At 71.3% G+C, this 41,151-nt stretch carries 35 protein-coding genes and 1 pseudogene (1 of these 36 running past the window's edge); 20 read left to right on the top strand and 16 right to left on the bottom strand.

The annotated features are described in order from the left end of the window. The first annotated feature begins 82 nt into the window (after positions 1-82). The 3 genes from ACYF6T_RS22655 to ACYF6T_RS22645 are packed head-to-tail and all read left to right on the top strand — an operon-like array spanning position 83 to position 2,935. Positions 83-958 (top strand): amidohydrolase family protein, encoded by an 876-nt coding sequence (locus ACYF6T_RS22655; protein WP_461698636.1) that lies wholly within the window; start codon positions 83-85, stop codon positions 956-958. Between the two features lie 10 nt (positions 959-968). Beyond that, positions 969-2,471: an o-succinylbenzoate--CoA ligase gene (gene menE / locus ACYF6T_RS22650; protein ID WP_461698625.1), complete on the top strand. Its 1,503-nt coding sequence runs from the start codon at positions 969-971 to the stop codon at positions 2,469-2,471. A gap of 8 nt (positions 2,472-2,479) precedes the next feature. Further along, a complete protein-coding gene (locus ACYF6T_RS22645) occupies positions 2,480-2,935 on the top strand; it encodes a MaoC family dehydratase (RefSeq protein WP_461698624.1) in 456 nt (151 codons plus the stop codon). Here the strand turns inward: ACYF6T_RS22645 and ACYF6T_RS22640 are convergent. From ACYF6T_RS22640 to ACYF6T_RS22600, 9 genes and pseudogenes are all read right to left on the bottom strand, one after another. Beyond that, positions 2,926-3,756 (bottom strand): PaaX family transcriptional regulator, encoded by an 831-nt coding sequence (locus ACYF6T_RS22640; RefSeq protein ID WP_461698623.1) that lies wholly within the window; start codon positions 3,754-3,756, stop codon positions 2,926-2,928. The two genes, ACYF6T_RS22645 and ACYF6T_RS22640, sit on opposite strands and share 10 nt — an antisense overlap. Before the next feature lie 25 nt (positions 3,757-3,781). Then, positions 3,782-4,462: pseudogene (locus ACYF6T_RS22635) on the bottom strand (hypothetical protein). 32 nt (positions 4,463-4,494) lie between these two features. Further along, positions 4,495-6,165 carry a CehA/McbA family metallohydrolase domain-containing protein gene (locus ACYF6T_RS22630; protein ID WP_461698622.1) on the bottom strand — a complete coding sequence of 557 codons (1,671 nt, stop codon included), beginning with the start codon at positions 6,163-6,165 and terminating at the stop codon, positions 4,495-4,497. Between the two features lie 28 nt (positions 6,166-6,193). Next, positions 6,194-8,026, bottom strand: a complete 1,833-nt coding sequence (locus ACYF6T_RS22625; protein WP_461698621.1) for a LamG-like jellyroll fold domain-containing protein — start codon at positions 8,024-8,026, stop codon at positions 6,194-6,196. A 44-nt stretch (positions 8,027-8,070) separates the two neighbouring features. Then, positions 8,071-10,989 carry a glycoside hydrolase family 2 TIM barrel-domain containing protein gene (locus tag ACYF6T_RS22620; RefSeq protein WP_461698620.1) on the bottom strand — a complete coding sequence of 973 codons (2,919 nt, stop codon included), beginning with the start codon at positions 10,987-10,989 and terminating at the stop codon, positions 8,071-8,073. Further along, positions 10,986-11,822: a carbohydrate ABC transporter permease gene (locus ACYF6T_RS22615; protein WP_461698619.1), complete on the bottom strand. Its 837-nt coding sequence runs from the start codon at positions 11,820-11,822 to the stop codon at positions 10,986-10,988. The genes ACYF6T_RS22620 and ACYF6T_RS22615 overlap by 4 nt, the downstream gene beginning before the upstream one ends. A 15-nt stretch (positions 11,823-11,837) precedes the next feature. Further along, the gene (locus ACYF6T_RS22610) at positions 11,838-12,794 is read right to left on the bottom strand and encodes a carbohydrate ABC transporter permease (protein ID WP_461698618.1); all 957 of its coding nucleotides are present in this window, start codon (positions 12,792-12,794) and stop codon (positions 11,838-11,840) included. Further along, a complete protein-coding gene (locus ACYF6T_RS22605; RefSeq protein WP_461698617.1) occupies positions 12,794-14,080 on the bottom strand; it encodes an ABC transporter substrate-binding protein in 1,287 nt (428 codons plus the stop codon). Before ACYF6T_RS22605 ends, ACYF6T_RS22610 begins: the two co-directional genes overlap by 1 nt. A 57-nt stretch (positions 14,081-14,137) precedes the next feature. Further along, the gene (locus ACYF6T_RS22600; protein WP_461698616.1) at positions 14,138-15,157 is read right to left on the bottom strand and encodes a carbohydrate kinase family protein; all 1,020 of its coding nucleotides are present in this window, start codon (positions 15,155-15,157) and stop codon (positions 14,138-14,140) included. A gap of 128 nt (positions 15,158-15,285) precedes the next feature. Here ACYF6T_RS22600 and ACYF6T_RS22595 point away from each other — a divergent pair, with 128 nt between their 5' ends. The 5 genes from ACYF6T_RS22595 to ACYF6T_RS22575 all read left to right on the top strand — a co-directional run bounded on the left by ACYF6T_RS22595 (position 15,286) and on the right by ACYF6T_RS22575 (position 22,890). After that, a complete protein-coding gene (locus ACYF6T_RS22595) occupies positions 15,286-16,050 on the top strand; it encodes a DeoR/GlpR family DNA-binding transcription regulator (RefSeq protein WP_461698635.1) in 765 nt (254 codons plus the stop codon). Beyond that, positions 16,047-17,384 carry a 6-phospho-beta-glucosidase gene (locus tag ACYF6T_RS22590; protein ID WP_461698615.1) on the top strand — a complete coding sequence of 446 codons (1,338 nt, stop codon included), beginning with the start codon at positions 16,047-16,049 and terminating at the stop codon, positions 17,382-17,384. The genes ACYF6T_RS22595 and ACYF6T_RS22590 overlap by 4 nt, the downstream gene beginning before the upstream one ends. A 107-nt stretch (positions 17,385-17,491) precedes the next feature. Further along, positions 17,492-20,533, top strand: coding sequence for an alpha-mannosidase (locus tag ACYF6T_RS22585; protein WP_461698614.1), 3,042 nt, complete (start codon positions 17,492-17,494; stop codon positions 20,531-20,533). Positions 20,534-20,537: 4 nt separating this feature from the next. Next, the gene (locus ACYF6T_RS22580; RefSeq protein WP_461698613.1) at positions 20,538-21,788 is read left to right on the top strand and encodes an alpha-L-fucosidase; all 1,251 of its coding nucleotides are present in this window, start codon (positions 20,538-20,540) and stop codon (positions 21,786-21,788) included. 253 nt (positions 21,789-22,041) lie between these two features. Next, positions 22,042-22,890, top strand: coding sequence for a sulfotransferase family protein (locus ACYF6T_RS22575; RefSeq protein ID WP_461698612.1), 849 nt, complete (start codon positions 22,042-22,044; stop codon positions 22,888-22,890). A 3-nt stretch (positions 22,891-22,893) separates the two neighbouring features. On the opposite strand, the gene ACYF6T_RS22570 is transcribed toward ACYF6T_RS22575, so the two are convergent. After that, positions 22,894-24,582 (bottom strand): carbohydrate binding domain-containing protein, encoded by a 1,689-nt coding sequence (locus ACYF6T_RS22570; protein ID WP_461698611.1) that lies wholly within the window; start codon positions 24,580-24,582, stop codon positions 22,894-22,896. A gap of 142 nt (positions 24,583-24,724) precedes the next feature. Further along, complete coding sequence (locus ACYF6T_RS22565) at positions 24,725-25,870, bottom strand: ATP-grasp domain-containing protein (protein WP_461698610.1); 1,146 nt, start codon at positions 25,868-25,870, stop codon at positions 24,725-24,727. Between the two features lie 279 nt (positions 25,871-26,149). Here ACYF6T_RS22565 and ACYF6T_RS22560 point away from each other — a divergent pair, with 279 nt between their 5' ends. Further along, entirely contained in the window at positions 26,150-27,010 is an 861-nt protein-coding gene (locus tag ACYF6T_RS22560; RefSeq protein ID WP_461698609.1) for a metallophosphoesterase family protein, read from the top strand. Then, positions 27,007-27,690, top strand: coding sequence for a 4'-phosphopantetheinyl transferase family protein (locus ACYF6T_RS22555; RefSeq protein ID WP_461698608.1), 684 nt, complete (start codon positions 27,007-27,009; stop codon positions 27,688-27,690). The genes ACYF6T_RS22560 and ACYF6T_RS22555 overlap by 4 nt, the downstream gene beginning before the upstream one ends. A gap of 13 nt (positions 27,691-27,703) precedes the next feature. On the opposite strand, the gene ACYF6T_RS22550 is transcribed toward ACYF6T_RS22555, so the two are convergent. Continuing rightward, a complete protein-coding gene (locus ACYF6T_RS22550) occupies positions 27,704-27,931 on the bottom strand; it encodes a hypothetical protein (protein WP_461698607.1) in 228 nt (75 codons plus the stop codon). Positions 27,932-28,149: 218 nt separating this feature from the next. Here ACYF6T_RS22550 and ACYF6T_RS22545 point away from each other — a divergent pair, with 218 nt between their 5' ends. Next, positions 28,150-29,172 carry an alpha/beta fold hydrolase gene (locus ACYF6T_RS22545; protein WP_461698606.1) on the top strand — a complete coding sequence of 341 codons (1,023 nt, stop codon included), beginning with the start codon at positions 28,150-28,152 and terminating at the stop codon, positions 29,170-29,172. Positions 29,173-29,703: 531 nt separating this feature from the next. On the opposite strand, the gene ACYF6T_RS22540 is transcribed toward ACYF6T_RS22545, so the two are convergent. Together ACYF6T_RS22540 and ACYF6T_RS22535 are read right to left on the bottom strand one after the other, a co-directional pair. Next, positions 29,704-30,267, bottom strand: a complete 564-nt coding sequence (locus ACYF6T_RS22540; protein ID WP_461698634.1) for a toxin-antitoxin system, toxin component — start codon at positions 30,265-30,267, stop codon at positions 29,704-29,706. 32 nt (positions 30,268-30,299) lie between these two features. After that, positions 30,300-30,947, bottom strand: coding sequence for a helix-turn-helix domain-containing protein (locus tag ACYF6T_RS22535; protein ID WP_461698605.1), 648 nt, complete (start codon positions 30,945-30,947; stop codon positions 30,300-30,302). A gap of 224 nt (positions 30,948-31,171) precedes the next feature. On the opposite strand from ACYF6T_RS22535, the gene ACYF6T_RS22530 reads away from it, so the two are divergent. Next, on the top strand, positions 31,172-31,834 hold the full coding sequence (locus ACYF6T_RS22530; protein ID WP_461698604.1) for an MmyB family transcriptional regulator: 663 nt from the start codon (positions 31,172-31,174) through the stop codon (positions 31,832-31,834). Positions 31,835-31,937: 103 nt separating this feature from the next. Here ACYF6T_RS22530 and ACYF6T_RS22525 read toward each other — a convergent pair whose 3' ends face one another. Together ACYF6T_RS22525 and ACYF6T_RS22520 are read right to left on the bottom strand one after the other, a co-directional pair. Next, positions 31,938-32,720: a cache domain-containing protein gene (locus ACYF6T_RS22525; protein ID WP_461698603.1), complete on the bottom strand. Its 783-nt coding sequence runs from the start codon at positions 32,718-32,720 to the stop codon at positions 31,938-31,940. Positions 32,721-32,756: 36 nt separating this feature from the next. Then, the gene (locus ACYF6T_RS22520; RefSeq protein WP_461698602.1) at positions 32,757-33,503 is read right to left on the bottom strand and encodes a FadR/GntR family transcriptional regulator; all 747 of its coding nucleotides are present in this window, start codon (positions 33,501-33,503) and stop codon (positions 32,757-32,759) included. Between the two features lie 104 nt (positions 33,504-33,607). Between ACYF6T_RS22520 and ACYF6T_RS22515 the strand changes: the two genes are divergently transcribed. From ACYF6T_RS22515 to ACYF6T_RS22480, 8 genes are all read left to right on the top strand, one after another. After that, positions 33,608-34,639: an ABC transporter ATP-binding protein gene (locus ACYF6T_RS22515; RefSeq protein WP_461698601.1), complete on the top strand. Its 1,032-nt coding sequence runs from the start codon at positions 33,608-33,610 to the stop codon at positions 34,637-34,639. Positions 34,640-34,664: 25 nt separating this feature from the next. After that, entirely contained in the window at positions 34,665-35,882 is a 1,218-nt protein-coding gene (locus ACYF6T_RS22510; protein WP_461698600.1) for an ABC transporter substrate-binding protein, read from the top strand. 2 nt (positions 35,883-35,884) lie between these two features. Next, positions 35,885-36,748 (top strand): ABC transporter permease, encoded by an 864-nt coding sequence (locus ACYF6T_RS22505; RefSeq protein ID WP_461698599.1) that lies wholly within the window; start codon positions 35,885-35,887, stop codon positions 36,746-36,748. 9 nt (positions 36,749-36,757) lie between these two features. Next, positions 36,758-37,573 carry an ABC transporter permease gene (locus ACYF6T_RS22500; protein ID WP_461698598.1) on the top strand — a complete coding sequence of 272 codons (816 nt, stop codon included), beginning with the start codon at positions 36,758-36,760 and terminating at the stop codon, positions 37,571-37,573. Positions 37,574-37,636: 63 nt separating this feature from the next. Next, entirely contained in the window at positions 37,637-38,632 is a 996-nt protein-coding gene (locus ACYF6T_RS22495) for a LacI family DNA-binding transcriptional regulator (RefSeq protein WP_461698597.1), read from the top strand. 110 nt (positions 38,633-38,742) lie between these two features. Then, complete coding sequence (locus ACYF6T_RS22490) at positions 38,743-40,092, top strand: ABC transporter substrate-binding protein (RefSeq protein WP_461698596.1); 1,350 nt, start codon at positions 38,743-38,745, stop codon at positions 40,090-40,092. Between the two features lie 5 nt (positions 40,093-40,097). Next, positions 40,098-41,054, top strand: a complete 957-nt coding sequence (locus tag ACYF6T_RS22485; protein WP_461698595.1) for a carbohydrate ABC transporter permease — start codon at positions 40,098-40,100, stop codon at positions 41,052-41,054. Then, positions 41,051-41,151: the beginning of a carbohydrate ABC transporter permease gene (locus tag ACYF6T_RS22480; RefSeq protein ID WP_461698594.1), read on the top strand. It continues 760 nt past the right edge of the window; 101 of the gene's 861 nt are visible here — the first part of the coding sequence; it begins with the start codon at positions 41,051-41,053; its stop codon lies beyond the right edge, outside the window. Before ACYF6T_RS22485 ends, ACYF6T_RS22480 begins: the two co-directional genes overlap by 4 nt.

Raw genomic sequence — 41,151 nt, 5'->3', positions numbered from 1 at the left:
CGTTCCCGACGTCGGTCGGCGCCGAGCTCCAGACGGTCGGCATCCCGGCGCCGAAGTTCCCGGAGGCGTGATGTCCCCCTCGATGAACGTGGACGACCTGGTCGCCATCGACGTACACACCCACGCGGAGGTCTCCTCCAAGGGCCACTCCTCGCTCGACGACGACCTGCACGACGCCTCCTCCGCCTACTTCAAGGTGGAGGGCAAGCGGAAGCCGACCCTTGAGGAGACGGCCGCGTACTACCGGGAGCGGAGGATGGCCGCCGTGATCTTCACGGTGGACGCCGAGTCCGCGACCGGCACCGCGCCCGTCCCGAACGAGGAGGTCGCCGAGGCGGCCGCCGCCAACGCGGACGTCCTCATCCCCTTCGCCTCCATCGACCCCTTCCGCGGCAGGGCGGGCGTCAGGCAGGCCCGCCGCCTGGTCGAGGAGTACGGGGTGAGGGGCTTCAAGTTCCACCCCAGCATCCAGGGCTTCTTCCCCAACGACCGCTCGGTGGCGTACGAGCTGTACGAGGTGATCGAGGAGACGGGCACCATCGCCCTCTTCCACACCGGCCAGACGGGCATCGGCGCCGGCGTCCCCGGCGGGGGCGGCATCCGCCTGAAGTACTCCAACCCCCTGCACGTCGACGACGTCGCCGCGGACTTCCCGCACCTGAAGATCATCCTGGCGCACCCGTCCTTCCCCTGGCAGGACGAGGCCCTCGCCGTCGCCACCCACAAGCCGGGCGTGCACATCGACCTGTCCGGCTGGTCGCCGAAGTACTTCCCGCCGCAGCTCGTGCAGTACGCCAACACGCTGCTGAAGGACAAGGTCCTCTTCGGCTCCGACTTCCCCGTCCTCACCCCCGACCGCTGGCTGGCCGACTTCGAGAAGCTGTCGATCAAGGACGAGGTGAGGCCGAGGATCCTCAAGGAGAACGCCGCCCGTCTGCTCGGGCTCACCAAACCGTAGGGGGCCGTGGATGCGCAACGAGGGACTGGGGTCGTGGCCCGCTCGCCGGGCCCGCAAGACCCCGCACCGCACCGCCCTGGTCCACGGCGGCACCTCACGCACGTACGCCCAGCTGTACGACCGCACCACCCGCCTCGCCCACGCCCTGCGCGCGAGCGGAATCCGGCGCGGCGACCGCATCGCCTACCTCGGCCCCAACCACCCCTCCTACCTGGAGACGCTGTTCGCGGCCGGCACGCTCGGCGCGGTGTTCGTCCCGCTCAACACCCGCCTCGCGGGCCCGGAGATCGCCTACCAGCTCGCCGACTCGGGCGCCAAGGCGCTCGTCTACGGCCCCTCCCACGCGGGACTGGTCGCCGGGCTGCCGGGCGACACGGACGTGCGCACGTACGTCGAGGTCGGTCCGGAGTACGAGGCGGCGGTGGCCGGCGCTCCGGACGAGCCGATCGACCAGCCGGTCGCCCCCGACGACACCTGCGTCATCATGTACACCTCGGGCACGACGGGCCGCCCCAAGGGCGCCATGCTCACCCATGGCAACCTGACCTGGAACGCGGTCAACGTCCTGGTCGACACCGACCTGATCGCCGACGAACGCGCCCTGGTCTCCGCGCCGCTGTTCCACACGGCGGGCCTGAACATGCTGACGCTGCCGGTGCTGCTCAAGGGCGGCCTGTGCGTGCTGGTCGAGGCCTTCGAGCCGAACGCCACCTTCGACCTGATCGAGGAGCACCGGATCACCTTCATGTTCGGGGTGCCGACGATGTTCGAGCAGGTCGCCCGGCACCCGCGCTGGCCGGACGCGGACCTGTCCTCCCTGCGCATCCTGACCTGCGGCGGCTCACCGGTGCCGACCCCGCTGATCGCCGCCTACCAGGAACGGGGCCTGACCTTCCTGCAGGGCTACGGCATGACCGAGGCGTCCCCCGGCACCCTGTTCCTGGACGCCGAGCACGCGGTGAGCAAGGCCGGTTCCGCGGGCGTGCCGCACTTCTTCAGCGACGTGCGGGTGGTCCGGCCCGACCTGACCCCGGTAGACGTCGGCGAGACCGGCGAGGTGATGGTCCGCGGGCCGCACGTCATGCCGGGGTACTGGGGGCTGCCGGAGGAGACGGCGGCGGCCTTCGCGGACGGCTGGTTCCGCACGGGGGACGCGGCCCGGGTCGACGAGGACGGGTACGTCTCCATCGTCGACCGCATCAAGGACATGATCATCTCCGGGGGCGAGAACATCTACCCCGCCGAGATCGAGGACCTGCTGCTGTCCCACCCCGACATCGTCGAGTGCGCGGTCATCGGCGTGCCGGACGAGAAGTGGGGCGAGGTGCCGCGGGCGGTCGTGGTGCCCCGGGAGGGCGCCTCGCTCGACCCCGGGGAGGTGCTGGCCTCCCTGTCCGGCCGTCTCGCCAAGTACAAGATCCCCAAGTCGGTGGTGCTCGCGGACGCGCTGCCGCGCACCGCCTCCGGAAAACTCCTCAAGTCCCGTGTCCGCAACCGGTACGGCAACAGCTAAGGAACCCCATGAGCATCACCGTCAACGGCCTCGACGAACTGAAGAAGCTGGCCGGCAGCGACCTGGGCACCAGCGAGTGGATCGAGGTCACGCAGGAGCGCATCGACACGTTCGCCGACGCCACGGGCGACCACCAGTGGATCCACGTGGACCCGGAGAAGGCCGCGGCCGGCCCCTTCGGCGCCCCCATCGCCCACGGCTACCTCACCCTCTCCCTCTTCATCCCCCTGTTCACCGGACTCCTCGACGTCCAGGGCGTCACCACGAAGGTCAACTACGGCCTGAACAAGGTCCGTTTCCCCTCCCCGGTGAAGGTCGGCTCCCGCATCCGGCTGACCGGCAGGCTCGCGGAGGTCGAGGACGTCCCGGGCGGCGTCCAGATCACGGTCGACGGCACGATCGAGGTGGAGAACGGCACGAAGCCGGCCGCGGTCCTGCAGAGCCTGTCGCGGTTCTACGCCTGATCGACGCGGACCGGCACCAGGTCGAGAAGGCGTTCCGCGGCCTCCCGGGCAGCCGGGGTGAGGTGGTCGTGGACCCGGTGGAACGTCTTCTCCGCCTGTTCCGCCGGCCAGTCGTCGGGGAGGTGTTTGAGGGGGAGGCGGGGGTCCCTGCGGATGAGGCCGAGCCACTGGGTCTGGAGGACGAGGCGGTGGGCGAGGGCGTCCTCCGGGGTGGCGGTCGCCGTCTCCCAGGGCTGCCAGCGGTCGGCGAACTCCTCGTACAGGGCGGCGAGTTCGGACAGCTCCCAGGTCTCCTCGATCATCGCGCCGATGTCCGTCCCGGCGTCGGCGTGCGCGCGGAAGACCTTCACGTGGGCGGAGAGGCCCAGTTCGGCGACCAGGGACGACACGTCGACCTCGCCCGGCGCGATCCACAGCCCGCTGAACAGGGGCCCGAAGCCGCTCCAGGTCAGCTGGGAGCGCAGGTCGTGGCGCTGGCGCTGCCAGGACTCGGGGAGGGAGAAGCCGAGCAGCGTCCAGGTGCCGTCCCAGTCGCGGTTGACGGCGCCGGTCCGCCAGATGCGGTGCTCGCCGTCCCGCAGCACGGCCGTCGAGCGCTCGGTCAGCCCGAAGTACATCCGGCGGCCCTCCCGTTGGCGGCGCAATAGCCCGCGGCCCACCATCCGGGTCAGCGTGGACCGGGTCGCCTGCTCGCCGACGCCGGCGCGCGCGAAGACGTCGATGACACTGCCCGAGTACACGCACACGTCCCGCCCGAGCACCTGCTCGCCCAGGAACGTCAGCATCAGCGACTGGGGCCGCAATGACTCCTCACCTGTCATGCGGCCCACGGTACGACCCGGGGGATCAGTTCGTGACCTGGCGGTCCGCGCACACGCCCGGCGCGACGACCTCCGCCCGCAGGGTGCCGTCGGTGCACGGGCTGCGCTGCGGCAGGGCGGACAGGGCGGCGACCGTGCCGGTGACCGGCCCGCCGTCCGGCTGGTGCGGGAGGTCGACCTGGAGGAGGGGCCGGCTCTCGGGGAACAGCGTCCCGGAGGCGCCGTCCGAGGCGCACACCAGGCGGGTGTCCGTCACGAAGTCGCAGCCCTGGATGTCGCGCACCGGCCTGTCCAGGTGATCCGCCCGGCCTCCGGCACCGTCCACTCGCCCGACCCCGGCCACTGCCCGTCCGGTGAGACGGCGGCGAAGGAGCTGGTGACCTTCTCGCCCGGGTCGAGCGGGTGCACGTACGTGTACCGCTTCCCGGCCGGCGTGGTGACCGCGAACATCTTCGACGTGGCCGTGTCGGCGCCCTGGCGGACGTCGAAGGTGCAGCCGTGCGCGATGTCCGGATCGCCGACGTGGTTCCAGCCCTGGAGCCGGGAGGCGAGCGGGATGTCCGCCAGGCCCCGGTACAGCAGCGAGCCGTCCGCCCGGGAGGCGAGCCCCTGCCCGCCCCGTGCCGGTGTACGCCGTGCCCGCCTCGGCCCACTGCGGTGCGCCGGTGGCCGAGGCCGGGCCCGCGCCCACCGCGGCGGTACTCAATCAGGCAGCCAGGGCGACGAGATGACGCTTCATCAGGCACCTGCCACGTCGACGAAGACGGGGTTGGAATAGAACCACGTGTCCGCCCACGGGTCACCGTTGCCGGGCTCGTGCGGAACCGGCCCGTTCGGGTCGACGGCGGCGCCCAGGTATCCCGCACCATGGCGGTTGCCGTCGCTGCCGCGCAGCCGGACGTAGAAGGACTCGTCCCCGGCGGTCAGCGGGATGCGCAGGGTGTACGTCCCCTTGCGGCCCGAGACGTCCTTCGTCTGCACGACCCTGGTGTCCGGCGCCCGCCAGTCGTCCCGGTCGGCCACCGGCCCGCGCACCGCGCCCCGGATGACGTCCACGTGGGCCAACCGGGGCAGGATGCCCTGCGGGTTGGGCCGGGAGGCGGTCGTGACGGTGACGTACAGGGTGATCTTCTCGCCCTTGCGGACCCGCAGCCGGCCGCCCAGCGTCACACCGGCCCCGGGGTCGCAGTCCCGCTTCAACCGCACGTCGAGGCCGTCCAGCAGGTGCCCGTGGTCCAGCCAGACCCGGCCGGCGCGCAGGCCCGCCATCACGGCGCGGTAGCCGTAGCGGGTCACGCCGACGTGGGTGCGGCTGAACTCGCCGGGCCAGAAGTCGCTGCCGGGCTGCGGGGTGTCGGTGTTCACCGGATCGGGCAGCCTGCCGGTGTTGTCGAAGTTCTGCCCGGCCGGCCAGTCACCGTTCTTCCAGGTGTCGAAGACCGTGCGGTGGTTGTCGGAGTTGGTGGTGATGGTGAACAGCCGGCCCTCCGACAGCATCGCGTCCCACAGCCCGCCGACCGTGGCCGTCGCCCAGTCGAAACCGCCGTAGGTGAGGTAGGCGTCCGCCGGGTAGCCCGCGTACGACTGCGCCGACGGCTTGTTCTCGTACTCGCCGCGGATGGAGGTGGCTCCGCTCCAGCCGGGGATCGCCGCCCCTTGGGCGCCCGGCGCGCCCTCCATGCCGATCATGATCTCGGGCGCCGCGTCCCGCCAGTCGCGCATCTCGTGCGGGGAGTCGATCCCCAGGCGCAGGGGGTGGTTGGCGAGTACGAGCACGTCGTCGACGTAGCCCGAACGGCGCTGCTCGGCCAGCCACTTGATCGCCTGCACCGCGTGCGCCTCGTTGCGGGCGGTGTCGGCCGCGCCCGCGGAGCCCTCGGTGTAGCCGAGCAGCTTGCCGTCGTAGGCGAGCTCGAACCGCGTGAGCAGGTCGGTCTCGTGCGGGCCGGGGGCCGCGAACACCGTGCCGTGCTCGGCGGCCGGGATGTACCACTCCAGGCCCTGGAAGATCAGCTGACGCGGGTTCTCCGCGCGGGCCCTGAGGATCTCGGCGTGCTCCAGCTTCGCGCCGTGGTAGGCGTGCCCGAAGTTGGAGTGCTCGTTGAACACCATCCAGTCCAGGCCGTACTGCGCGGCGGCCCGGGCCTGCTGGGAGAACGTGTACTTGGCGTCGTGGCTGTAGACGGAGTGCACGTGGTGGTCGCCGACCAGGTAGGCCAGGCGCGGGTCGTTGCCGCCGAAGCCCCGGTCGGTGGCGGCCAGTGCGGGGGCCGCCGCCGATCCGAGGGCGAAGGCGGCCCCGAAGAGGCCCGCACGGCGCAGGAGATGGCGTCTCGACACGCCCTGTGCGTCGAGATGGGCGGGGGAGACGGAGGGGTCGGCCCAGACGGGCAGCTGCTGCTCGGTCATGATCTATTCAAGGTCCTCTGGGAGGGCGTCAGTGGGTCATGAAGGAGGTGACGGGCAGCGCCCGGGAGACGATACGGACGTCACCGAGGCGGCCGTACAGGATCTGGTCGATCTTGTCGGCGTAGGTGTAGCCGCCGAGCAGCCACGGCAGTCCGACGGAGGTGATGCCGACCGTGGCGGCCTTCGGGTTGCGGACGACCGGGCAGCCCTCGACGTACAGGGTCGTGTGCGTGCCGTCGTTGACGACGGCCAGGTGGCGCCAGGTCTCCAGCGGGGTCTCCTGGCCCCAGTTGGTGGCGATGCCCTCCTGGTTGAGCGGGCGCATCGCCCACTGCGGCTCGCGGTCGTCGGACAGCGACAGCGTGGCCACCGGCTCGTCGGGGTCGTCGGCGGTCTTCCCGGCGGCGCCGCCCGTGCCCCGGCGGCTGACGAGGCCCGCCCAGGCGTTGTGGTCGGGGTCCCAGTCGGCGGGCAGCCGGAAGAACGCCTCGATGGTGTAACCGTCCTCGAAGGTGGCCGAGTTGAGCGGGGCCTCGTCGACCGTCTGCAGGTACGCGCCCTTCAGCGGGGACTTGTGGCCCGTGAACTCCAGGCTGCCGTGGCCCGGTTGGTCCGGGTGGTGGTCCGCCGACCAGCCGAGCGCGCCGCCGCCCACCGGGACCACCGTGAGGTCGTTGCCCTGCCCGGACAGGTCGCGCACCGTGCCGGAGACGGGCGACTCGAAGCGCCAGTAGGCGGCCGTGCCGCGCACCAGCATCCGCGAGGCAGGCCGGGCCGGGCGGGCCGGCACCGGGGCGAAGCCGGAGAAGCGGTCCGCGAAGTCGATCTCGACGGAGAAGCGGTCGGTGTCGCCGCTGAGCTCCATCTCCTGCCGCTCCAGCTCGTTCAGGCCCTTGGCGGCCCGGCCGAGGATCCACGGCGAGACCGTTTCCACGTCGATGACGTCGCGGTCCAGGTCGAAGTGGTAGAGGCGGATCATGGCCGCGCCGCCGAAGTAGCGGTTCTGGTAGTTCGTCAGATGCAGGTGGACGTCGTGGCCTGCCGCGTTCTTGCGGACGGCCCGGCCCGCCGGCCAGTAGTGGCCGTTGAGGGTGAGGAAGATCTGGTCGTGGTCGGCGATCAGCCGGTCCCACAGCTGCTGCCCGTAGGCGGACAACTGGTCGTCCGCGACCACGAGTTCGTGCGTGGTGAGGATGACCGGCGTCCTCGAGTGCCGGGCGAGGACGTCCTTCGCCCAGGCGTACCCCTGCGCCGACAGCCGCCAGTCCAGCGCGAGCACCAGCCACTCGCGCCCGGCCGCCCGGAAGAGGTGGTAGGTGTGGTAGCCGTCGGCGGAGGCCCCGCCGAAGGCCGGCCGGCCGTTGAACCGCTGCGGCCCGAAGGCGTCCAGGTACGGTGTCGGGCCGCGCTGGTCGTCGGTGGAGGCCTTCACGTCGTGGTTGCCGGCCAGCACGCTGTAGCCGACGCCCCGCCGGTCCAGCAGTCCGAACGCCTTGCTGATCGCGGCGAACTCCTCCTCGGCGCCGTTCTGCGTGAGGTCGCCCAGGTGGGAGAGGAAGACGATGTTGTCGGCGGACGCGCCGCCGTGCTCCAGCAGGTAACGCAGGGACGCCTCGACGGGCGCCGGGTCGATGCTGGGGCCGTCGAAGAGGTACTGAGTGTCGGGCATCACCGCGAGGGTGAAGCGGCGGCTCTCGGTGTCGGGCCGCCGGACGCCCTCCGCGGCCGCCTCGGCGACGCCGGGCAGCGTCACCCCGGCCGTGGCCGCGGCGCCGAGCAGCGCCGTGGCCCTCAGGAAACCGCGTCTGCCGGCACCGGCCTGCGCGGCCTCGCCCTGATGGTGGTCATGCGACGTACACACGTGTGCTCCGTGAGAGGTTGCGGAAGCGGGAAGGACGCGGGGGGTTACAGAGCGCGCAGGGTCCAGCTCCAGCGGTGGACGCCCGCCGCGACGCGGTACTCGGGGAAGGTGTCGGGGCCGCACGACGCCGTGCCCAGGCCCCGGTGCGCCGCGTCGACGTGCACCACGCACCCCGGACGCGGCACCAGTTCGTCGTGGTGCGAGGCCGCCGTCAGGTCCTCGGCGCGGTGGCGGCCGACGCAGACCTGGCGCGGTTCGTCCAGCACGACCGCGAGGCCGGTCGCGTCCGGCGCGGAGAGCGTGAAGCGCCGTACACCGTGCCGGCCGCCGCTCTCCTGCGGACGCAGATAAGGGGTGAACAGGTCGTCGACGCGCATGCGGTGGTGGCCGACGGCAGCGCCCGCGGCGCGGTCGGGATACGACTCCCAGGGGCCCTGCCCGAACCACTCCAGCAGCTCCAGCCCCGGCGTCGTCTCGAACACCGACCCGACCCGGGCCACGTCGTCCAGCTCGGCGGGCAGCTCGGCCTCCTCGTCGATCCGCACCCCGCCCGCGACCGGTGTGCACACCTGCCGGTGCCGGACGACGCCGACGGTGCCGGCGTACTCGGCGTCCACGGTCACCCGGCCGCCCTCGCGCCGGACCGACACGACCGTGCGCACCAGGGCGTCCAGCCCCCACCTCCGCCAGCGCGGCGCCATGCCGCCCAGCTCGTCGTTGTCGGTGGGCGCCCGCCACAGGGACAGCGTGGGGGCGGACGCCAGCAGCGGGTGGACGAGCAGGCCCTCGTCGTCGACCTCGACCGTCCCGTCCACGGCGCTCTCGGCGGCCGGTGCGGGTCCGCGCAGCCGCACCTGCGGCACGCACACCTCGGTGCCGCGCGGCGCCCACGGCTGGTCCTCGGCCACGCTCACCCGCAGCGTCAGCCAGGCCTCTCCGCCGTCGCGGGGCACCTCGAAGGGCAGCGGCACCGCGGCCGTCTCGCCGGGGCGCAGCGCGGGCAGTTCGGCCGGGGCGGTCAGGGTCGTGCCGTCGGCCAGGGCCAGCTCCCAGGTGCCGGACAGCCAGTCCAGGCCGCGGAAGTGCTGGTGGTTGCCGAGCACGATGCCCTCGTGCCGGAAGCACTCGATGCGCAGCGGCGCGGCGATCTCCCGGTGTTCGAACATCGCGGGCTTCGGGGTGCGGTCGGGGAAGACGACCCCGTCGGCGATGAACGCGCCGTCGTGGATCGCCTCGCCGAAGTCGCCGCCGTACGCCCAGCGGTGGCCGGGCGCGGCGACACCGTTGTCATACAGCCCGGCGCCCGCGCGCCCGGCCGGTCTGCCATCGCTCACGCGTTGCAGAATCCCGTGGTCCCAGAACTCCCAGATGAACCCGCCCTGAAGACCCGGCGTGGACTCGATGGCCGCCCAATGGTCCGCCAGCGTGCCGTTGCTGTTGCCCATCGCGTGGGAGTACTCGCACTGGATGAGGGGCCTGGTCTGCCGGCCCGACAGGGCGTGGGCGACGCAGTCCTCCAGCGGGGCGTACATGGGGCAGGCGATGTCGGAGCAGTCGTCGGTGGCCGCCCAGTCGAGCTTGGCGGCCCCCTCGTACTGGAGGGGCCGGGTCGGATCGTGGCGCCGCACCCAGCCGGCCGCCGCGTCGTGGTTCGCGCCGTAGTCCGACTCGTTGCCCAGCGACCAGATGATGACCGAGGGGTGGTTCTTGTCCCGCAGCACCATCCGCGCGACACGGTCCACGAAGGCGCCCAGGTAGCGCGGGTCGTCGGCGATCTCGTGCGCGTGGTCGTGCGACTCGATGTCCGCCTCGTCGACGACGTAGAAGCCGAGTTCGTCGGCGAGGTCGTACAGCGCCGGGTCGTTCGGGTAGTGGGAGGTGCGGATCGCGTTGAAGCCGAAGCGCTTGAGCAGGACCAGGTCCGCGCGCAGGTCCGCGTACGACGGCGTCCGGCCGGTCAGCGGGTGGAAGTCGTGCCGGTTCACGCCCCGGATGAACACCCGCTCGCCGTTGACGAGGAGGTCCCGCCCGACGATCTCGACGTCGCGGAAGCCGACGCGGTGACGGGAGGTGTCGGCGACCGTGCCGTCGGCGCGGTGCAGCCGGACGGTGAGGTCGTACAGCTCCGGCGTCTCGGCGTTCCAGGTGCGCACCTCGGGGACGGTGGCGTGGATGCGGGCCTCGCCCAGGAAGTCGGAGACCCGGTCGTCCTCGGCGTTGACCCGGTCGAACTCCGGGTCCTGCGTGAGGAGTTCACCGTCCAGCTCGCCGCTGACGTACCAGCCGGCGGGCAGCGCGCCGCGCGCGTCGCGCACGCGGCAGTCGACGCGCAGCTCACCGTCGTACGCGGCCCGCACGGTCACGTCGGCCAGGTGCAGCGGGTCGGTGGCGTACAGCAGCACCGACCGGGTCACACCGCCGTGCCACCACTGGTCCTGGTCCTCGATGTGCGAGGCGTCGGACCACTTGACGACGGTGAGCCGTACGACGGACCGCTCGCCGGGCCGCACGACCTCGCCGAGGTCGAACTCGGCGGCCAGGTGGGAGTCCTTGGAGACGCCGACGGGCCGCCCGTCCACGTGCACCAGCAGCACGCTCTCGGCGGCCCCGACCTGCAGCACGATCCGCCGCCCGGCCCACTCGGCGGGCACGTCCACCGCACGTTCGTACACCCCCGTCGGGTTGGCGGCGGGGGAGTGCGGCGGGAAGTCGGGGAAGGGCATGCGGACGTTGGTGTACTGGGGCAGGTCGTCCGTGCCCTGCAGGGTCCACACCCCGGGGACGTACGACGACGACCACGCATCGCCGACCGGCACGTGCGGAGCGGGCAGCAACTGGAAGTGCCAGTCGCCGTCCAGGCAGAGGGCTCCGGTGCGCCGGTCGACGGCGTTCATCGGCAGCCGCCCCCAGGAGGTCACCTCGGGTGCCTCCCAGGGGCGCAGCGCCACGAGCGGGTCCGTCAACGGATGGCTCCCTTGCCGAGGTCGCCGATGATCTGCTTGGCGCCGATCGCGAAGACGATCAGCAGCGGGACGAGGGCGAGGAGTGCGCCGGTCATGACCATTCCGTAGTCGGTGGTGCCGTGGGTGCCGTTGAGCTGGGAGAGGGCCACCTGGAGGGTGACGTTGTCGGGGTTGGTGAGGGCGATCAGGGGCCAGGCGTAGTCGTTCCACTGGCCCATGAAGGTGAAGATGCCGAGGAAGGCCAGACCGGGGCGGACCACCGGCAGGGCCACGTGCCAGTACTGGCGCAGGAAGTTCGCGCCGTCGATGCGGGAGGCGTCGAGGAGTTCGTCGTGGATGGCACTGCGCATGTACTGGCGCATCCAGAAGATGCCGAAGGCGTTGGCCGCCGCCGGCACGATCAGTGCCGTCATCGAGCCGATCCAGCCGATCTTCGCCATCATCACGAACTGCGGGATGATCGCCAGCTGCGTCGGCACCATGAAGATCAGCATCAGCAGGCCGAACAGCAGCCGGCGGCCCGGGAAGTCGAACTTGGCGAAGACGAACGCGGCCAGCGAGTCGAAGAACAGGACCAGGAAGGTCACCGAGCCCGCCACCAGCAGCGAGTTGAGCATCGAGCCGAAGAAGTCGATGTTGTCGAACAGGGCGCGGACGTTCTGCAGGAAGTGCGAGCCGGGCAGCAGCTTCGGCGGGTAGGAGAAGATCTCGGTCGTCGTGTGCGTCGACATGATGACGGCCCAGTAGAACGGGAAGGCCGACAGCAGCAGTCCGACGACGAGGACGGCGTGCAGCGCGATGCCCCGGCCGCGGGTTCCCTTGATGGATGCCATGGCGTTCGGGCCTTTCTAGTCTTCGCCCCGGCGCTGCACCAGGCGCCAGTTGATGATCGAGAAGATGACGACGACGAGGAAGATCCCCCACGCCACGGCGGCGCCGTAGCCGAAGTCGTTGTTGTCGAAGGTCTGCTGGAAGAAGTAGAGGACCATCGTCCGGCCCGCGTGGCCCGGGCCGCCGGAGAACGTCGAGTCGTTCGAGGTGTTCTGCAGCAGCACCTGCGCCTCGGTGAAGCTCTGCAGACCGGTGACCGTCGAGACCACCAGCACGAACAGCAGGGTCGGGCGCAGCAGCGGCAGCGTGATCCGGAAGAACGTCTGCACGGGGTTGGCGCCGTCCACCCGGGCCGCCTCGTACAGCTCGCTCGGGATGGTCTGCAGACCGGCGAGGAAGATGATCGCGTTGTAGCCCGTCCACTGCCAGGTCATCAGGGTCGCGATGGCGACCTTGATGCCCCACGGCGTGTTCAGCCACGCCACCTGGTCCAGGCCCACCGCCTGCAACAGGGCGTTGACCAGGCCGAAGTTGGTGGAGAAGACCGAGCCGAAGACGATCGCGATGGCGACGACGGAGGTGACGTTGGGCAGGAAGTAGGCGAAGCGGTAGACGTTCTTGAACCGCACCGCCGAGTTGAGCATCACGGCCGTGACCATCGCCAGGAAGATCATGGGGAAGGTCGCCAGCGCCCAGATGACGAGCGTGTTGCCGATCGAGCTCCAGAAGTCGCTGTCGCCGAGCAGGTACCGGTACTGCGACAGGCCCGCCCACTCCATCGAGCCGAGGCCGTCCCAGCGGTGGAAGGACAGGTAGAGCGAGAAGCCGACGGGGACCAGACCGAAGGCGAGGAAGAGCAGATAGAACGGGGAGATCGCGGCGTACAGGTGCCAGTACCTGCGCAGTCCCGAACGCGGGCGGCTGGTCGACGCCTGTTCGGCGAGGACGGGCGGCTTCTCCAGGGCGGTGGCCATCAGACGCTCACCCCCAGGTGCTTCGCGATGCGCCGGCACTTGCTCATGGCGTCCCTCCAGGCCTGGTCGGGGTTCTTGCCGAGGACGCCGACGTTCTTGATCTCGTCCTTGATGGGCTGTCCGAGCGCCACGTCGTACGGGCTGTTGTAGGCGACGGCGATCTTCTGTGCGGCCGGGCCGAAGACGTCCGTCGTCACCTGGCCGCCGAAGAAGGGGTCGGGTTCGCGCAGTTGCCGCAGGCCGTAGGAGGCGGGCGTGGAGGGGAAGAGGCCGGCGTCGACGTAGCCCGAGGCCTGGTTGGCCGCGTCCAGCATCCAGCTGATGATCTGGAACGCCTGCTCGGGCTCCCGGCACGCCTTGGTGATCGACAGGAACGAACCGCCGTTGTTGGACGGCCGCACCGGCATGTCGGCGATGCGCCACTTGCCCTTGGTCTTGGGGTTGCCGTTCTTGATGTCGTACGTCGCCCAGGAGGCGCCGAGCTGGCTGGGCAGCTTGCCGTCGTCCACCGCGGAGATCTGGTCCGGGGTGCCGCTGACCAGGTTGGAGACGATCCCGCGGCGCTTGGCCTCCACCGCCAGCGCCCAGGCGTGCCGCACGTGCTCCTGGTCGCCGATGAAGTGGCGGTCCTTGTCGACGTACCGCTTGGCGCCCTGCTGCACCGCGTTCTCGAAGACCGAGTTGACGTCGGTCAGCAGCGAGGTCCCGGGGATGCGCTTCCGCAGCCGCACACCCGCGTCGAAGAACTTCTCCCAGGTGTTCAACTCCTTGGATACGTCCGCCGGTTCGTAGGGCAGACCGGCCTTGCGGAAGACCTCGTACTGGTAGAAGTGCGCCACCGGACCGCAGTCGATCGGGAAGCCGACCATCGTGCCGTCGTCGGCGATGCCCTGTTCCCACTTCCACGCCAGGTACTGGCTGCGGTACTTGTCCGCCCCCAGCGTCCTGAGATCCACGAACTGGTCCGCGTCGGGCAGGTAGGACGCCATGTCCTCGCCCTTGAGGCCCGCGATGTCGGGGATGTGGGCCCGGCCGGCCATCGTGGTGATCAGCTTGGACCGGTAGTAGCCGCCGATCTTGATCGCCTGCAGGTCGACCGTGCCCGCGTACCGGGCCCTGGCCTTCTTCACGACCGTGTCGCCGAGGCCGCCGTCCCAGTACCACAGGACCATGTTCCGGCCGGTGGAACCGGTCGGTACGGCGCAGCCGGAGGTCAGGCCACCGAGCGCCGTGGCGGCCGTACCGGCCAGGCCCGCGCGCAGCAGGCCTCTACGTGAGAGCCGCACAGCTCCCACCGCCTTTCGGATCTTTTCGGGTCTTCGCATGAGAGGGGCATGTGGGGGTCAGTGCTGCCGTGCGGGCGGGGTCACGGGGGCGTGGTGCACCGGCGGGCCGACGTCCGCGGGGAGGCGGTCCGCCAGGAAGCCGTAGGCGCGCTTGAGGCCGGGGTCGGTCACGGCACGCCACCACCGGTCGACGCCGTACCAGCCGGGGGCCGCCAGCGCCCCGCCGTGCCGGCCGACGGACAGTCCGGCCGCGAGGACGGCGAACCGCAGCCGCTCCTCGAGGGGCCAGCCGCCCAGCGAGGCGGCGACGAAGCTCGCGCCGAACACGTCCCCGGCGCCCGTCGCGTCCAGCACGTCGACGTCGAGGGCGGGGACCTCGGCGTACTCGCCGGTGGTCTGGTCGACGGCCAGCGCTCCGTCGCCGCCCCGGGTGACCACGGCCACCGGGACGAGCTCGGCGAGCGTGCCGAGGGCCGCCCGCGCGCTGTCGGTGCGGGTGTAGGCCATCGCCTCGGTCTCGTTGGGCAGGAAGGCGTGGCACAGCCGCAGCTGGTCGAGCAGGTCGGTGGACCACTGCTGGGTGGGGTCCCAGCCGACGTCGGCGTAGACGTGGGTGCCCTGGGCGGCGGCCTTGGCGAGCCATGCGCGGGGTTCGGCCTCCAGGTGCACGAGAGCGGTGCGCGCCTCGGGCGGGTCGCCCATCAGCGTGTCCTGCGAGTACGGCGGCTCCTGGCCGTGGGTGACGAGGGCCCGGTCGTGTCCGGTAGCGAGCGCGACGGTGACGGGGGTGGGCCAGCCGTCGGCGGTGCGGGAGAGGGAGAGGTCGATGTCCTCCTGGTCGCCCAGCACGTCCCGGCAGTACTCGCCGTAGAAGTCGTCGCCGAAGACCGTGGCGAGCGAGGTGGCGAGACCGAAGCGGGACGCGGCCACCGCGAGGTTCGCGATGCCGCCGGGGCCGCAGCCCATGCCGGCCGTCCAGATCTCCTCGCCGGGCGTCGGCGGCTTGCCGAGACCGGTGAGGACCAGGTCGTAGAAGAGCAGCCCGGTCAGCAGCACATCGGGCCTGTCGTCGTCCACGCGTGCGACCTCTCGTCAAAACACGTCAATTTCGATGACGGGAATCGTGCGCCGCTCTGCGAGATTGGTCAATACCCGAGCAGAAGTGAGCATGGATTTGATTGAAGATGACGAGTAGTGTTCACGTCGTGCTGGCAGAACGACGACATCAACTCATCCTGCGGGCCCTGCGCTCCGGCGGCCCCGCAGCCGTGACCGATCTCTCCGAGCAGCTGGGTGTGAGCCCCGCCACCATCCGGCGCGACCTGGTCAAGCTGGAGGAGGACGGCCTGCTCACCCGCGTCCACGGCGGCGCCGTCGTGGAGGAGGGCGACCAGCCCTTCGCCGAGGTCGCCGAGGTGCGCGTGGCGGAGAAGGACGCGATAGCCGCGCGGGCGGCGGCCATGGTCGCCGACGGCCAGTCGGTGCTGCTCGACATCGGCACCACCGCCTTCCGGCTCGCCCGCCGGCTGCACGGCCGCCGCCTCACCGTGATCACCAGCAACCTGGTGGTCTACGAGGAACTCGCCGACGACGAGGGCATCGAGCTCGTGCTGCTGGGCGGCATGGTGCGCCGCGAGTACCGTTCCCTCGTGGGCTTCCTCACCGAGGACAACCTGCGCCAGCTGCACGCCGACTGGCTCTTCCTCGGCACCAGCGGGGTGCGCCCCGGCGGCCAGGTGATGGACACGACGGTCGTCGAGGTGCCCGTGAAACGGGCCATGATCAGGGCGAGCGACAAGGTCGTCCTGCTCGCCGACTCCGCCAAGTTCCCGGGTACGGGCATGGCGAAGGTCTGCGGTCCCGAGGACCTGGACGTGGTGGTGACGAACGCCCCGGTCGACCCGGCGACCCGCTCCTCCCTGGAGGAGGCGGCCGTCGAGCTGGTCGTGGCAGGAAAGGTGCGAGAGTGAAGCTGACGATTCTGGGCGGCGGCGGGTTCCGGGTGCCGCTCGTGTACGGCGCCCTCCTGGGCGACCGCGGCGAGGGCAGGATCACCGAGGTCGTGCTGCACGACCTGGACGCCGGCCGGCTGTCCGCGGTGACCCGGGTCCTCGCCGAACAGGCCACCCGGGTCGAGGACGCCCCCACGGTGAGCGCGACGACCGACCTCGACGAGGCCCTGCGCGGCGCCGACTTCGTCTTCTCCGCGATCCGGGTCGGCGGCCTGGAGGGCAGGGCGAACGACGAGCGCGTGGCCCTCGCCGAGGGCGTGCTCGGCCAGGAGACGGTCGGCGCGGGCGGCATCGCCTACGGCCTGCGGACCGTCCCCGTGGCGGTCGACATCGCCCGGCGGGTGGCCCGGCTCGCCCCGGACGCCTGGGTCATCAACTTCACCAACCCCGCCGGCCTGGTCACCGAGGCCATGTCCCGCCATCTCGGCGACCGCGTCATCGGCATCTGCGACTCGCCGGTCGGCCTCGGCCGCCGGATCGCCCGGGTGCTCGGCGCGAACCCGGCTCAGGCGTGGATCGACTACGTCGGCCTCAACCACCTCGGCTGGGTCCGCGGCCTGCGCGTGGCCGGCCGCGACGAGCTGCCCCGCCTGCTCGCCGACGCGGACCTGCTCGGCTCCTTCGAGGAGGGCAAGCTCTTCGGCGCCGACTGGCTGCGCTCGCTGGGCGCGATCCCCAACGAGTACCTGCACTACTACTACTTCAACCGCGAGGCCGTCCGTGCCTACCAGCAGGCCGAGAAGACCCGCGGCGCCTTCCTGCGCGACCAGCAGGCCCGCTTCTACGAGGAGGTCAAGCGGTCCGAGGCGTCGGCGCTGGACCTGTGGGACCGCACCCGCGCCGAGCGCGAGGCGACCTACATGGCGGAGAACCGGGAGAGCGCCGGCGCCGGCGAGCGCGACGCCGACGACCTCTCCGGCGGCTACGAGAAGGTCGCCCTCGCCCTGATGCGGGCCATCGCCCGTGACGAGCGCACCACCCTGATCCTCAACGTCCGCAACCGCGGCACCCTCGCGGTGCTCGACGCCGAGGCCGTCATCGAGGTGCCCTGCCTGGTCGACGCCAACGGCGCCCACCCGGTCGCCGTCGACCCGCTGCCCGACCACGCGACCGGCCTGGTCTCGGCGGTCAAGGCCGTCGAGCGCGAGGTGCTCGCCGCGGCCGAGTCCGGCTCCCGTACGACGGCCGTCAAGGCCTTCGCGCTGCATCCGCTGGTCGACTCCGTGAACGTGGCCCGCAGGCTGGTCGAGGGCTACACGGCCGTTCATCCCGGTCTCGCCTACCTGAAGTAAGCTCCCGACGGAAAGCGCTTTCCCGCCCCTGTCCTCCGCACCCCCGTCCTCCGCACCCCTGCCGCCCGCGGCCTCCCCCTCTCCGCCCTTTTCTCTGGAGACTTCCCATGCACGACGAACGCCGCCGGATCGAAGAGCGCGCCGAGCGCCTCCACACCCAGCGCATCCAGCCCGCGGTCTACGCGGCCACCGTTCCCTTCGAGGTGGAGGCCTGGCAGGCCCCCGGGGAGCCGGTCCCCTTCGAGGAGGCCGCGGCCGCCGCGTACACGCCCTTCGCGATGGACACCCCGTGGGGGCCGCCGTGGGGCACCACCTGGTTCCGGATGCGCGGACGGGTGCCCGCCGAGTTCGCGGGCAGGCGGGTCGAGGCCGTCATCGACCTCGGCTTCGTCGGCGACTGGCCCGGCAACCAGGCCGAGGCCCTGGTCCACCTCACCGACGGCACCCCGCTGAAGGCGGTCAACCCGCTCAACCAGTACGTGCCGATCGCCAACCCGGCCGCGGGCGGGGAGAGCGTCGACTACCTGGTCGAGGCCGCCTCCAACCCCGACATCCTCGCCGACGGCTTCTCCCGGCCCACGCCGATGGGCGACAGGCTGACGGCCGGCGACAAGCCGCTGTACGTCTTCAGGCGCGCCGACATCGCCGTCCTCGACGAGGAGGTCTGGCACCTCGACCTGGACCTCCAGGTGCTGCGCGAGCTGATGGCGGAACTCGGCGAGCACGAGCCGCGCCGGCACGAGATCCTGCACGCCCTCGACCGCGCCCTGGACCTGCTGGACCTGGACGACGTCTCCGGCTCGGCCGCCGAGGTCCGGGCCGCCCTGAAGCCGGTGCTCGCCAAGCCCGCCCACGCCAGCGCGCACATCATCTCCGGCGTCGGCCACGCGCACATCGACTCGGCCTGGCTGTGGCCGATCCGGGAGACCAAGCGCAAGACCTCCCGCACCTTCTCCAACGTCACCTCGCTCGCCGACGAGTACGAGGAGTTCGTCTTCGCCTGCTCGCAGGCCCAGCAGTACGAGTGGGTGCGCGACAACCACCCCAAGGTGTGGGCCCGCATCCAGGAGTCCGTGAAGAAGGGCCAGTGGGCGCCGGTCGGCGGCATGTGGGTGGAGGCCGACGGCAACCTGCCCGGCGGCGAGGCCGTCGCCCGCCAGCTCATCCACGGCAAGCGGTTCTTCATCGAGCACTTCGGCGTCGAGACCAAGGGCGTCTGGCTGCCCGACTCCTTCGGCTACAGCGCTGCCTACCCGCAGCTGGCCAAGCTCGCCGGCAACGAGTGGTTCCTCACCCAGAAGATCTCCTGGAACCAGACCAACACCTTCCCCCACCACACCTTCTGGTGGGAGGGCATCGACGGCACCCGCATCTTCACCCACTTCCCGCCCATCGACACCTACAACGCCCGCTTCAGCGGCGAGGAGATGTCCCGCGCGGTGCGCAACTACGCCGAGAAGGGCGGCGCCACCCGCTCCCTGGCCCCCTTCGGCTGGGGCGACGGCGGAGGCGGCCCCACCCGCGAGATCATGGAACGCGCGCGCCGGCTCGCGGACTTGGAGGGCTCGCCGAAGGTCGTCGTGGAGCACCCCGACGACTTCTTCGCCAAGGCCCGCGAGGAGTACCCGGACGCCCCGGTGTGGGTCGGCGAGCTCTACCTGGAGCTGCACCGCGCCACCTACACCTCGCAGGCCCGCACCAAGCAGGGCAACCGGCGCAGCGAACACAAGCTGCGCGAGGCGGAGTTGTGGGCGACGACGGCCGCGCTGCACGCGCCGGGCTACGCCTACCCGTACGAGAGGCTGGACCGGCTGTGGAAGACGGTGCTGCTGCACCAGTTCCACGACATCCTGCCGGGCTCCTCGATCGCCTGGGTGCACCGCGAGGCGGAGGCCGAGTACGCCCGCGTGGCACGGGAGCTGGAGGAGCTGACGGCGGAGGCGGTGGCCGCGCTGGGCGGCGGCGGGACGCGGGTGTTCAACACCAGCCCGTACGACCGCGCCGAGGTGGTCCGCACGGCCGCGGGCGCACCGGCCTACGTGGAGGTGCCCGCGAGCGGCAGCGCGCCGCTGACGGACGCCGAGCCCCCGCAGCCGGTGACGGTGGACGGCCTGGTCCTGGACAACGGCCTGGTACGGGTGGAGGTCGCCGAGGACGGCACGCTCTCCTCGGTGCGGGACCTGCGCGCCGACCGCGAGGTCCTCGCCGGCCAGGGCAACCTGCTGCGCCTGCACACCGACCTGCCCAACTACTGGGACGCCTGGGACATCGACAAGCACTACAAGAACCGCTACACGGACCTCCTGGAGGGCGCCGTGATCGAGGTCGTCGAGCGGGACCCGCTGCTCGGCTCGATCCGCGTCTCGCGCTCCTTCGGCAAGGGCTCGACCCTCACCCAGACCATCACCCTGCGCGCCGGCAGCCCGCGCATCGACTTCGAGACCGACATCGACTGGCACGAGGCCGAGAAGATCCTCAAGGCGGGCTTCCCGGTGGACATCCGCGCCCCGCACTCCTCCGCGGAGATCGCCTACGGCCACATCCAGCGTCCGACGCACACCAACACCAGCTGGGAGGCCGCCCGTTTCGAGGTCTCCGGGCACCGCTGGGTGCACCTCGCCGAACCCGGCTACGGCGTCGCGGTCATCAACGACTCGACCTACGGCCACGACGTCTCCCGCACGGTGCGCGAGGACGGCGGTACGACCACCACGGTCCGCCTCAGCCTGGTCCGCGCCCCGCGCATCCCGGACCCCGGCGCCGACCAGGGCCGCCACCGCTTCACCTACTCGCTGCTGCCCGGCGCGAGCATCGAGGACGCGGTCGCCGAGGGCTACGCCCTCAACCTGCCGCTGCGGGTGGCCGATGCGGCGGGCGAGCCCGAGCCGGTCGTCTCGGTCGACGGTCAGGGCGTGACCGTCGAGGCGGTCAAGCTCGCCGACGACGCCTCCGGCGACGTCGTGGTCCGGCTCTACGAGTCGGGCGGCGGCCGGGCCCGGGGTGTGCTGCGCACCGGCTTCCCGCTGGCGGGCGCGCAGGTCACCGACCTGCTGGAACGGCCCCTCAAGGACGCGGAGACCGTCGACGGCACCGTCCCGCTCTCCCTGCGCCCCTTCCAGATCCTGACCCTCCGGCTGCGCAGGGGCTGACCGCATGGCCATGCAACCCTGGTTCACCGACGCCAAGTTGGGGATCTTCGTGCACTGGGGCATCTACGCCGTCGACGGCGTGCAGGAGTCCTGGTCGTTCTACGACGACGTCGTGCCGCACGACCAGTACATGTCCCAGCTCAGGCGGTTCACCGGCGCCCGCTACGACCCGAAGGCGTGGGCGGAGCTGTTCGCCCGCGCCGGTGCCCGGTACGCCGTCCTGACGAGCCGTCACCACGACGGCGTGGCGCTGTGGGACACCGCCTACGGCGACCTCAACCTGGGCAGGGACTACATCGGCCCCTACGCCGAGGCGCTGCGCGAGAAGGGCCTGAAGGTCGGCCTGTACTACTCCCACTCCGACTGGAACCACCCCGACTACGCCTCCACGCGCAAGCCGGGCCGTCCGCCGGAGCTGGCGGACAACCGCTACTCGGAGGTGGCCGCCGAGGACGAGGACCTTCGGGCCTGGGAGCGGTTCATCGCCTACCGGGACGGCCAGATCACGGAGCTGGCCTCCCGCTACCGGCCGGACCTGATGTGGTTCGACGGCGAGTGGGACCGCAGCGAGGAGCAGTGGCGCATCCCCGAACTGGCCGCGCTCATCCGCTCCCACGTGCCCGACGTGGTCTTCAACGCCCGCATGCTCAGTGAGGGCGACTACGCCACGCCCGAGCAGGGCGCCCCCATCGTGCCGCCGGACGGCCCCTGGGAGCTGTGCCTGACGATCAACGACTCCTGGGGCTACCAGCACCACGACCACAACCACAAGTCCCTGGCCCAGCTGATCCGCTACTTCACCGAGACCGTCGGCGGAGGCGGCAACCTGCTGCTCGACGTCGGTCCCATGGAGGACGGCACGATCCCGCAGCCGCAGGTCGAGCGCCTGGAAGGGCTGGGGGAGTGGATCCGCCGGCACGCCCCGGCCGTGTACGGGACCGTGCGCGGTCTGCCGGCCGGGCACCACTACGGGCCCAGCACCCTCTCCGCCGACCGGCGCACGCTCTACCTCACCCTGTTCGACGTCCCGCGCGCGGAGATCGGCGTACGGGGCCTGGCGACCGCGGTCCGCAAGGTCACCGTGCTCGGCACCGGCACGGAACTCGGCCACCGGGTGGTCGGCGGCCTGCACGAGGCGGTCGGCGTGCTGTGGATCGACCCGCCGGCCACGGCGGACCTCGACCCGTACGCCACCGTCCTGGCCGTCGAGTTGGACGGCGAGCTGGAGCTGTACCGGGGATCCGGCCGGTTCTGACCCCGGCGACGCAGGGCCCTCCGGGTCCCTCGGGTCACTCTGGGTAAGGATTCCCATCAACAATTAAGAGAGAGGTAAGTCCCCTGGTCACGGCCCCTTTCCCGGCCGCCGCGGCCAGGGGCGTTCGCCTGCCGGACACCTGGTGTTCGCCTGTCGCCTCTGGGATGCGGCCGAACGGCGAGAGAAAGGTGTCAACGTGCGCGACCGGCGTATATCCGCGATACGAAAGGGACTCAGGCGGCGGGGGAGGCTCGTGGCGGAGGCGATCAGCCCGCCGCGCCGCACCCCGAACCTGAACGCCGTGCCGTCGCCCCGCACCGCCAGGCCGTCGTCGTACGAGGCGCCGCCCGCCCCGCGCCTGGTGGACTCGCCGGTGTTCGTGCTGTCCTCCGTGCGCTCCGGTTCGACCCTGCTGCGGGTGCTGCTCAACAGCCACAGCCGGATCCGCGCCCCGCACGAGATGCATCTGCGCACCCTGCACGTCCACCTCTCCCGCACCTTCACCGCGGACGCCATGAAGGCGCTGGAGCTCGACAAGACCGAGCTGGAACACATCCTGTGGGACCGGGTCCTGCACCTCGAACTCGGCCGCAGCGGCAAGGACGTCATCGTCGACAAGACCCCGCCCAACACCCTCATCTGGCCGCGGCTGCACCGATGTTGGCCGGACGCCCGCTACATCCTGCTGCTGCGCCACCCGGGCGCGGTGATCAGCTCGCTCACCAGCCGGCGCAAGGACCCCGACCACGAGGCGATCCTCGCCGAGGTCTCGCGCTACACCGAGAAGCTGGAAGAGGCCCGGCTCGGCCTGCCGCAGGCCCACGTGGTCACGTACGAGGACCTGACCGCGGACCCGGAAGCGGTCACGCGCGCCCTGTGCGACTTCCTCGGTGTCGAGTGGGAGCCCGCCATGCTCGACTACGGCAAGCAGGACCACGGCACCTTCAAGCCGAAGCTCGGCGACTGGAGCAAGGAGATCAAGTCCGGCCGTATCCAGGCCGCCCGGCAGGCCGACCCCACCGCCGGACTCCCGCCGCGGCTCGCCGAGATCGCGAAGGCGTGGGGGTACCCGGTGCAGGCACCCCCACGCCCCTCGTCGTGACCCTCAGCCGGTGAAGCCGGCCGTGATCGAGGTGAACTGCCAGTTGTTCTGGCTGATGCCGGAGCAGTTGCTCACCACGCCGCCGCCCGCGCACGGCCGGTCGCGGTTGACCGCCCAGAAGGCGAGCCGCGCGATGTGGTGGCTGTTGGCCCAGTCCTTGATCTGGGTCCAGATCGCCGGAGTGGTGTTCTCCTGCTGGTCGGACAGGCCGTTCATCCCGGAGATGCCGATGTGGGAGTAGGCGGTGGCGTCGTCCCACCCGAAGGTCGACTTCAGCTTGGCCTTGAGCCCTTCGGCGGCGTTCACGGTGTTGCCGTACATGTCGGAGCCGCCGCCGAAGTCGAACGGCATGATCGTGAAGACGTCGATGTTCGCGCCGAGCGACTGCGCCTGCTCGATGAGCCGGTTGCCGTAGTAGGTCGGACCGGTGGTCGAGGTGCCGAAGGTGACGATGGTCTTCAGGCCGGGGTTGTTGGCCTTGACCGTCTTCAGCGCGGTCAGGATCTTCGCCTGCACGGCCTCGTTCTCGAACTCGTCCGTGTTCTCGATGTCCATGTCGATCGCCTTGAGCGAGTAGGCGTCGATCACCTTCTGCAGCGCGCCGGCCAGCGCACTGGCGGAGGAGCAGTTGGCGCCCAGCTTGCTGCCCTGCCAGCCGCCGAACGACGGCACGATGTCACCGCCGGCCGACCGGATCTGGTTGATGGCGCTCTGGTCGACGCCCCCGGTCAGCGGCCGGCTGCCGTCCCAGGCCGGGGTGCAGCCACCGGAGTCCAGCACGAAGGCCATCGTGAACCACTTGATGCCGGTCGCGCTCATCACCGTGCTCGGGCTCGGCGGGTCACCCCAGCCCTCGTACAGGTAAGGCGCCGCCTGCTTGAACGACGTACCGCCGCCGCTGCCCGCGTTCGTCGTCACCGTCACGGAGTTGGAGGCCGCGGAGGTGTTCCCCGCCGCGTCCCGCGCCTTGACGGTGAAGGTGTACGCGGTGCTGGGCGACAGCCCGCTGACCGTGGCGCTGGTGCCCGACACGCTCAGCACGTTGTTCGAGCCGCTGTAGACGTCGTACGCCGTCACGCCCACGTTGTCCGAGGAGGCACCCCACGACAGCGACACGCTGGAGGAGGTCTTGCCGGTGGAGGTCAGTCCCGTCGGCGCGGTCGGCGCCTGGGTGTCGGAGGTGCCGCCACCGCCGCCGGGGCCGTCCAGGCTGATGTCGTCGGCGTAGTAGGTGCCCTGGGCGTACCAGCCGTGGACGTAGATGGTCGCGCTGGTCTGGGACGCCCCGGTCGTGAACGACACCGACAGCTGGCTGTACGCCGACGGGGACGTCGTCCACGTCGAGGCGCCGCCGCTGACGCCCAGGTACACGTAGCTGCCGCGCACCCAACCGGTCAGGCTGTAGGTCGTGTTGGGCTGCACGGACACGGTCTGCGTGCACTGGGCGTTGTCGCTGTCGCTCACGGCGCCCTGCAGGGCCTTGGAGCCGCCGTGCACGGGGGAGGAGACGACCGAACCGAGGTTGCCGGTACACGTCCAGGGGGAGAGGCTGCCCGACTCGAAGCCGGGGTTGGTCAGGATGTTGGCCGCTTGGGCCGTACCGGGCAGGGCGATGGCTCCGGCGAGCGCGAGGGCGGCGGAGCCGAGCAGAGCGAGAAGCCGACGTCTGTGACGCCCGAGTGTGTTGCGCATGTGCGATCTCCCAGAAGTAATGGGGGGGTTCGGGAGTGCAGGGCTGTGCAGAGGCTGCGCAACAAAGTTGGTATGGACCAATCGTGGTGTCAAGATGTCGCACCACAATTGGTCCAGACCGGTAGGGAGGCGAGGGGCCGGATCAGGCCGGCGCGATCGCCCGGGTCCCCGTCTCGGCGGGGGTCGCCTCGACCGGCTCGGCGGTCTGGGCGGGCACCGCGGGCAGCAGGGGCTCGGGCTCCTCCGCGCGCTGGTGGGGCAGGGAGACCGGGCGCAGCGGGCGCGGGCCCGAGACCACCGTGTAGTCCTGGCCCAGGAACGGCGGGACCATCTCGCCTGGGTCCTCGCCGAGCGCCAGCTGCACCGCCGCCCACGGGGCGTTGACGCCGCACAGGGAGAGCTGGTGCAGACCGCCCGCCGGGCGGGTGTTGACGTCCATGAGCACCGGGCGGTCGCCGAACATCCGGAACTGGACGTTGGAGAGGTAGTGCAGCCCGAAGCCCTCCACGATCCGCCGGGCCGGCTCCAGCCACTGCTCGTGCAGCGTGAACCCGCGCCGGCGGCCGTTCTTGGTGCGGCCCACCGCCAGCCGGACGCGGTTGTCGGGCCCGGTGAGGCAGTCCACCGACACCTCCGGCTGTTCGAGGCGCGGCATCACCAGCCAGTCCACCGGCTCCTCGGCCCGCTCCAGCGCGTCGACCACCAGATCGAGCGGCACGTACGGCGTGGGGAATCCGGTGAGGTGCATCATCGAGAACGGGGCGCGCGTGACGACGCGGAAGCCCACCCCGCCCGCACCCGACGCCGGCTTGAAGCACGCCCGGTGTCCGGCCGCCTCCAACTCGTCGACGGCCGCGACCAGTTCGGCCGCCGACCGCACCCGCCACCACGGCGGCACCGGCACCCCGATCGCCTGCACGGCCTCGTAGGCGATCACCTTGTCCTCGAACACGGCCACCGCCTCCGGCGGCGGCGCCAGCAGCGCCGTGCCGACGGCCTCGAACTCCGCGCGGTGGGCCACGATCGCCGACTGGTGCAGCCGGGGCACGAACACGTCGATGTCACGCCGGGCGCACTGGTCGAGGGCGTACTCCACGTACGCGGCCGGGGACAGCCCCTCGGGCTCCAGGTCGGCGGTGTCGGCGGCGGCCAGCACGGGGGAGTCGGGATCCCCGTGCGTGGCGTGGATCTCGACCGCGCGATCACTCGGATTTCTGCGCAGCTGATCCATGAAGAACACGTTCTCCGCGTACGTGCGGTTGAGCCAGACGCGTACGCGAGAGAGCATGCAGGCCGCCTTTCATGGTCGTGCGGGCAGGGCGGAGCGGCCCGTGCCCGGGCAGGGTGTTTGGAGGGTCACCAAACCGCCCCTGAGTAAGGGAAGTTCGTGGCGGTGGTGTTGGGGCGATCATACGGCTTCGCGGGGCCCGCGCGTGCAACGTACGTGTTACGGATTGGACGAGCACGCCGGCTCCGGCCGGTGTCAAGCCGCCTTGTACGGGCGCCGCGAATGTGTTCTCGTGGTGCTCTGCGGGTGCGTGCGGGCAGGTGGACGGAGGGGCGGGACGTGACATCGACGGCCGGTGGTGCCGGACAGCTGCTGGCCATCAGCGACCTGCACATCGGGTACGCCGAGAACCGCGCCCTGGTCGAGGCGATGCGCCCGGGCACGGACGACGACTGGCTGCTGGTCGCCGGCGACGTCGGCGAGCTGACCGCCGACATCCGCTGGGCCCTGAAGACCCTCGCCGGCCGCTTCGCCAAGGTGATCTGGGCGCCAGGCAACCACGAGCTGTGGACCCACCCCAGGGACCCCGTCACCGTACGCGGCGTGGCCCGCTACGAGCACCTGGTCGCCCTGTGCCGCGAACTCGGCGTCATCACACCGGAGGACGACTACCCGGTGTGGCAGGGCCCCGGCGGCCCGGTCGCCGTCGCCCCGCTGTTCCTGCTGTACGACTACTCGTGGCTGCCCGCCGGCAGCGTCACCAAGGCCCAGGGCCTGGACCACGCGCACGGCACCGGGATCGTGTGCAACGACGAGTACCTGCTGCACCCCGACCCCTACCCCAGCCGCGAGGCCTGGTGCCGGGCCCGGGTCGCCGAGACCGAGCGCAGGCTCGCCGCGCTCCCCGGCGACCTGCCCACGGTGCTCGTCAACCACTACCCGCTGGACCGGCACCCGACCGACATCCTGTGGCACCCGGAGTTCGCCATGTGGTGCGGCACCTCGCTGACCGCCGACTGGCACCGCCGCTTCCGCGTCCAGACCATGGTCTACGGCCACTTGCACATCCCGCGGACCACCTTCCACGAGGGCGTCCGCTTCGAAGAGGTGTCCGTCGGCTACCCCCGCGAGTGGAGCAAGCGGTCGCAGCCGCCGGGGAGGCTGCGCCGCATCCTGCCGACACAGGAGGGAGCCGCGTGATCGAGGAGCTGCTGCCGGAGGAGGTCGTCGCCGTGGAGGTGCACGGCGACGACGGGAGCGAGCCCGCGCCGCTGTATCCCGAGGAGGAGGCCGTCGTCGCGCAGGCCGTCGCCAAGCGCCGCCGCGAGTTCGCCCTGGTGCGCTCCTGCGCCCGGCGCGCGATGGAGAAGCTCGGTGTCCCGCCGCAGCCGCTGCTGCCCGGTGAACGCGGCGCCCCCGGCTGGCCGCCCGGCCTGGCCGGCAGCATGACCCACTGCGAGGGCTACTGCGCGGCCGTCCTGGTCCGCGCCACCGACCTGGCCTCCCTCGGGATCGACGCCGAACCCCACCAGCCGCTGCCCGAGGGCGTGCTGGACGCCGTGGCGCTGCCCGCCGAGGCGGCCCGGCTGCGCCGGCTCGCCGCCGAGCGGCCGTCGGTGCACTGGGACCGGCTGCTGTTCAGCGCCAAGGAGTCCGTCTACAAGGCGTGGTTCCCCCTCACCGGGCAGTGGCTCGACTTCAGCGAGGCCGACATCGACGTCTTCGGCGATCCCGGCAGCCGGCCGCAGGGCGGTTTCCGCGCCGAACTCCTCGTCCCCGGCCCGGTGGTCGGCGGCCGGCGGATCGGGCACTTCGACGGCCGCTGGACCGTCCGGCGGGGGCTGGTGGCGACCGCGGTCACCGTGCCGCACACCGCCTGAGCGGTGTCCGGCGTCACGGCTGCGGGCACCAGTTCTGCAGCAGCCGGAAGAACGCCTCCTCGTTGCCCGTCAGTCCCGCGTCCGCCAGCGCCTGTTCCGCCTCGGCGAGCACGGCGGGCGGTACGACGGGTGGTCGGCCGGAACCGGGCGGACCGTCGAAGGCGGCTCGCACGGTGTGCAGCAGGCGCAGGTAGGCCTGGACGGCGGTGCGCTCGCGGTCGGTCAGTACGGCTGTGGGCATCGTCGGCTCTCCCGGGTCGGCGTCATCGGTCTCCCGCGCGCACGCGGGTGTGCGACTCCAGCTTGCCGCCCGCCACTGACAATCGGCCTCGGACGCGGTGCGGCGCGTCCGTGTAGCGGCGCCGAAACCTTCTCGAAACCGCAGGTGGGAAAGGAGTTCTACGCTGGAGGGAAGGCATCGCGGCCGCTGTCCTCGCGGCCACGGACCGGGGAGGTGACATGGCCGACGCCCCACGACCGCGCCCGTCGCGGACGGTTCGGCTGCGGCCGGTGGGCGACGCGGAACTGCGGGTCCGTCACCGTCTCGTGCACGGCTACCGGCGGGCCTTCCGGATGGCCGGCGAGGGTCCGGCGCTGGTGCTCGTCCACGGCATCGGCGACTCCTCGGCCACCTGGGCCGAGCTGATCCCCGACCTCGCCCGCACGCACACCGTCATCGCCCCCGACCTGCTCGGCCACGGCCCCTCCGACAAGCCCCGCGCGGACTACTCGGTGGCCGCGTACGCCAACGGCCTGCGGGATCTGCTGACCACGCTCGGCATCGAGTCGGCGACCCTGGTCGGGCACTCGCTGGGCGGGGGCGTGGCGATGCAGTTCGCCTACCAGTTCCCCGAGCGCACCGAGCGGCTGGTCCTGGTCAGCGCCGGCGGGGTGGGCCGCGAGGTCAACCCCGTGCTGCGGCTGGTCTCGCTGCCCGGGGCCCATCTGCTGCTGTCGGCGCTGCGACTGCCGGGGATGCGGTTGCAGGTGGGGCTGGCGGCGCGGCTGATGCGGCTGCTGGACACCGACCTGGGCCAGGACGCGCCCGAACTGCTCACCCTGGTCGACGCGTTGCCGGACGAGACCTCCCGCAACGCCTTCATCCGCACGCTGCGGGCCGTGGTCGACTGGCGCGGACAGGTCGTCACCATGCTGGACCGGTGCTATCTGACCGAGGGCATGCCGACCATGCTGCTGTGGGGCGACCGGGACAGCGTGGTGCCGGTGCGGCACGCGTACGGTGCGCACGAGGCGATGCCCGGCAGCCGGCTGGAGATCTTCGAGGGCGCGGGCCACTTCCCCTTCCACACCGACCCGGCCCGTTTCGTCTCCCTGATCGAGGACTTCACGGCCACGACCGCCCCCGCGGACTGGAGCCGGGAGCGCTGGCGCGACCTCCTGGTCGAGGGCCGCCCGACCACGACCCACGGCCGCGCCCGGGAACGAACCTTCAGAGAGGCCAGCGAACGCAGCGCCACCTGAACACCGGCACTATGCCTGAGCCCACGCCGGCGGTTCGCCGGGGGCCTGCATCCCGCGTCAGGGCCCCGGGCTCGGGCCGGCGTCTGGTGGCGGGCTTGCGTCCTGCGTCAGCGCCTGTGTCGCGCCCTGGGCTGGGTCCATCGACTGGCCGCGGGCCTGCGTCCTGCGTCCACGCCGGTTTCGCGGTCTGAGCTCGCGCCGGCGGTTCGTCGGGGGCTGTGTCCCGCGTCAGGGCCCGTATTGCGTTCCGGGCTCGGGCCGGCGTCTGGTGGCGGGTTTGCGTCCTGCGTCAGGGCTTGTGTCGCGGCCTGGGTTGGGTCCATCGACTGGCCGCGGGCCTGCGTCCTGCGTCAACCTCGGTTTCGCGGTCTGAGCCCGTGCCGGCGGTTCGTCGGGGGGCCGCACCCGCGGTGCGCCCGTGTCCTGAGCCCGCGCCGGCGGGTCCTCGTGGGGGATGCGCCCCTACGCGTGGCGCCGCCCGCGCCCGCGTCAGTGGTCCGGTGTGCTTCGTGTTGCGTTCCCGTATCCGCCTCAGCGGCCCAATGGGCCTCGGTCCGAGCCCAGGTAGCCCAGGGAGGCGCCGATGCGGCCGGCCAGGTGGTCGCGTTGTACCGGGCCGCGCGGGGAGGAACCCGTCAGCCAGGTGCGGCACTTGCTGGCCAGGAGGAGGCCGAACGTCTCGGCCTCCTTCTCGTCGGCCAGGTCGAAGCGGCTGCGCGCGGCGACCGTGCGTACGGCGGCGCGCAGGGCGGCCTCGCCGGCCTCGTCGGACTCGGCGCCCAGCAGCCGGGCCGCCACCTCCGCGCCCTCGACGTGATGGCCGCGGTGCCCGGCCTGCATGTGCCACAGCTCGTGGCCGAGGATCACCAACTGGTGGTCGGGCGCGGTGCGTTCCTCGATCACGACCAGGTCCTGGTCGGTCATGTCGAGCCACAGCCCGCTCGCCGTGCCGGTCGGGAAGGCGGCCGTACGGAAGTGGACGGGACGGCCACGGCGTCTGCTCATGCCGTCGCACAGCGCGCCGTACAGCTCCACCGGCCGCGCCGGTGCGGCAAGCGTCAGCTCCCCGACCAACTCGCCGCACAGGCGGCGCATTTCCCTACCGATGCCCACAGTTCTCCCCAGGCTCACGACTCGGGCCGCTTCACGCTCTCCAGGAGCATGTCCAGCCACTCCGCGACCTTGTCCCGGTGCTGGTCGGTGGGCAGCTGTGCGGCCCGCCAGGCGATCCCGCGCACCCCGTGGTCCTGCAGCAGCCGCTCCAGCGGGTCCTCGGCGGCCGCCGCCTCCCGCTCGGCGAGCTTCTGCAGCAGTTCCTGTTCGGTGCTCTGCAGGGCCCCCGCGAGAGCCTCCGGATCCTCGGCGGTGAGGAACCCGGCGTGCACGCGGAAGAAGCGCTGGAGGGCGTCGCAGTGCTCCATCGTGGGCCGCCGGTCGCCGTTGATGAGCGCGCCGGCCTGCTGCCGGGACATGCCCGCGCCGTCGGCGATCTCCTGCTGCGTGTACCGGCGGCCGTTGGGCTTCAGCCGGGTGCGGCGCAGCAGGTCCAGCCGCTGCAGGAACCGCGCCTGCACATCGGGTTCGCCCGCCGGGCGCCCGCCGAGCAGCGCCTTGACCACGGGTTCGGGCACGCCGGAGGCGACGGACAGGCGGCCGGTGTCGAAGACCTGCGTGTGGGGCACGCCGAGCCGGTCGGCGAGCGCGGCGACGCGAGCGACGACGGACGGCAGCGCAGCGGTCGTCGTGGTGCCCGGACTCTCGAAGCCATCCGTCACCGACAGATCTCCTACGTTTCTCACAGGCTTCTCACAAGCGGTTGCCGTGAACCTGACGGAGAGTACCCGCTGGTTCGAACTCACATCCAGGTCTCGCCACAACTGTGGCCTATTTCAGCCGTCAACAGGCACGAAATGCCACGATAGTTGACACCGCTCGAGTCGGGGCCGCAGGATCAAGGGCGCCGCGTGAAGGCCGCAGAGGCAAGAGGGGTGACCTCCCGATGGCATATCAGGCAGGTGGGCAGCGGTCGGTGCCGCAGCCCGTCCCCGTCAGTCCCGAGGCCCAGGCCTATCTGCAGGACTACGCCGCCCTCATGGACGCGGTGCCCTTCCCGTCGCTCGTCGTGGACCACCGCTGGGACGTACTTCTCAGCAACAGCGCTTTCGCGTCACTTTTCCGCGAGGTGGGCCCCCACCCGACGGCCATGCCGGGCGACAACTTCCTCCGCTTCGTCCTCTTCCACCCGGACGCGGCCACGGTCCTCGGCGAGCACGAGTCCAGCTGGTGCCTGCCGATGCTGGCGCACTTCTCCGCCGCCGTCGAGCGCCACGGCCACGACCACGGACTGCAGGCCATCCGCCGCGAGATCGCCCAGGACCCCCTCATGGAGGCCGCCTACCGGCAGGGCCTGCCGCACTGGATGCGCGCGGTCGGCGAACAGGCCGTCGAGCACGACGGCGCCGTACGGCCCCTGTTCCACCCCGATCCGCGCTGGGGCGCCACCGACTGCCGGGTCGTGGAGGAGACGCCGCGCACGCTGCGCGAGATCGGCTGCACGCGGCTGACGCTGGTGCTGCGCGCGACGCGCCGCGAGCGGCCCCGCACCCGCGCGCCCCGTCCGGCCGCCGCCCACCTGAGGGTGGTGCCGTCCCCAGAGGTCTGACCGGGCACCGTCGGCGTTCAGGTCGCCGACGGCGCCTTGTCAGCACGCTCCGACGTCAACACGCTCCGACGTCAACACGCTCCGACGTCAGCACGCCCCGACGTCAGCCCGCCGCGACCACCAGGACGAGCGGCACGCCCCCGCACGGCACCAGGCGCAGCCCCCCGAAGCGGGCCGGCTGCCCCCGCTCCAGTACGGCGGCGAAGTCCGGCCCCTTGGTGAGCGACCCGGCGAGGTGCGCCGGGTCCGCGGAGGCCGCCACCCGCCCACGCGCGTTGACCAGGTACGCCGCCCCCGGCAGCCGCCGCAGCAGCGGCAGGACGGCCGCCTCGAAGTGCCGCAGGTAGACGTCGGCCGCGGCCACTCCCGCGAACCGGCCCGCCACCTCGACCGGCGCGGACAGCGTGAGGCTGTACTCGTCGGAGCAGAGGTAGTCGACGTAGGGTCCCGCCACGGCCCGGTGGCCGGTGTCGCGGGGCAGCGCGAACCAGTCCCAGTGCGTGTAGTCCGAGTACGCCGACTGCGCCGGGTCCAGGTCCAGCAGCAGCGGTCGTACGTCGCCCTCGGCGCTCGTCTGCCACCACTCCAGCCAGGCCGGTACGTCGCCCAGCAGTCCGGGCGCGGCCACGAAGCCGACGCCGGAGACCAACTCCTGCCGCGCCAGGCGCAGATGGAGGCCGGGGCGCAGCGCCGCGAGGTCGGCGGTGGCGGGGCGGCGGCCCTGCGCGGCCACCCGGGCCAGCAGCGCCGTCGTGTCGGCGCGGGTCTCGGCGACGGCGTCGAACACCGCCTCCAGCGCGCCGCCGACCCGCGCCGCCACCTGCTCCTCGGCACACGCGTCGAGCGTCGTGGCCGCCGTGGCCACGAGGCCGGGGCTGCTGCTCATCGCGCCCTCCAGCGGACGGGACCGGACGCGGTGCGCCTACAGGGACAGCCGCAGGGCGATCAGCCGCGCCGTGGACTGCCGTACGCACCGCTCGGCCAGCTCCCTGGCCGATTCGTGGGAGCCATCTTGCACCGCGGAGATTACGTTTCGGAGTCGCTCGGAGACCTCTTCACGATATTCGTCGTCCCCGAGCACAAGGCACAGCAGCGCCCCCACCTCGGTCTGCAGGGCCACCTGCTCCCGGGTCAGCCGGGCCGACTGCGCGGCGGCGGCCAGCTCCACGTGGAAGCGGCCGTACACGCGACTGCGCGCCGCCGCGTCCTCGGCCAGCGCCAACTCCTCTGCCGTACGCCGTAGTTGTCCGAGGTCGTCGGGCTCGGTGCGCTCCGCGGCGAGCCGGGCCGCCGTACCCGACAGGGCGGCCCAGTGGTCGCCGAGGTCGCGCAGTTCCTCGGTGCTCCAGCCGCGCAGCCGGACCCTGAGGCGCTCGTCGCCGGGGAGTTCGGGCAGGGAGACGAAGGAGCCGCCGCCGCGGCCCCGGCGGGTGGTGACCAGCCCCTGCTGGCGCAGCGCCATCAGCGCCTCCCGCAGGGTCACCGTGGACACGCCGAGCTGCCCGGCCAGCTCGCTCTCGCCGGGCAGTTGCTCACCGTCGGCGAGCAGGCCGAGCTCGATGGCGTCACCGAGCCGCCGGACCACGGCCTCGACGCGCGCCCGGCCCTCGACCGGCGCGAAGACGGCTCTGCGCGCGCCGCCCTCAGTCGATTGCTTCACGGCCACCACCTTGTGCGTTGACTCAAGCTTTACCCTAAGGGGGCCTTGAGCTTTGAACTATGACTTCATATGTTTCCGTACAACGTACGAGGACGCCAGAAAGGTTCCCGCCCATGGAGGGGATTGCGATCCGGCTGCGGGATCTGCGCAAGTCGTTCGGGGAGACGACCGCGGTGGCCGGGGTCGACCTGGAGATCCGGGACGGGGAGTTCTTCTCGATGCTCGGCCCCTCCGGATCGGGCAAGACCACGGTCCTGCGCATGATCGCCGGGTTCGAGACGCCCACCGCCGGCCGGATCGAGCTCGCGGGCCGGGACGTCACCCGCCTCGCGCCCTTCGAGCGGGACGTGCACACCGTCTTCCAGGACTACGCCCTCTTCCCGCACATGACCGTCGAGCAGAACGTCGCCTACCCCCTCAAGATCCGCAAGGTGCCCAGGGCCGAGCGGCTGGTGCGCGCCCGCAAGGCCCTCGACGAGGTCCGCCTCGACGGCTTCGGCCGGCGCCGCCCGGCCCAGCTCTCCGGCGGCCAGCGCCAGCGCGTCGCCCTCGCCCGCGCCCTCGTCGGCCGCCCCGGCGTGCTCCTGCTCGACGAACCCCTCGGCGCCCTCGACCTCAAACTGCGCGAGCAGATGCAGGTCGAACTCAAGGCCCTGCAACGGGAGGTGGGCATCACCTTCGTCTTCGTCACCCACGACCAGGAGGAGGCCCTGACGATGAGCGACCGCATCGCCGTCTTCCACCAGGGCCGCATCGAACAGGTCGGCACCCCCGCCGAGATCTACGAACGCCCCGCCACCGGTTTCGTCGCGTCCTTCGTCGGCACCTCCAACCTCCTCGAAGGCGAGGCCGCCCAGCGCGTCGTCGGCACCCCGGGCACGTACAGCATCCGCCCCGAGAAGATCCGCGTGCTGAAGGAGTCCGCCGGCGTGGAGGCGCCCGGGCACGCCACCGCCGTCGGCACCGTCGCCGAGGTCGTCTACCTCGGCGACACCACCCGCTTCCTGGTCGACCTGGACGCCGGCGGCCGGCTCACCGCGCTCCAGCAGAACCTCGAAACCTCCGCCGAGGACGTCGCCGCCTACCGCGGCACCCGGGTGCGCCTGGAGTGGCAGCGCCGCCACACCGTCCACGTCCCCGACTGATCCCGACGAACGTATGGAGAACGTCGTGCGCCTCACCTCCGCCCTCAGAGCCCCCCTCCTCCCGCGCGCCGCGGGAGCGCTGGCCACCGCCGCGGTCCTGCTCGCCGCCACCGCCTGCGGCTCCTCCGGCAGTTCGTCCTCCACCGGCCTCAACCCCCCGGACCTCAAGGCCCAGTCGAAGCTCGGCGCCTCCGAGGGCCAGGTCAACCTCGTCGCCTGGGCCGGCTACGTCGAGAACGGCTCCAACGACCCCAAGGTCGACTGGGTCACCGACTTCGAGAAGCAGACCGGCTGCAAGGTCAACTCCAAGGTCGCCGCCAGCTCCGACGAGATGGTCAAGCTGATGAAGACCGGCGAGTACGACGCCGTCTCCGCCTCCGGCGACGCCTCCCTGCGCCTGATCGCCTCCGGCGACGCGGCCCCCGTCAACACCAAGCTCGTACCGAACTACCAGGACGTCTTCAGCGGCCTGAAGAACGGCGCCTGGAACTCCGTCAAGGGCCGGATGTACGGCATCCCGCACGGCCGCGGCGCCAACCTGCTGATGTACAACACGCAGAAGGTCAGCCCCGCCCCGACCTCCTGGTCCGCGGTCTTCGACGACGCGGCCCGGTACAAGGGCCACGTCACCGCGTACGACTCGCCGATCTACATCGCCGACGCCGCGCTGTATCTGAAGGCCACCAGGCCCGAGTTGAAGATCAAGGACCCCTACGCGCTCGACCAGAAGCAGTTCGACGCGGCCGTCGCCCTGCTGAAGAAGCAGAACGCGAGCATCGGCGAGTACTGGAGCGACTACCTCAAGGAGATCTCCGCGTTCAAGAGCGGCGACTCCGTGATCGGCACCACCTGGCAGGTCATCGCCAACCTCGCCGCCGACGAGGGAGCCAAGGTCAGGGCCTTCGTGCCCAAGGAGGGGTCGACCGGCTGGTCCGACACCTGGATGCTCTACGCCAAGGCCAAGCACCCCAACTGCGCCTACCGCTGGATGAACTGGATCATCTCGCCGAAGGTCAACGCCCAGGTCGCCGAGTACTTCGGCGAGGCCCCCGCCAACTCCAAGGCGTGCGAGGAGACCAGCGACAAGAACTTCTGCACGACCTACCACGCCGCAGACGAGGGCTACTGGAAGAACATCGCCTTCTGGAACACGCCCATCGAGCAGTGCCTGGACGGCCGCACCGACGTCAAGTGCGTGCCGTACGCCAAGTGGGTGCAGGCCTGGACCGAGATCAAGGGCTGAGCGTGAGCGTGCTGACGCGGACCGCGGGGGCGCTGCACCGCCGCCCCCGCCTCAGGCTGTCCCTGCTGCTGACCGCGCCGCTGCTGTGGCTGGCGGTGCTCTATCTCGGCTCGCTCGGCGTGCTGTTCGTCTCGGCGTTCTGGACGACGGACTCCTTCACCTCCGAGGTGGTCAAGGTCTGGTCGGCCGACAACTTCCACGAGCTGCTGACCACGCCGGTCTACCGGGAGGTGATCCTGCGCAGCGTCGGCGTGGCCCTGGCGGTCACCCTCCTGTGCGTGGTGATCGCCTTCCCGCTCGCCCTCTACACCGCCCGCATCGCCCACCCCCGGTGGCGCCCGCTGCTCGTGGTCGCCATCCTCACCCCGCTGTGGGCGAGTTACCTGGTCAAGGTGTACGCCTGGCGGCTGATCCTGTCCCAGGGCGGCCTCGCCGACTGGATGCTGAAGCCGCTGGGGCTGAGCGGCCCGGGCTTCGGTCTGCCGGCGGCCACGCTGACGCTGACGTACCTCTGGCTGCCGTACATGATCCTGCCGATCCACACCGCGCTCGTGCAGCTCCCCGCCGGCCTGCTCGACGCCTCGGCGGACCTGGGCGCCCGGTCCTGGCGGACCTTCCGCTCGGTCGTGCTGCCGATGGTGCTGCCCTCGGTGGCCGCCGGGTCGGTCTTCACCTTCTCGCTCAGCCTCGGCGACTACATCACGGTGCAGATCGTGGGCGGCAAGACGCAGCTGATCGGCAACCTCGTCTACTCCAACATCGAACTCAACCTGCCCATGGCCGCCGCCCTCGGCACGGTCCCGGTCGTCGTCATCGTGCTGTACCTGCTGGCGATGCGCCGCACGGGCGCCCTGAGCAGCCTCTAGGAGCCCGCCGTGCAACTCTCCCGCTCCGCCCGCGTCGCCCTGCGCGTCGCCGCCGGGCTCGGCTTCGCCGTGATCTACGTGCCGTTGCTGCTGGTCCTCGTCAACTCCCTCAACCCCGACCGCAGCGCGAGCTGGCCGCCGCCCGGGCTCACCCTGCACTGGTGGTCCGTCGCCTGGGACGACTCCGGTGCCCGCAGCGCCCTGTGGACCTCGGTGAAGGCGGGGCTGGGCGCCACGGCGATCGCCCTGGTCCTCGGCACGCTGATCGCCTTCGCCGTCGCCCGGCACCGCTTCTTCGGCCGCGACGCCCTGTCCTTCGTGGTGGTGCTGCCGATCGCGCTGCCCGGCATCGTCACGGGCATCGCGCTCAACTCGGCGTTCGGCACGGTCCTCGCACCCCTCGGCGTGGGACTCGGCCTGTTCACCGTGGTCGTCGGACACGCCACCTTCTGCATCGTCGTCGTCTTCAACAACGTGGTCGCGCGGCTGCGGCGCACCGCCGGCTCCTACGAGGAGGCGGCGATGGACCTGGGCGCCGACACCTTCCGCGCCTTCGCCGACGTCACCTTCCCGCTGGTGCGCTCGGCGCTGCTGGCCGGGGGACTGCTCGCCTTCGCCCTGTCCTTCGACGAGATCGTGGTGACGACGTTCACCGCCGGGCCCGGTGTCGAGACCCTCCCGATCTGGATCTTCGACAACATGACCCGCCCGCAGCAGGCGCCGGTGGTGAACGTCGTGGCGGCCGTCCTGGTGCTGCTGTCCGTGATCCCCATCTACGTCGCCCAGCGTCTGTCGGCGGACACGGCGACGGGAAGCCGCGTGTAGCGTCCGGCAACGGCTGTCACGTATACGCAAGCCGCTTGCGTTTCTTGCGCTATTCTTGCGCGCATGACGCGACGACTTGCCGAGGTGGCGAAGAAGGTCGGGGTCAGCGAGGCCACGGTCAGCCGGGTGCTCAACGGCAAGCCCGGGGTCTCCGAGGCCACCCGGCAGGCGGTGCTGAGCGCCCTGGACGTGCTCGGCTACGAGCGGCCCACCCAGCTGCGCGGCGAACGCGCCCGGCTGGTGGGCCTGGTCCTGCCCGAGCTGCAGAACCCGATCTTCCCGGCGTTCGCCGAGGTCATCGGCGGCGCCCTGGCCCAGCTCGGCCTCACCCCCGTGCTGTGCACGCAGACCAAGGGCGGCGTCTCGGAGGCCGACTACGTGGACCTGCTCCTGCAACAGCAGGTCTCCGGCGTGGTCTTCGCCGGCGGCCTGTACGCCCAGGCCGACGCCCCGCACGAGCACTACCGGCGGCTCGCCGAGCGCAACATCCCGGTCGTGCTGGTCAACGCCTCCATCGACGACCTCGGTTTTCCGGGCGTCTCCTGCGACGACGCGGTGGCCGTGGAGCAGGCCTGGCGGCACCTGGCCTCGCTCGGGCACGAGCGCATCGGCCTGGTGCTGGGGCCGCAGGACCACATGCCGTCGGCGCGCAAACTGGCCGCCGCGCGCGCCCTGGGTGACCTGCCCGACGAGCACGTCGCCCGGGCCATGTTCTCCATCGAGGGCGGCCACGCGGCGGCCTCCCGGCTCATCGACCGGGGCGTCACGGGCGTCATCTGCGCCAGCGACCCGCTCGCCCTGGGCGCGATCCGGGCCGCCCGCCGCAAGGGCCTCGACATCCCCGCCGAGGTCTCGGTCGTCGGCTACGACGACTCCGCCTTCATGAACTGCACCGAACCCCCGCTGACCACCGTCCGCCAGCCCATCGAGGCCATGGGCCGGGCCGCCGTCGAGCTGCTGAACGCGCAGATCAGCGGCACCTCCGTGGCCCCCGACGAGCTGCTGTTCGAGCCCGAGCTGGTGGTCCGCGGCTCCACCGCCCAGGCCCCTCGTCACTGAGATCCACTCCTCTGTCGAATAATTACAGATTACGCGCGACATCTTGCGAAGAGTTGTCGGCGGTGCTTGAGTGTGCGGCGCCCACCGCTCCTGCCACGAGGGGTCCACCGATGACACGCACCGGGTTCCGCCGTACGTTCGCCGCGCTCAGCGTCTGTTCCCTCGCCCTGGCCGCCTCGGCCTGCGGCTCGAACGGCGACGACTCCGCGAGCGGCAAGACACGCATCACGGTCAACTGCGAGCCGCCCAAGAGCGCCAAGGTCGACCGGAAGTTCTTCGAGGAGGACGTCGCCTCCTTCGAGAAGCAGCACCCGGACATCGACGTCGTCGCCCACGACGCCTTCCCCTGCCAGGACCCCAAGACCTTCGACGCGAAGCTCGCCGGCGGCCAGATGGAGGACGTCTTCTACACGTACTTCACCGACGCCAAGCACGTCGTCGACGTCCGTCAGGCCGCCGATCTCACGCCGTACGTCAAGGAGTTGAAGAGCTACGGCACCCTGCAGAAGCAGCTGCGGGACATCTACACCGTCGACGGCAAGATCTACGGCATCCCGCGCACCGGCTACTCGATGGGCCTGATCTACAACCGCAAGCTCTTCGAGAAGGCCGGCCTCGACCCCGACAAGCCACCGGCCACCTGGGAGGAGGTGCGCGCCGACGCCAAGAAGATCGCGGCCCTCGGCAACGGCACCGTCGGCTACGCCGACTACAGCGCCCAGAACCAGGGCGGCTGGCACTTCACCGCCGAGCTGTACTCCCAGGGCGGTGACGTCGTCAGCCCTGACGGCAAGAAGGCCACCATCGACACCCCCGAGGGCCACGCCGTCCTGCAGAACCTGCACGACATGCGCTGGAGCGACAACTCGATGGGCAGCAAGCAGCTCCTCGTCATCAACGACGTACAGCAGATGATGGGTTCGGGCAAGCTCGGCATGTACCTCTCCGCGCCGGACAACATCCCGATCCTGGTCAAGGAGAAGGGCGGCAACTACAAGGACCTCGCCCTCGCCCCGATGCCCGGCGGCAAGGGCACCCTCATCGGCGGCGACGGCTACATGTTCAACAAGCACGACACGCCCGCCCAGATCCGCGCCGGCCTGAAGTGGCTCGACCACATGTTCCTCACCCCCGGCCAGGGCTTCCTCGGCGACTACGCCCGGGCCAAGAAGGCGAACGCGCCCGTCGGCCTGCCCGAGCCGCGCCTGTTCACCGGCGCCGCCGACGCCAAGGACCAGCAGGTCAAGAAGGCCAACGCCAACGTGCCGGTGGAGAACTACCAGGCGTTCCTCGACGGCAACCAGCGGCTGGAGATGAAGATCGAGCCGCCGGACGCCCAGCAGATCTACTCCGTCCTCGACGGCGCCGTCTCCGCCGTCCTCACCAAGAAGGACGCCGACATCGACCAGCTCCTCAAGGACGCCTCCGGCAAGATCGACGGCATCCTGGCGCGGAGTTGACCACCATGACCAAGACGGCCGAGCGGCGGCCGGCCGACACGGCCGCCCTCTTCCCGGTCCCGGCGCCGCCCCCGGCAGGGGACCGGAGGCGGCGCCGCCTCGCCGACCAGGCCCGCGCCTACGCCTTCCTCGTCGGCGGCCTCGTCTGCTTCGCCCTGTTCTCCTGGTACCCGGCGATCCGCGCCGTCGTGATCGCCTTCCAGAAGTACACGCCGGGCTCCTCGCCCGAATGGGTCGGCACCGCCAACTTCACCCGCGTCTGGCACGACCCCGAGTTCACCGCCGCCTGGCGCAACACGCTCACCTTCACCCTGCTCGCGCTGCTCCTCGGTTTCGCGGTCCCCTTCGTACTGGCCCTGGTCCTCAACGAGTTGAGGCACGCCAAGGCGTTCTTCCGGGTGGTCGTCTACCTGCCGGTGATGATCCCGCCGGTGGTCAGCGCCCTGCTGTGGAAGTGGTTCTACGACCCCGGAGCCGGCCTCGCCAACGAGGCGCTGCGCTTCCTGCACCTGCCCACCTCGAACTGGTCCAACGGCGCCGACACCGCCCTGGTCTCCCTGGTCATCGTCGCCACCTGGGCCAACATGGGCGGCACCGTCCTGATCTACCTGGCCGCCCTGCAGTCCATCCCCGGCGAACTGTACGAGGCCGCCGAACTCGACGGCGCGGGCCTGCTCCAGCGCGTCCGGCACGTGACGATCCCGCAGACGCGGTTCGTCATCCTGATGCTGATGCTCCTTCAGATCATCGCCACCATGCAGGTGTTCACCGAACCGTTCGTGATCACCGGCGGCGGCCCCGAGAACGCCACGGTCACCGTCCTCTACCTGATCTACAAGTACGCCTTCCTCTACAACGACTTCGGCGGCGCCTGCGCGCTCAGCGTCATGCTCCTGGTGCTGCTGGGCGTCTTCTCCGCCGGCTACCTGCGCCTGACCCGCTCCGGTGAGGAGGACGCGTGAGCACCCGGACCCTCGTCTCCCCGGCCACCCTGGCCCGCCCGCGCGGCAAGGCCGTCTACTGGAGCGTCTTCACCGGCGTCGTCCTGCTGTTCGCCCT

This window comes from Streptomyces sp. 7R007 (assembly GCF_054850255.1).
Note: the sequence above shows the minus strand (reverse complement) of the source record. Positions and strands in the feature narration are given on the sequence as shown.

Bases quoted from the DNA above. Each gene is read 5' to 3' on its own strand.
- ACYF6T_RS22525 (WP_461698603.1), bottom strand. From the start codon at position 32,720: ATGAGCAGCAGCCCCGGCCTCGTGGCCACGGCGGCCACGACGCTCGAC.
- ACYF6T_RS22515 (WP_461698601.1), top strand. From the start codon at position 33,608: ATGGAGGGGATTGCGATCCGGCTGCGGGATCTGCGCAAGTCGTTCGGG.
- ACYF6T_RS22545 (WP_461698606.1), top strand. From the start codon at position 28,150: ATGGCCGACGCCCCACGACCGCGCCCGTCGCGGACGGTTCGGCTGCGG.
- ACYF6T_RS22550 (WP_461698607.1), bottom strand. From the start codon at position 27,931: ATGCCCACAGCCGTACTGACCGACCGCGAGCGCACCGCCGTCCAGGCC.
- ACYF6T_RS22570 (WP_461698611.1), bottom strand. From the start codon at position 24,582: ATGCGCAACACACTCGGGCGTCACAGACGTCGGCTTCTCGCTCTGCTC.
- menE (WP_461698625.1), top strand. From the start codon at position 969: ATGCGCAACGAGGGACTGGGGTCGTGGCCCGCTCGCCGGGCCCGCAAG.
- ACYF6T_RS22540 (WP_461698634.1), bottom strand. From the start codon at position 30,267: ATGCGCCGCCTGTGCGGCGAGTTGGTCGGGGAGCTGACGCTTGCCGCA.
- ACYF6T_RS22655 (WP_461698636.1), top strand. From the start codon at position 83: ATGAACGTGGACGACCTGGTCGCCATCGACGTACACACCCACGCGGAG.
- ACYF6T_RS22585 (WP_461698614.1), top strand. From the start codon at position 17,492: ATGCACGACGAACGCCGCCGGATCGAAGAGCGCGCCGAGCGCCTCCAC.
- ACYF6T_RS22640 (WP_461698623.1), bottom strand. From the start codon at position 3,756: ATGACAGGTGAGGAGTCATTGCGGCCCCAGTCGCTGATGCTGACGTTC.
- ACYF6T_RS22580 (WP_461698613.1), top strand. From the start codon at position 20,538: ATGGCCATGCAACCCTGGTTCACCGACGCCAAGTTGGGGATCTTCGTG.
- ACYF6T_RS22615 (WP_461698619.1), bottom strand. From the start codon at position 11,822: ATGGCATCCATCAAGGGAACCCGCGGCCGGGGCATCGCGCTGCACGCC.
- ACYF6T_RS22490 (WP_461698596.1), top strand. From the start codon at position 38,743: ATGACACGCACCGGGTTCCGCCGTACGTTCGCCGCGCTCAGCGTCTGT.
- ACYF6T_RS22495 (WP_461698597.1), top strand. From the start codon at position 37,637: ATGACGCGACGACTTGCCGAGGTGGCGAAGAAGGTCGGGGTCAGCGAG.
- ACYF6T_RS22610 (WP_461698618.1), bottom strand. From the start codon at position 12,794: ATGGCCACCGCCCTGGAGAAGCCGCCCGTCCTCGCCGAACAGGCGTCG.
- ACYF6T_RS22565 (WP_461698610.1), bottom strand. From the start codon at position 25,870: ATGCTCTCTCGCGTACGCGTCTGGCTCAACCGCACGTACGCGGAGAAC.
- ACYF6T_RS22645 (WP_461698624.1), top strand. From the start codon at position 2,480: ATGAGCATCACCGTCAACGGCCTCGACGAACTGAAGAAGCTGGCCGGC.
- ACYF6T_RS22485 (WP_461698595.1), top strand. From the start codon at position 40,098: ATGACCAAGACGGCCGAGCGGCGGCCGGCCGACACGGCCGCCCTCTTC.
- ACYF6T_RS22630 (WP_461698622.1), bottom strand. From the start codon at position 6,165: ATGACCGAGCAGCAGCTGCCCGTCTGGGCCGACCCCTCCGTCTCCCCC.
- ACYF6T_RS22530 (WP_461698604.1), top strand. From the start codon at position 31,172: ATGGCATATCAGGCAGGTGGGCAGCGGTCGGTGCCGCAGCCCGTCCCC.